30 protein-coding genes and 9 pseudogenes are annotated in these 57,671 nt (G+C 69.5%); 15 read left to right on the top strand and 24 right to left on the bottom strand.

The annotated features are described in order from the left end of the window. The first annotated feature begins 56 nt into the window (after positions 1-56). Both ACFYXC_RS37660 and ACFYXC_RS37655 read left to right on the top strand, forming a co-directional pair. Positions 57-2,402, top strand: a complete 2,346-nt coding sequence (locus tag ACFYXC_RS37660; protein ID WP_389557174.1) for a sensor histidine kinase — start codon at positions 57-59, stop codon at positions 2,400-2,402. Between the two features lie 20 nt (positions 2,403-2,422). Then, positions 2,423-3,079 carry a DNA-binding response regulator gene (locus tag ACFYXC_RS37655; RefSeq protein WP_388924238.1) on the top strand — a complete coding sequence of 219 codons (657 nt, stop codon included), beginning with the start codon at positions 2,423-2,425 and terminating at the stop codon, positions 3,077-3,079. Between the two features lie 103 nt (positions 3,080-3,182). Here the strand turns inward: ACFYXC_RS37655 and ACFYXC_RS37650 are convergent, their stop codons facing one another. From ACFYXC_RS37650 to ACFYXC_RS37605, 10 genes are all read right to left on the bottom strand, one after another. Continuing rightward, positions 3,183-4,424 carry a PLP-dependent aminotransferase family protein gene (locus ACFYXC_RS37650; protein ID WP_389557161.1) on the bottom strand — a complete coding sequence of 414 codons (1,242 nt, stop codon included), beginning with the start codon at positions 4,422-4,424 and terminating at the stop codon, positions 3,183-3,185. Between the two features lie 53 nt (positions 4,425-4,477). Further along, on the bottom strand, positions 4,478-5,776 hold the full coding sequence (locus tag ACFYXC_RS37645; protein WP_389557159.1) for a dihydrolipoamide acetyltransferase family protein: 1,299 nt from the start codon (positions 5,774-5,776) through the stop codon (positions 4,478-4,480). Positions 5,777-5,779: 3 nt separating this feature from the next. After that, complete coding sequence (locus ACFYXC_RS37640; protein ID WP_389557173.1) at positions 5,780-6,751, bottom strand: alpha-ketoacid dehydrogenase subunit beta; 972 nt, start codon at positions 6,749-6,751, stop codon at positions 5,780-5,782. Between the two features lie 23 nt (positions 6,752-6,774). Continuing rightward, positions 6,775-7,881: a thiamine pyrophosphate-dependent dehydrogenase E1 component subunit alpha gene (locus ACFYXC_RS37635; RefSeq protein WP_389557157.1), complete on the bottom strand. Its 1,107-nt coding sequence runs from the start codon at positions 7,879-7,881 to the stop codon at positions 6,775-6,777. Between the two features lie 54 nt (positions 7,882-7,935). Then, entirely contained in the window at positions 7,936-11,787 is a 3,852-nt protein-coding gene (locus ACFYXC_RS37630; RefSeq protein ID WP_389557155.1) for an amino acid adenylation domain-containing protein, read from the bottom strand. Next, positions 11,784-18,188, bottom strand: coding sequence for an amino acid adenylation domain-containing protein (locus ACFYXC_RS37625; RefSeq protein WP_389557154.1), 6,405 nt, complete (start codon positions 18,186-18,188; stop codon positions 11,784-11,786). The genes ACFYXC_RS37630 and ACFYXC_RS37625 overlap by 4 nt, the downstream gene beginning before the upstream one ends. Continuing rightward, a complete protein-coding gene (locus ACFYXC_RS37620; RefSeq protein ID WP_389557152.1) occupies positions 18,185-31,948 on the bottom strand; it encodes an amino acid adenylation domain-containing protein in 13,764 nt (4,587 codons plus the stop codon). The genes ACFYXC_RS37625 and ACFYXC_RS37620 overlap by 4 nt, the downstream gene beginning before the upstream one ends. A gap of 129 nt (positions 31,949-32,077) precedes the next feature. After that, positions 32,078-32,287, bottom strand: coding sequence for an MbtH family protein (locus ACFYXC_RS37615; RefSeq protein WP_388924218.1), 210 nt, complete (start codon positions 32,285-32,287; stop codon positions 32,078-32,080). 84 nt (positions 32,288-32,371) lie between these two features. Beyond that, the gene (locus tag ACFYXC_RS37610) at positions 32,372-33,655 is read right to left on the bottom strand and encodes an enoyl-CoA hydratase/isomerase family protein (RefSeq protein WP_389557150.1); all 1,284 of its coding nucleotides are present in this window, start codon (positions 33,653-33,655) and stop codon (positions 32,372-32,374) included. A gap of 134 nt (positions 33,656-33,789) precedes the next feature. Further along, positions 33,790-35,079, bottom strand: coding sequence for an MFS transporter (locus ACFYXC_RS37605; RefSeq protein WP_389557148.1), 1,290 nt, complete (start codon positions 35,077-35,079; stop codon positions 33,790-33,792). A 351-nt stretch (positions 35,080-35,430) separates the two neighbouring features. Here ACFYXC_RS37605 and ACFYXC_RS37600 point away from each other — a divergent pair. Both ACFYXC_RS37600 and ACFYXC_RS37595 read left to right on the top strand, forming a co-directional pair. Next, positions 35,431-35,748: pseudogene (locus ACFYXC_RS37600) on the top strand (transposase); the annotation flags it as partial. Positions 35,749-35,844: 96 nt separating this feature from the next. Continuing rightward, positions 35,845-36,264, top strand: a complete 420-nt coding sequence (locus tag ACFYXC_RS37595) for a hypothetical protein (protein ID WP_388924209.1) — start codon at positions 35,845-35,847, stop codon at positions 36,262-36,264. A 191-nt stretch (positions 36,265-36,455) separates the two neighbouring features. On the opposite strand, the gene ACFYXC_RS37590 is transcribed toward ACFYXC_RS37595, so the two are convergent. From ACFYXC_RS37590 to ACFYXC_RS37560, 7 genes and pseudogenes are all read right to left on the bottom strand, one after another. After that, positions 36,456-36,917, bottom strand: coding sequence for a hypothetical protein (locus ACFYXC_RS37590; protein ID WP_388924206.1), 462 nt, complete (start codon positions 36,915-36,917; stop codon positions 36,456-36,458). Positions 36,918-36,991: 74 nt separating this feature from the next. Next, positions 36,992-37,747, bottom strand: a complete 756-nt coding sequence (locus ACFYXC_RS37585) for a hypothetical protein (RefSeq protein ID WP_389557146.1) — start codon at positions 37,745-37,747, stop codon at positions 36,992-36,994. Between the two features lie 972 nt (positions 37,748-38,719). Then, the gene (locus tag ACFYXC_RS37580) at positions 38,720-39,751 is read right to left on the bottom strand and encodes a protein kinase family protein (protein WP_389557144.1); all 1,032 of its coding nucleotides are present in this window, start codon (positions 39,749-39,751) and stop codon (positions 38,720-38,722) included. Between the two features lie 211 nt (positions 39,752-39,962). After that, positions 39,963-40,136, bottom strand: coding sequence for a pentapeptide repeat-containing protein (locus ACFYXC_RS37575; RefSeq protein ID WP_389557171.1), 174 nt, complete (start codon positions 40,134-40,136; stop codon positions 39,963-39,965). Next, a pseudogene (locus ACFYXC_RS37570) lies at positions 40,113-40,169 on the bottom strand (hypothetical protein); the annotation flags it as partial. The pseudogene ACFYXC_RS37570 and the gene ACFYXC_RS37575, both read right to left, overlap by 24 nt. Before the next feature lie 319 nt (positions 40,170-40,488). Beyond that, complete coding sequence (locus ACFYXC_RS37565) at positions 40,489-41,799, bottom strand: serine hydrolase domain-containing protein (protein ID WP_389557143.1); 1,311 nt, start codon at positions 41,797-41,799, stop codon at positions 40,489-40,491. Positions 41,800-41,870: 71 nt separating this feature from the next. Then, the gene (locus tag ACFYXC_RS37560) at positions 41,871-42,701 is read right to left on the bottom strand and encodes a transposase family protein (RefSeq protein WP_389557141.1); all 831 of its coding nucleotides are present in this window, start codon (positions 42,699-42,701) and stop codon (positions 41,871-41,873) included. Between ACFYXC_RS37560 and ACFYXC_RS37555 the strand changes: the two are divergent. Next, positions 42,582-43,115 (top strand): annotated as a pseudogene (locus ACFYXC_RS37555) (transposase domain-containing protein); the annotation flags it as partial. The gene ACFYXC_RS37560 and the pseudogene ACFYXC_RS37555 sit on opposite strands and share 120 nt — an antisense overlap. An 89-nt stretch (positions 43,116-43,204) precedes the next feature. Further along, the gene (locus tag ACFYXC_RS37550; RefSeq protein ID WP_389557139.1) at positions 43,205-44,614 is read left to right on the top strand and encodes an IS701 family transposase; all 1,410 of its coding nucleotides are present in this window, start codon (positions 43,205-43,207) and stop codon (positions 44,612-44,614) included. 82 nt (positions 44,615-44,696) lie between these two features. Here ACFYXC_RS37550 and ACFYXC_RS37545 read toward each other — a convergent pair whose 3' ends face one another. Next, entirely contained in the window at positions 44,697-45,650 is a 954-nt protein-coding gene (locus ACFYXC_RS37545) for a TetR/AcrR family transcriptional regulator C-terminal domain-containing protein (protein ID WP_389557138.1), read from the bottom strand. Positions 45,651-45,829: 179 nt separating this feature from the next. Between ACFYXC_RS37545 and ACFYXC_RS37540 the strand changes: the two genes are divergently transcribed. After that, a complete protein-coding gene (locus ACFYXC_RS37540; RefSeq protein ID WP_389557136.1) occupies positions 45,830-47,068 on the top strand; it encodes an FAD-dependent monooxygenase in 1,239 nt (412 codons plus the stop codon). Positions 47,069-47,136: 68 nt separating this feature from the next. Here ACFYXC_RS37540 and ACFYXC_RS37535 read toward each other — a convergent pair. Further along, positions 47,137-47,337, bottom strand: a pseudogene (locus ACFYXC_RS37535) (VOC family protein); the annotation flags it as partial. A 464-nt stretch (positions 47,338-47,801) separates the two neighbouring features. On the opposite strand from ACFYXC_RS37535, the pseudogene ACFYXC_RS37530 reads away from it, so the two are divergent. Together ACFYXC_RS37530 and ACFYXC_RS37525 are read left to right on the top strand one after the other, a co-directional pair. Then, a pseudogene (locus tag ACFYXC_RS37530) lies at positions 47,802-48,011 on the top strand (phosphotransferase); the annotation flags it as partial. A 355-nt stretch (positions 48,012-48,366) separates the two neighbouring features. Beyond that, on the top strand, positions 48,367-48,450 hold the full coding sequence (locus tag ACFYXC_RS37525) for a hypothetical protein (protein WP_389557169.1): 84 nt from the start codon (positions 48,367-48,369) through the stop codon (positions 48,448-48,450). 425 nt (positions 48,451-48,875) lie between these two features. Here ACFYXC_RS37525 and ACFYXC_RS37520 read toward each other — a convergent pair whose 3' ends face one another. The 3 genes from ACFYXC_RS37520 to ACFYXC_RS37510 all read right to left on the bottom strand — a co-directional run bounded on the left by ACFYXC_RS37520 (position 48,876) and on the right by ACFYXC_RS37510 (position 50,542). Continuing rightward, positions 48,876-49,355: a ricin-type beta-trefoil lectin domain protein gene (locus tag ACFYXC_RS37520; protein WP_389557134.1), complete on the bottom strand. Its 480-nt coding sequence runs from the start codon at positions 49,353-49,355 to the stop codon at positions 48,876-48,878. Positions 49,356-49,661: 306 nt separating this feature from the next. After that, positions 49,662-50,144, bottom strand: a complete 483-nt coding sequence (locus tag ACFYXC_RS37515; RefSeq protein WP_389557132.1) for a hypothetical protein — start codon at positions 50,142-50,144, stop codon at positions 49,662-49,664. Continuing rightward, positions 50,141-50,542: a hypothetical protein gene (locus tag ACFYXC_RS37510; protein ID WP_389557131.1), complete on the bottom strand. Its 402-nt coding sequence runs from the start codon at positions 50,540-50,542 to the stop codon at positions 50,141-50,143. The genes ACFYXC_RS37515 and ACFYXC_RS37510 overlap by 4 nt, the downstream gene beginning before the upstream one ends. 81 nt (positions 50,543-50,623) lie before the next feature. Here ACFYXC_RS37510 and ACFYXC_RS37505 point away from each other — a divergent pair. Beyond that, positions 50,624-51,628: pseudogene (locus tag ACFYXC_RS37505) on the top strand (IS5 family transposase). Positions 51,629-51,663: 35 nt separating this feature from the next. Here ACFYXC_RS37505 and ACFYXC_RS37500 read toward each other — a convergent pair. Beyond that, a pseudogene (locus ACFYXC_RS37500) lies at positions 51,664-51,840 on the bottom strand (SDR family NAD(P)-dependent oxidoreductase); the annotation flags it as partial. A gap of 242 nt (positions 51,841-52,082) precedes the next feature. On the opposite strand from ACFYXC_RS37500, the pseudogene ACFYXC_RS37495 reads away from it, so the two are divergent. After that, positions 52,083-52,301 (top strand): annotated as a pseudogene (locus tag ACFYXC_RS37495) (hypothetical protein); the annotation flags it as partial. Between the two features lie 324 nt (positions 52,302-52,625). Here ACFYXC_RS37495 and ACFYXC_RS37490 read toward each other — a convergent pair. Continuing rightward, positions 52,626-53,585, bottom strand: coding sequence for a helix-turn-helix domain-containing protein (locus ACFYXC_RS37490; protein ID WP_389557129.1), 960 nt, complete (start codon positions 53,583-53,585; stop codon positions 52,626-52,628). 244 nt (positions 53,586-53,829) lie between these two features. Here ACFYXC_RS37490 and ACFYXC_RS37485 point away from each other — a divergent pair, with 244 nt between their 5' ends. The 4 genes and pseudogenes from ACFYXC_RS37485 to ACFYXC_RS37470 all read left to right on the top strand — a co-directional run bounded on the left by ACFYXC_RS37485 (position 53,830) and on the right by ACFYXC_RS37470 (position 56,778). Then, on the top strand, positions 53,830-54,675 hold the full coding sequence (locus ACFYXC_RS37485) for an SDR family oxidoreductase (RefSeq protein ID WP_389557127.1): 846 nt from the start codon (positions 53,830-53,832) through the stop codon (positions 54,673-54,675). 73 nt (positions 54,676-54,748) lie between these two features. Beyond that, on the top strand, positions 54,749-55,195 hold the full coding sequence (locus ACFYXC_RS37480; protein ID WP_389557126.1) for a nitroreductase family deazaflavin-dependent oxidoreductase: 447 nt from the start codon (positions 54,749-54,751) through the stop codon (positions 55,193-55,195). A 327-nt stretch (positions 55,196-55,522) separates the two neighbouring features. Continuing rightward, positions 55,523-56,242 (top strand): annotated as a pseudogene (locus ACFYXC_RS37475) (IS30 family transposase); the annotation flags it as partial. 170 nt (positions 56,243-56,412) lie between these two features. Further along, positions 56,413-56,778: an STAS domain-containing protein gene (locus ACFYXC_RS37470; RefSeq protein ID WP_389557124.1), complete on the top strand. Its 366-nt coding sequence runs from the start codon at positions 56,413-56,415 to the stop codon at positions 56,776-56,778. Positions 56,779-57,671: the final 893 nt, after the last annotated feature.

The following is a 57,671-nucleotide window of genomic DNA, read 5'->3' as shown; positions in this document are numbered from 1 at the left end:
AAGGGCGGGATAGAGCCGCTGAGTTGATAGACGGGCCCAGGTCCAGCGAGCGCCTGTTGAATCTGGCCCTCGAGCGGTTCGGGGTGTGGCTCCGGTCCATTGTGGTCTGCCTGTGTGGTGCGCTGGGCATAGTCTCGGCGGCCGGGGCGGACATGCCCCTGGCGTTGTCTCTGCTGGTGCCCGCTTTCCTCGCCTGTGGCGTGCGCCTTTACTCGCTGCGCCGCCCACGCCTGTTCCCGTTGGCCCTGCTGTGGACGTCGGACGCGGCCGTGGTGGTGTTGACGGGGCTGTCTCAGCCGGTGCTCGGCGGCGAGGCCGCGAATGTGATGGTGGAAGCGATGGTCGGCATCAGCGTCGTCGCCTTCCAGTACGAGTGGGCGACGCGCCTGGTGGCCGGGGCTGCCCTGGCCGCGTTGGGGGCCGCCATCTCCGTGCTGGGTGACGTCCTCGCCTCACCCGGGAACAGCCCCGACGTGGTACCCCTGGTGCGCATGCTGATCCAGGTGGTCCTGTCGAGGGCCGCCTATCTCATCGTTCGGGCGTTGGCCAGGGCCGCTGACCAGTCGGCCGCGGTAAGGGCGGCGGCGCGCCGGGAGGCGGAAGTCGCCGCCGCACGCAGGGCGACCGAGCGCGAGTACCTGGCGACCCTGCACGACACGGCGAGCGCGACGCTGCTGATGGTCTCCCAGGGCGACGGCCGGGACTGGACGTGGCTGCCTCCACGTGCCAGACAGGATCTGGAGGCCATGTCAGCCGTGCCCGGATTCGAGACGGGGAGCGTCGACCTCGCGGCGCTTCTCGGCTGTGTGCCCGAGAGTGAGGGACAGGCCAGGGTGCAGCTCAAGACGTACATCGATGGCCCGCTCACGATTCCGTCCGGCCCCGGGCTCGCGATATTCAACGGGGTCCGGGAGGCCGTCACCAACGTGGCACGCCATGCCGGGGTACGGGAAGCGGAGCTCAGGGCATGGACAGAGGGGGACGGCGTCGTCGTCGAACTGTCCGACGCGGGACGTGGTTTCGATCCGGAGTCCGTCCCCGCGCGGCGCCGGGGCATCGCCGGTTCCGTCATCGGCAGGATGCACGCGGTCGGGGGCTCCGCCACGGTCACCTCGCAGCCGGGCACCGGGACCTGCGTGCAATGGCGCTGGGACGGCCGGGCCCTGGCGTCACAGGCAGGGGACGGAGCGCAGACGACCGGCGTACCGCGCCCGCCCCGCGCCCAGGTACAGCACACGTCCGACATCCGCTTCATCCGCGGACGGCTCCTTTACGGGACCCAATTGGCCGTGCTGCTGATCAGCCTGGTGTGGCAGTTCACCATCTCGCTGCGCCGACTCGTGGTTCACCAGGACGTGTACCGCCCCGCGTGGGCACAGACAGCCGCCTTCGTCTGCCTCGCCGCCGTCGCGGTGATCGGGGGCGCCTATCTGCTGCGTGGCAGGCAGATTCCGCCGAGGGTGCGCGGGTGGAGCCTGGGCTCGGTGCTGGCCGTTTCGGCGGTCTGCGCGTTCACGCTCCCGCCGGAGCAGTCGACAGGTGCGCCGGACTGGGCGTTCGGAGTGGTCGGCTGGCATGCGCTGTTCCTGCTGGCAGACCTGCGGGTCAGGGTGTACGCGGCGTTCCTCGGGGCGCATGTGGGGCTCAACGCGACCTCTGTGTTCCTGTCCGGGACGCCAACTGTCGCCGGGTGGGCCACCATGGGGATCTCCACGATAGCCAGCTGCGGCTTCCAGCTCTCCGTCGGTGTACTGATGACGCGCCTGCTCCACGGTACGGCGCCGGCCGCGGGAGCCGAGGCCGCACGGGAGGAAGAATTGCGTACCCGGGAACGCATCCACGAGGACATGCAGCGTGATCACAAGGAGCGCTACCGCGCGCTGACGGCGACGACCGTGCCGCTGCTCGTGGGCCTCGGCCATGGTGTGCTGAGCCCGCACGACGAGGAGGTCAGGCTGCGGTGCGGCGTAGAAGCCGCCCGTATGCGCCGCCTGTTCGCGGAGAGCGATGCCGTCTTGGACCCGCTGCTGAACGAGTTGCGGGCGTGCGTCGAGGTGGCCGAGCACCACGGGGTGACGGTGAGCCTGGCCGTACGAGGCCGGCCGGGTGAGGTGCCCGTGGAAGTACGCAGGAAGTTGGTCGACCCGGTGGCGGTGACCCTGGGCCGTACCCGCTCGACCGCGCGGGTAACTGTCGTGTGGACACCCCGCGCGGTGCGCGTGAGCGTGGTCAGCGAGGACTACGCCGACGGCCATGGCACAGGAGGCACGGAAGAGACCGCTCAGGCACACGGCCGTGCCACGGACGCGAAGGTGACTCTGGCGCGAACGGCGCGCGGCGGAAGTGTGTGGGTGGAGGCCGGCTGGAGAAGACCGGCGACTTCCGGAGTTGACCTGGCATGAGCATAAACATGGGCGCGAGCATGAAAGACAACGCATCGGTCAGCGTGGTCGTCGTCGACGACCATCCCGCCATCCTCTCCGGCGTGGAGGCGTGGTACGCCGCATCACGGCGACCCATCACCGTGGTCGCGGCCGGCGACTCCGTAGGGGAAGCGTGGACCGAGCCGGGGAGCACGGCCGATGTCGTCGTCCTGGATCTGCAACTGGGCGAGGGCGGCCCCGCCTTCGGCAGCCTTCGAAAACTCGTCGACGCCGGGCGGCAGGTGGTCGTCTACTCGATGCGGGACGACGAGAAGACAGCGCTCAACTGCCTGGACCTGGGAGCCGCGACCTATCTGACCAAGAGCGAGGGCCGGGACCACTTGGTCGAGGCGACGCTGGCGGCAGCGGACGAGCGGCCCTACATGGCGCCCGCGCTGGCCGGCGCGCTGGGCACGAACACCCGCGCCGACCGCCCCCAGCTCTCCCTGCGCGAGGAGAACGTGCTCATCGAGTGGTTCCAGTCGGAGTCGAAGGAGTTGGTCGCGCAGCGACTCGACATCTCCGTACGGACGGTCAACTCGTATCTGGACCGGGTGCGCATCAAATACGCGAACGTCGGCCGCCCCGCGCGGACCAAGGCAAGCCTGGTGGCCCGCGCCATCCAGGACGGGCTGGTCGACGTGAACGACCTCTGACCGCGGGCAGGGCAACGGACGCGTCAAAGGTTCCAGCCCTGCTGCGCTTCGTCGCCGACTTGGAGGGAGTGAAGGCCGCGGGGCGGCTCCGCGAGCGCGTTGTTCATGGGGCAGACCCAGCCCGGACGAAGGCCGCGAGACGATCCAGCCCTTCCGCCATTTCGGCCGGTTCGAGGTGGCTGAAGGACAGCCTCAGCCGGCGGCGTGGAAGGCTGTCCGCGTAAAAGTGGTGGAGCGGGGTCCACAGCACCCCGTACTGGGACGCGCTGATGTCGAGCATGTCGTCGTCAGCGTCGAACGGCACGTCCAGCAAGAGGAAGAAACCGCCCGCAGGGGAGTTCCATGACACCTCGGGTGCGCCTTGGAAGTGCGCGGCCAGACCATCGCGCATGAGTTGGAGGTTCCTCTGGTAGACGCAGATCTCCCGCGCGTTCGCTGCGCGCAGGCTGTAACCGTGTTCCAGCAACTTGCCGCCAATGACGGCCTGGGCGATGGGGGAAGTATTGACCGTCACCATCGACTTCAGGGCGGCCAGTCCGTCAGCGAGCAACCGGGGTGGTCCGCCCGGAACCCGCACCGGTTGGCCGGCGACGGCGTAGCCGACCCGGGCGCCGGGGATGCCGGTCTTGGCGAACGAGCCGAGCAGCACGACCTGTTCGAACCGGTCCATCGCCTTCAGGGTGGGAGGGCCGGGCTCTCCCGAGCCGAAGAAACCGTAGGGATTGTCCTCCAGGATGAGGAGGTCCTGTTCCTCGGCAATCCGCAGGACCCGCTCCCGAGTGGTCCGGCTCATGCTCACTCCGCTGGGGTTGGCGAAGTCCGGGACCAGGTAAAGAGCGCGGGGACGCAATCCGCGCGCCTTCGCCCGGGTCGTCACAGCTCTCAGGTCGTCCAGGTCGATGCCCTCCGGGGAGTCCCGGACGGTCAGGAGGTCCATGTCGGCGAGCTGCGCGGCCCCATGGACACCGACATAGGTGGGCGCCACAGCCAGCACCACGTCTTCCGGGCCGGCGCGCAGGGCGGTCAGGGTGAGCTGCAACGCCTCCTGGCAGCCCACTGTCACCACGATCGACTCCGGGTCGGCCTCAATGCCCTCGTCGATCCGCAGGTGCTCGGCGATCAGGTCGTGGATGATGCCCTTGGTCCGGCCGTACTGCAGGATCACCGACCGTACCGCCGCCTCGTCGCCGCCGAGCCGACAGAGCAGGTGGCGCCGGAAGGTCTCCATGTAACGGTGGATGGCGTCCAGGTCGAAGAACCCCGCGTATGGACGGCCGGACGCGAAGGATATGGCGTCCGGGTAACGCTGTGCCACCTCACTGAGCAGCGTCATCGACGTGCTCACGGACGTACTCAACAGGGGATGGAGGTCACGCTGGTCCAACGCGACGGTCTTGGTCAGCACGTGGTCCTCGCTTCCAGGAGGCACAGCGGCTGCTTGACGAAGTCCGCAACGCGCCGCAGGAAGGATGCACCGCGCTCGCCGTCGCACAGCCGGTGGTCGAAGGTGAGGGAGAGCTGGACGGTGGTGCGCACACAGAGCTCGCCGTCCACCACCCATGGCCGGTCGGCCAGTCGGCCGACGCCGAGCATCGCTCCCTCCGGATAGTTGAGCAACGGAGTGGCGCCATCCACGCCCAGGACTCCGTAGTTGTTGAGGGTGAAGGTGCCGCCGCCCATGTCGACTGGGCTCAGCCGTCCTTCCCGGGCCAGCCCGATGAGCCGGTCCAGTTCGTCGGCCAAGCGCCGGAGGGAGAGTCGGTCCGCCTCCGGTACCACCGGCGTCCTCAAGCCGAGCGGTGACTGCACGGCGAGGGAGAGGTACACGGCCCGCGACCGGACGATCTCGTCCCTGGCCCTGTCCACCCGCGCATTGAGCTCGGGATGCTCCGCGAGGGCTGTGAGGCAGCTGTGGGTCAGCAGGGCCGTGACACCGATACCCGGCCCCAGCGTGGCGGCCGCCCGGACCAGTTCGGTCGCGTCAACGGTCAGCCAGCACGTAGTGCACGGAAGTTCCCGGTGGCTGAGCTCGAACTTCCGGGCTGCCGCGAGCTGTCCGCCCCGCAGGGGCACGCGGTGTACGCGGTCCTCCCGTGGGTCCCGGACGTCGCGCGTCGTCTGATCGGTGCGGCCCTGGTCGTCGGCGGCGGTTCCTTCGATCGCCTGCCGCACATCATTGCGGGTGATGAGTCCACCGGGGCCGGTACCCGGGAGCGTACGCAGGTCCAGCCCGTGTTCCCGGGCCAGCCGCCGGACGACGGGTGAGACGACCGCACACGGCCTGTCCTGCACAGTGGACGCGCCAGGTTTTACGGGGACGGTGGGCGGGCCGGTCGGCCCATAACCGATCAGGGCCGCAGCCGGCGCCTCGGCGTGCTGCCTGCCCCCAGCCGTGTCCTGTTCCTCAGCTTCGTCAGCGCTCCCCGCGCTCGAAGGCCGGCCCGGCACCGCGTTCTCCCCGAGGTCCAGCAGGATCAGCGGGGCCCCGACCGGCAGCACCGTGCCCGCGAGTGCCGGCAGAGCCGCCACCCTGCCGGCCCGGGGGCTGGGGATCTCCACCCGGGTCTTGGCCGTCTCCACTTCGACGACAGGCTGGTCGACCGTGACCTGGTCGCCCTCCCGCACCAGCCATGCGACGATCTCCGCCTCGGTCAGGCCCTCTCCGAGGTCCGGCAGGGTGAACTCAAACGTGGTCATCCGTCAGTCCTCCAAGAACTGAAGCCGCCGCAGTGCCGCCAGGACGCGGTCGGGTGTGGGCAGGTGATGACGTTCGAGCAGTGGCGGTGGGCAGGGCACGTCCAAGCCGGTGACGCGCAGCACCGGTGCCTCCAGGTGATGGAAGCAGCGCTCAGTGACCCGAGCCGCGATCTCCGCGCCCATGCCGCCGAAACCGCCGGCGTCGTGGACCACCACCGCACGGCCGGTGCGCCGTACTGCCGCGCAGACGGTCACGTCGTCGAACGGCACCAGGGAGCGGATGTCCAGCACGCCGACGTCCAGCCCCAGCACTTCCGCCGCCCCGGCGGCCTCCAGGCAGACGCCGAGAGCCGGGCCGTAGGTCAACAGGACCGCGTCATGGCCGGTGCGGCGCTCCACCGCCGTGCCGATCGGCGGGGTCGTCTCGGGAGCATCGGGGTACCAGGTGTCCCGCGACCAGTACCCGTGCTTGGGTTCGAGGAAGACGACCGGGTCGTCGGAGGCAATGGCCTCCCGCAGCAGTCCGTAGGCGTCGGCCACGGTGGCGGGGGCGACGACATGCAAGCCGGGAGTGTGGGCGTAGTACGCCTCGGACGAGTCGGAATGATGCTCGACAGCGCCGATGCGCCCTCCGTAGGGCACCCGGATGGTGATCGGGAGGGGCAGTGTGCCGCGAGTGCGGTTGCGCATCTTGGCCACATGACTCACCAACTGCTCGAACGCGGGATAGGCGAAGGCGTCGAACTGCATCTCGACGACGGGGCGCAGGCCGTACATCGCCATGCCCACTGCCATGCCCAAAATGCCGGACTCGGCCAGCGGGGTGTCCCGGCACCGCTGTTCCCCGAACTCCTCCGTCAGGCCGTCGGTGACCCGGAACACTCCGCCCAGGGCGCCCACGTCCTCGCCCAGCACATGGACGGACGGGTCCTCGAGCATGGCGTCCCGCAACGCGGAGTTGAGGGCGGTGACCATGGTCGCCGTCCCGGTCGTGGCCGTCACAGCTCGCCTCCGGTCCGGGCGGCGGACGTCAGCTCGTCGCCGAGCAGCACGCGCTGCTCGGCCAGTTGGGGCGTGGGACGGGCGTAGACGTGGGTGAACAGTTCCAGCGGATCGATGTCGGGGTCTTGGGCCGACGCCTCCCGAAGCCGGTCGGCCATCCGCTCGGCGACGGCGGACGCCGCCTGCCGGTCGGCGGGCCGCATCAGCCCGGACTCGGTGAGATGACGTTCCATCAGCAGCAGCGGGTCGCGCTGCCGCCAGTGGGCCACTTCCTCTCGGGAGCGGTAGCGGCCGTCGTCGTCGGCATTGGTGTGCGGGTCCAGGCGGTAAGTGAGCGCCTCGATCACGGTCGGGCCGTCGCCCGCCCGGGCGCGGTCCAGGGCGGAGCCGACCTCCTGGTACACGGCCGGCGCGTCGTTGCCGTCGACCTGCACACCCGGCACGCCGTACCCGATGCCCTTGGCGGCGAGAGAAGGCGCGACGCACTGCTTGTGGAGCGGTACGGAGATGGCGTAGCCGTTGTTCTGGATCAGAAAGACGACCGGGGCCCGCAGGACCGCGGCGAAGTTGACCGCCTCATGGAAGTCGCCCTCGCTGGTGCCTCCGTCGCCGAGCAGGACCAGGGCCGCGGTGTCGTCGCCGGCCAGGGTGGCCGCGTGCGCCAGGCCAACGGCGTGCGGGCAATGGGTGGCGAGGGGGGTGCACAGCGGCGCCACCCGGTGGCGGCGGCTGTCGAAGCCGTGGTGCCAGTCGCCGCGGAAGAGGGCCAGCACCTCGACGGGGTCGACGCCCCGGGAGACCACGGCCGCGGCATCCCGGTAGGTGGGGAAGAGCCAGTCGGCCGGAGCGAGGGCCGCGGTGGCGGCTACCTGGCATGCCTCCTGGCCGGTCGAAGACGGGTACACGGCCAGGCGGCCCTGCCGGGTCAGGGTGGTCGCCTGTTCGTTGAAGCGCCGGGCAAGCACCATCTGCCGGTACAGCGCGTGGGCCGTGTCGGAACTCACCTCGTCGGCCAGGGGTGTGCCCAGGACACGGACGGGCTCCGTACCGGGCGGCGGCGTGACGGCGGTGAGGACGTGGCCGTCAGAAAGAGAAACGGTCATGACGACCCTTCGGGTAGGTGCAGGTTCGGAAACGGATCGGGAGGCGGGTCCGCGTCACCACTGCGGGCCGATCGACTGTCTCCTCGTTTGTTTCTTGAGCTCATGCGTAAGCAGGGTGCCGGTGTGCTGGAGCCACGGCGGGCGGAGCATGTCGTGGTGGTGGCAGTCGAGCCGTCGGTTGTGCACCCGGCCGGTGACGGCGGCGGTCCATGCGTCCGCGGGCCCATCGGCAGCGGACCGATCGCAAGCGGCCTCGACGAACACCAGATCGCCGTCGAACCGGCCGGGCCGGTGGGCACGCAGCAGGCGGTCGTTGTCCCGGACCACCTCCAGCAGGTGCTGCGAGGCGGGTGCTCCGGGCTGCTCCGCCTCCAGTGGGCGGAGTCCGTCGAACGCGACGCGACGGGCCAGTTCGTCGTCCAGGGGCGGCAAACCGGGCCCGTAATGGGAGTCAAGCAGGACGAGCAGGCCCACGTGCGCGCCGCGTCGCTGGAACTCGACAGCGGCTGCCTGCGCCAACACCCCGCCGAACGACCAGCCGAGGAGGTGGAACGGGCCGTCCTGCTGCACGGCCAGGATCTCCTCCACGTGACGTCGGGCGAGTTCGGTGACGCTCCGCGGCCGGGGCAGGTCAGGCCGAGCCAGCGCGGTGGACTGGTGACCGTAGACGGGGTGCCCGGACGGGACGAAGGGCAGGAGCCCGGAATAACACCAGGCGCGCCCGCTGCCCGGTGCGAAGCAGTGCAGCGGCGGGCGGGAGCCCTGCGTGCGCAGGGGCAGCAGCGGGTCCAACGCGGCCAGGTCCGCCGAGGCGCTGCCGTCGAGGCGGGCGAGGATGCCGGCGACGGTAGGCGCCTGGATCAGGTCCCGCAGGGAGAGTTTCACGCTCAGTGCGGTCCGCAGCCTTCCCAGAAGTTCGGTGGCTTTGAGGGAGTGGCCGCCCAGGTCGAAGAAGTTCTGGTCGGAGCCGACCCGGCGGATGCCCAGCACATCGGCGAACAGGCCGCGGATCATCTCCTCGCGGGAGGTGCCGGGCGCCGTGCCGCCGACGCCTTCGGCGCCTGACGGTTCCTGCCCGGCGGGTGCGGGCAGGGCGCCTCGGTCAAGCTTGCCGTTGGGGGTGAGCGGCAGCTCGCCGAGAGTCACCCAGGCGGCGGGCACCATATAGTCCGGCAACGTTCGGGCCGTGTACGCGCGCAGTTCCCCTGGCGTCGGCTCTTTCCCGGGGGCCGGCACCAGGTAGGCCACGATCTTCCGGTCTCCGGGCTCGTCCTCCCGTACCACCGCGACGTTGCGTGCGATGTCCGGATGGGTACCGAGCACGGCCTCGATCTCGCCGAGTTCCACCCGGAATCCTCGGACCTTCACCTGGGAGTCGACACGCCCGACGAAGTCCAGCGCCCCGTCCGGGCGCCGGCGGGCCAGGTCCCCGGTGCGGTACATCCTGCTGCCGGGCGGGCCGAACGGGTCAGCCACGAAGCGGCTCGCCGACAGGGCGGGCCGGTGCAGGTAGCCCCGTGCCACGCCGTCACCGGCGATGTACAGCTCACCGGTGACACCGACCGGCTGCGGGCGCAGCGAGGGGCTGAGTACATGGACCCGTACCCCGTCGACCGGGGTGCCGATGGGGGCGTCGCCCGTGTCGTCCAGCGGCTCGCTCTGGGTGGCGGTACAGGTAGCCTCGCTGGGGCCGTAAACGTTGTGCAGGCGGCGTCCCCGGGACCAGCGGTCGAGGACCTCGGGTGCGGCGCGGTCGCCGGCGACCAGGAGGGTACGCAGTTCGGGAGCCGGCCGCTCCGGCAGGGTGGACAGTACGGCGGCGGGCAGGGCGGCGTGGGTGACGCCCCGGGCGCGGATGAACTCCAGCAGTTCCTCGCCGGCCCGCTGTTCGGGTTCGGGGACCACCAGTGTCGCCCCGGTGAGCAGGGTGAGACAGATCTCGGCGATCGATCCGTCGAAGCTGAGGGAACAGAACTGCAGGACCCGTGCTCCCGGTCCAGCCGCATGCGCGTTCGCAAGGCCGGCTAGGCCGTGGTGGGGGACGGCGACGCCCTTGGGCCGGCCAGTGGACCCCGAGGTGTAGATCACGTAGGCGGTGTTGTGCGGGCGCAGCGGGCGGATCCGGGTGGTGTCGTCCGGGTTGCCGGGTTCGTTGTCGTGATCGCCGCCGGTGAATGGCTGCTGCACATCGAGGAAGAGCTGGGGACGGGCGTCGGCCAACATGCCCGCGACCCGCGCGGCGGGGTAGCCGGTGTCGACGGGCAGATAGGCGGCGCCCGCCTTGGCAATGCCCAGCAGCGCGACCAGGGCATCGGCACCGGCGGGCAACCGGACGGCGACGATGTCCTCAGGGCCGATGCCCCGCCGGATCAGGTCGTGCGCAAGGCGGTTGGCACGGGTGTTGAGCTCCGCGTAGGTGAGGACGGCGGAGGTGCTCACCACGGCGGTAGCGTCCGGGGTACGCCGAACCTGTGCCTCGAAGAGGTCAGGCAGGGGGGCGGCGGTCAGGTCGGGCCTGCCCCGGCCGGCCCTGGGTTCATCCGGTTCGCCCCATCCCACCAATCCGCTCGGTTCGTCGAGGACCAGGTCCTCGGGGCGACTGTCGGGGTCAGCGGCCATGGCTTCGAGGAGCTGGGCCAGCCCGCCGGTGAGCAGTTCGGCGACGTGGCGGTCGAAAAGGTCGGCGGCGAGGACGAGGTCGCCGGTGATCCCGGCGGGGCGACCGAGGTCGTCGGTCTGTTCGGCGAGGACCACGGTCAGGTCGAACCGCGCCGTCTCGAACGGCACGCGGAGCGCGGTGCCCCGTACGCCGGCGGCGTGGAACTGGTCGCCGGCGGCGTCCTGCAGCACCAGCATGCACTGGAACAGCGGGGTGCGGGCGCCGATACGGGACGGGCGCACCGCCTCGACCACCAGGTCGAAGGGCAGGTCCTGCCGTGCGTAGTCCGCGATGTCGGCGGCCCGTACCCGGGAGACGAGATCCCGGTAGGTGGGGCGGCCCGAGGTGTCGGTGCGCAGAACCAGGGTATTGACGAAAAATCCCACGACGTCGTGCAGGGCGTCGTCGGATCGGCCGGCGACGGGTGTGCCGACGGGGATGTCCTCACCTGCTCCCAGCCGGGTGAGCAGCGCGGCCAGGGCCGTCTGGAACAGCATGAACGGGGTGGCCCGTTGCGCGGTGGCCAGAGCGGCCAGCCTGCGGTGAACAGTGGCCGGCAGGGTGAACCGCGCCGATTCGGGCTGATGACTGGGGATCGGAGGGCGGCGCCGGGTGAGGGGCAGGGGCAGTTCCTCGGGCAGCCCGGCCAGCCGTTCGACCCAGTAGGCCCGCTGGTGACCGGCCAGGCTGCCGGGGTCGCCGGGCTCGCCCAGAAGTTCCCGCTGCCAGAGGGTGTAGTCGGTGTAGCGGACCGGCAGTTCCTCCCAGCCGGGGGCGGTGCGGTCGGAGCGTGCCGTGTACGCGGTGGCCAGGTCTTTCAGCAGCGGGCCTGCCGACCAGCCGTCGTAGGCAATGTGGTGCAGGCCCAGGAGCAGGACGTGCTCCCGGGTCCCGAGCACATATAGGGTGGCGCGCAGCGGGATGTCGTGGGCGAGAGCGAAGGGACGGTCGGACGCGTTGGCCAATTCCTTGTCCAGGTTCTCAGGAGAGCACTCCATGACATTCAGGAGTGGCGGGAGGTCGGCGACCGCCACGATCTGCTGAAACGGCTTGCCATCGGCAGATCTCGGGAACACCGTGCGCAGGGCCTCATGACGGCCCGCCACGTCCTGGAGGGCGGCTGCCAGCGCCTCCCGGTCCAGTCGGCCCTCAAGACGCAGGGCGAGCGGCACGTTGTAGACAGAGCTGGGGCCGTCGAGTTCGGCGAGCAGCCAGAGCCGACGCTGGGCGTAGGACAGGGGTATCACGCGATCTCCTGCGGTCTGGGGATGCGGCGCAGCGCGGGACGCGCCCGCCCGGCAGGGCCGGCGGCGGACAGGACAGCGTCCACACCCGCCACGGTCGGGTGCTGAAAGAACTCGTCGATCGCCAGCTCGGTGTCGAGTTCCCGGCGGAGCCGGGCGAGAAGCCGGGTGACCAGCAGTGAGTGCCCGCCCAGATCGAAGAAGTCATCGTCCATACCGACCTCGGGCAACCCCAGCACCTCGGCGAACAGCGCGCACAGCCGGTGCTGCCGCGCCGTGCCGGCGGTTCGGGCGGCGCCGGTGGCGACAGCTGCGACGGGGGCGGGCAGGGCGGCGTGGTCGAGCTTTCCGTTGACGGTCCGCGGCAGGGCGGGCAGGGGCACCACCGCGGCGGGCACCATGTAGTCCGGCAGTGTGGCGGCGACGTGCCGGCGCAGCTCGACGGGGTCGGGGGCGGGGACGCCGGCGGGGCCGGTGGCATAGGCGACCAGGCAGCGGTCGCCCCGCTGGTCCTCGCGTACCAGCACAGCTGCCTGCGAGACCAGCGGGTGGCTCTGCAGGGCCGCCTCGATCTCTCCGATCTCGATCCGGAAGCCGCGGATCTTGACCTGTTGGTCGCTGCGGCCCAGGTAGCGGATGCGTCCGTCGTGATTGCGGCGCACCACGTCGCCGGTGCCGTACATGCGGCTGCCGGGCGGCCCGAACGGGCAGGCGACGAACCGGGCCGCGGTCAGCCCGGAACGCCGGAAGTAGCCGCGGGCCAGACCGGCGCCCGTGACATACAGCTCGCCGGGGACTCCGTCGGGCACCGGGCGCAGCCGTTCGTCCAGGACGGACAGCCCCAGATGGGGCAGGGCGTGTCCGATGACGCTGCCGGTCCTGGAGCGGGGCGCGTCGGGACCGAGTTCCTGCAGGGTGACATGGACCGTGGTCTCGGTGATGCCGTACATGTTGACCAGCCGCGCCCGCTTGTGGGCGGGCCGTGCGTACCAGGAGGCAAGCCTGGCGGGTTCCAGTGCCTCTCCGCCCAAGATGACCTGGCGCAGGTCCAGGACGTCGAAGAGTTCGGGTGACGTGTCCAGAGCTCCCAGGAGTTCATAGAACGCCGTGGGGGTCTGGTTCAGGACTGTGACACCTTCCCGCACCAGCAGGTCCAGGAAGGCCCCGGGGTCGCGGCTGGTTCCGTAGGGGACGACCACCAGGCGGCCGCCGTGGAGCAGTGCGCCCCACAGCTCCCACACCGAGAAGTCGAAGGCGTAGGAGTGGAACAGGGTCCAGACGTCCTCAGCTCCGAAGTGGTATGCCTTCTCGGAGGCGGCGAACAGGCGGAGCACGTTCGCGTGAGTCACCATCACGCCCTTGGGGCGGCCGGTGGTCCCCGAGGTGTAGATCACATAGGCGGCCTCGTCGGGGTGGGCGTGCGCACGGGTCGGGGCGCCGACCGCAGTGTGCGGTGTCTCGTCCGGTGCCACGCGGGGGATTGTCGTGCCCGCATCCGCGCAGTGGCTGATCAGGAGCACGGGGGCGGCGTCCGCCAGCATTCGGGCGATCCGGTCGGCGGGGTGGTCCGGGTCCAGCGGGAGGTAGGCGGAGCCCGTCTTGAGGACGGCCAGGACGGAGACGACCAGGTCCAAAGAGCGCGGCAGCGAGATCGCCACGATCGTGCCCGGGCCCGCACCGCGTTCCAGGAGACGGTGGGCCAATCGGCCGGCCCGGGCATCGAGTTCGGCGTAACTCAGCGTGGTGTCCTGGAACGTTACGGCCGGCGCGTCGGGTGTCCGGGCCGCCTGGTCCTCGAAGACGGCGGTGAGGGTGGTGCCGGTGTCCCCCAGTACGGGCTCGTGCGCCGCTGCCGCAGTGAGCAGGCCGGTCCGCTCATCGGCGCCAAGCAGGTCGGGTTCGTCGATCGGCTGGTCCGGGTCGTCGGCCATCGCGGCCAGCAGGAGCAACAGACGGTCGGCCAGGGAGCGCGCGGTCTTCGGCAGGTACAGATCAGTGCTGTACTCCAGTTCGCCCGCGAGGCATGCCGGTTCGCCGTCGGCGTCGTGCCGTTGGGTGACGGTGAACAGCAGGTCGAACTTGGCGCCGGTGGCGGGTGCGGCGGCGTGGTCCAAACGTGCCCCCGGCACCGGGTCTGCGCCGAAGGACTCGGTGGGGTCGGTGGTGTGGTACGCCAGCATCACCTGGAACAGGGGGTGCCGGCCCGCCGACCGGTCTGGGTTGTGGCGCTCCACCAGGTACTCGAAGGGCACGTCCTGGTGGGCGTAGGCGTCGAGGCTGGTGTGGCGCACCCGGCCCAGCAGGTCGCGGAACGACGGCGATCCACTGGTGTCGGTGCGCAGCACGAGGGTGTTGACGAAGAATCCCACCAGGTCCTCGACGGCGTCGTCGCCGCGTCCCGCCGCGGGGGTGCCCAGCGGGATGTCGGTGCCGGCGCCCATCCTGGTCAGCAGGGCGGCCAGGGCGGTCTGGACGACCATGAAGCCGGTGGCGTGGCACTGCCGGGCCAGGTCGGTGAGCCGACGGTGCAGCTGGGGTTCCACCTCGAACAGCTCCCGGCCGCTGCCGCCGGTGCCCCGGGCGGGCCGGGACAGGTCGGTGGGCAGTTCCAGTTCCTGCGGCAGCGCCACCAATTTTTTGTCCCACTCAGTGAGTTGACGCGACATCAGGCTTCCGGGATCGTCCGCGTCGCCGAGGGCATCGCGCTGCCAGAGGGTGTAGTCCGCGTACTGCACCGGGAGCGGAGACCACGCCGGGGCCCGGCCCGAGCACCGGGCGCGATATGCCTCCAGAAGGTCGCGGCAGAGCGGCCCGGTCGACCAGCCGTCGCAGGCGATGTGGTGCAGGACGAGCCGGAGAACGGCGTCACCGCCGTTCGGCGCGAACAGCGCGGCCCGCAGCGGCAGGTCCACGGCGAGGTCGAATGACCTGCGGAAGACTTCCCTTTCGCGCTCCCTGAGTCGGGGTTCCTCCACTGTTGCCCGGTGCACCTCCAGCTCGGGGAGGATTCCGGCGGGCAGGACGTCCTGCCACAGTCCTTCTCCGTCCTGGGTGAAGACGGTGCGCAGGCTCTCGTGCCGGGTCACCAGGTCGCCGAGTGCCGCCTGCAGGGCTTCGGTCTGCACCGGCCCGGGCAGTTGCAGGGAGAGCAGGACGTGGTAGGTCGGGTCGGACACGCTGCGGGCGTCGTCGGCCTGCTGGATGAACCAGAGCCTGCTCTGCGCATACGACGCGGGCACCCGGTCCGGCCGGGGTGTGCGTGCGGTGAGCGACGGACGTGGCTCCCCACGGTCGCGCAGAATCCGGGCGAGTGCGGCCACGGTGGGTGCGGTGAAGAGGTCCTGGATCCGGAGTTCCACGCCCAGTGCGGTGCGGGCCCGCCCGGCCAGCCGCAGGGCCGTCAGCGAATGCCCGCCCAGGGCGAAGAAGTCGTCGTCCACGCCCGCCCTGTCCACCCCGAGAACTTCGGCGAACAGCCGGACCAGCACCTCCTCATGCGGGGTGCGGGGCGCGCGGCCACGGCCCGTGGCGGTCTGCCCAGGGTCCGGGAGCGCGTCCCGGTCGAGTTTGCCGTTACGGGTGACCGGCAGCCGGTCCAGGATGAGCACCTCGGCCGGCACCTGGTACTCGGGCAGGGAGGCGACCAGGTGGGTGCGGAGCCCGGCGGGTGAGGGGGCGGTGCCCTCGACCGGGACGGCGTAGGCGACCAGGCGGCGGCCGCCCTGCCGGTCGTCGCGCACCACCACGGCGGCACGGGCCACCTCGGAGTGGCCGACCAGCTGTGCCTCCACCTCCCCGGGCTCCACCCGGAAGCCGCGGATCTTGACCTGCTGGTCGCTGCGGCCGGCGAAGTGCAAGCATCCGTCGGCGGTCCAGCGGGCCAGGTCGCCGGTGCGGTACATCCGCTCGCCCGGTGCTCCGTAGGGGTCGGCGACGAACCGTTCGGCGGTGAGCGCGGGGCGGCCGAGGTAGCCGCGCGCGAGACCGGTTCCACAGACGTACAGTTCCCCGGTGACGCCCGGGGGCACCGGCCGCAGCGCGGAGTCCAGGACGCGGATACGGGCGTTGTCCATGGGCCGGCCGATCGGGATCACCTGAGGTGTGGAACCGGCGTCGGTCAGCGGCAGCTGAGTGGTGCACAGGGTGATCTCGGTGGGGCCGTACAGCGGGCGGACGGTGATGCCGGGGCAGGCACGCAGGACTCCAGTGACCGCGGCCGGGGAGACGACATCGCCTCCGGTGAGCACCTCCCGCATGCCGGCGAAGCACTCCGGTTCCTCCTCCGCGATCGCCCGGAAGAGCCCGGCGGTGAGGAGTCCGGCCGCCACGCCCTCCTCGGCCACCAGGCGGGCCACGGTCGGCGCGTCGAGCTCGCCGGGCGGCGCGACGACGATGGTGCCACCGGTGAGCAGGGGGGTCCACATCTCGTAGGTGGAGGGGTCGAAGGTGGCGGGCGAGTGCATCAGGACGACGGTGCTGTGCTCGCGCCAGGAGCTCTCCAGGGCGAGCTGGGCGACGTCGCGGTGGGTGATGGCCACGCCCTTGGGGATGCCGGTGGAACCCGAGGTGTACATGACGTAGGCAAGCTGGTCCGGGGGGATGCGGACGTCCGGGGCATGGGCGGGAGCCCGGCCCTGCTCAGGGGCGTCCAGGTCGATCACCGTCAGTCCGGCGGTGTGCCCGCCGGTCGCCAGGTCGTGGTTGCGGTGAACGGCGTCCACCAGCAGGAGGGTTGCTCCGGTGTCCTCGGCCTCTTGCACGTGGCGCCCCAAGGGGTCGCCGGGGTGCAGCGGTACATAGACCGCGCCTGCCTTGACGGCGGCGAGCTGGGCGACGACGCGGTGGGCCGAGCGTTCCAGCAGCATGAGCACCGGCGCCTCAGGGCCGGTTCCGGCAGCCAGCAGCCGGTGCGCGAGCCGGTTGGCGGCGGCGTCGAGTCCGGCATAGGTGAGCGAGCGGCCGTCGGCGCGGACCGCGACCCGGTCCGGGGCGCGCAGCACTTGGGCGCGGAACAGATCGGGGAGGGCGCCTTCGGGCAGAGGTCGCGCCGTGTCGTTCCACTCGGCGAGCAGCAGGTGCCGTTCATGGCTGGACAGCAGCTCGTGGTGGCCCATCGGCCGCTCCGGCCAGGCCGCCATGGACTGCAGGAGCCGGATCAGCCGGGCCGCGAGCGCTTCGGCGGCCCGACGGCTCAACAGCCCGGGCCAGTAGTCCAGCCGGAAGGCCAGGGGGTCTCCGGGGACCGCTACCAGGGTCAGCGGATAGTGCATGGCGTCCCGGCCGGTCAGAGCCGTCACTCGCAGGTGTGTGTCTCCCGGTTCGGTATCCGGTTCCGCGTCCGGGTAACTCTCGAACACGACCACCGAGTCGAAGAGGTCGCCGAGTCCGGCGAGGCGCTGCACGGCAGCCAGGCTCAGATGCTGGTGCTCAAGGAGAGCGGCCTGCTCCTCTTGGAGCCGCCGCAGACAGTCCGCCGCCGAGTCACCGTGCTGCAGCCGCACCCGGACCGGGACGGTGTTGATCAAGAGGCCGACCATGGAGTCGATACCCGGCAGCTCGGGCGGGCGGCCCGACACGGTGGTCCCGTAAACCACGTCGTCCAGGCCGGTGAGCCCACCGATGAGGTGGGCCCAGGCTGCCTGGATCACGGTGTTGAGGGTGACTCCGAGGGTCCGGGCGAGGCCCGCCACCGCGACGCTGCTCGGGTGCGAGAGGGAGAAGAAGTGCTGTTCGGGCAGGGCCTTCGCCGGCCCGGCGCCGTCACCGAAGACGGCAGGAATGCGGGTGGGTTCGGTAACGCCGTCGAGCGCGGCTGACCAGGCGGCCTCGGCGGCGCCCTGGTCCCGGGAGGCCAGCCAGGCCAGGAAGTCCTGGTAGGGGGCGGCCGGGGGCATGGCAGAGTCGTCGCCCTGGGTCGCGTAGAGGTGCCGCAGTTCCGCGAGCAATACCGACATCGACCAGCCGTCGACCAGAATGTGATGGACCGTCAGCACGATCCGGTGGCTGTCCCCACTCATCCGCAGCAGCGCGCACCGCAGCAGGGGCGGCCGGGACAGGTCGAACCGCCGGTCCCGGTCCTGTGCGAGATACCGGTCGAGGCCGGCCTCGCCGTCCTTGGCGAGGTCGTACTCGGCCAAGTCCACCATCACCTCCCGGTGAATCAGCTGGACGGGCTGGCTGACCTGGCGGTAGCGGAACGCGGCTCGCAGGCCGGCGTGGCGCCGTACCAGCGCATTCAGCGCCACGCCCAGGCGGGAGGCGTCCACCTCTCCCGCGACGGTCAGCACTGTCTGCACCAGGTAGACGTCCTGGGTGTCTTCGTCGTAATGGGAGTGGAACAGCAGTCCTTCCTGGAGCGGGGACAGCGGCAGGATGTCGGCCAGGTCCGATCGTCGGGGCATCATGCGTCTTCCTTGTCGCCGGATTGCAGCAGATCGATCTCGTCCTGGCTGAGCGAGAGCAGTGCGAGGTCGGACGGGGTAAAACCGCCGCCCCGGTGGGCGGACTCGGCGGCGACCCGGTCGGCCGCCCGATGCCAGGCGGACGCCAGGTCCTCGATCCGTCCGGGGGTGAACAGCTTCGCGGGCCACGACCAGATCACGGTGAGCTCCGGGCCGCCGGGACCGTCGGCCACGAAGGCGGTGAACTCCAGGGCATGGCTGTAGGGGGCGTCCGGGTCGTGATGGGCGGCGAGCGCCGGGTGTTCGGGCGCCGGGGTCCAGGCGCCGTCCGCGTCAGCCGCGAACCGGCCCAGGTAGTTGAATCCGATCTGGGGGCGGGGCCGGCCGGCCAGGGCCGGGCCGGTCTGCGGATTGAGGTGGCGGAGCAGAAGGTGCCCGAGGCCGTGCCCGGGCACCGCCCTGAGCTGCTCCTTCACCTCTTTCAGGAACCGGACCACCGCCTCGTCTCCGGACCCGGCGGCCCGCCCGGGCTCCAGCCGGACCGGGTACACGCTGGTGAACCAGCCGACGGTGCGCGTCAGGTCCGGTTCCCCGGACAGCCCTTCCCGACCGTGTCCCTCCACGTCGATCAGGACCGGACGGCGCGGGCCGCTCGATGAGCGTGGGCGCCAGTCGGCCAGCGCCAGGGCCACTGTGGCCAGCAGGACGTCCTGCACGCCGACTCCCAGCCGGGTGGGCACCTCGGTCAGCAGGGCAGCCGTCTGCTCCGCGGACAGGACGTTCTTGAGTTCGCGTCCGGTGGCGGCAGTGTCCCGGGCAGGGTCCAGCGGACGGTCGGCCAGCGGCGCGTCAGGCTCGCGCAGCACCTTCTGCCAGTAGGGCAGTTCCGCCTCCCGCTCGGGCCTGGCGGCCTCCTCGGCAACGGCGAGGGACCAGGCACGGTACGAGGTGGCGACGGGCTGCGAGGCAGGCGTCCGGCCGGCTCGCGCCTCCTGCCATGCCTGCGCGAGGTCGGGCAGCAAGATCCGCCAGGACACGCCGTCCACGGCCAGGTGATGGACGGCCAGCAGCAGCCGGCCGGGGGCAGCCGGGCCGGCGTCCAGCCAGACCACGGCCAGCATCCGCCCGGCCCCGGGGTCCACCCGGACCACCGCGTCCTCGGCGGCGGCCTCCAGGGCGGCCGCCAGCCGTGCGCCGTCCAGCTCGGCGACGTCGACCCGGTGGACGAGCTCGCTGGCCGGGACGCTGCCCGGCGCCGGGATTTCCAGCCGCCAGTCGGCTCCGCGTTCCAGCCGCAGCCGGAGCGCGTCGTGGTGGTCGACCAGGGCCTGTACGGCAGTGACCAGATCCTCCCGGACGAGCCCGGCCGGGGAGCACACGGCCATCGACTGGCAGAAGGACGCCATCCGGTGGCCGTGTTCGCGCAGCCAGCGCACCACGGGCGGCAGCGGCACCTCGCCGACGGCGGCGTGCTCCGACCGGCCGGCCTGGGTCTGCGGGCCGTCGGGCACCGTCCGGGCGACGGCCGCCAGGCCGGCCGGGGTGCGGTGCTGGAAGAGCTCGCGCGGCGTCAGTTCCAGACCGGCCCGGCGAGCGCGGCTCGCCAGCCGGATGGCGCCGATGCTGTCGCCGCCGAGGGAGAAGAAGTCCGATTCCGCGGTGACCTCAGGCACGCCGGTGATCTCGGCGAAGAGGCCGCACAGCAGGGCCTCTTGCGCAGAGCGGGCGGCCCTGCCGGTGCGGGCATCGCGCTCGGGGGCGGGCAGCGCCCGCCGGTCGAGCTTCCCGTTGGCGGTGAAGGGCAGGGCGTCCAGAAGCACGAAGACCGACGGCACCATGTACTCCGGCAGGGCGTCCGTCGCGTGTCGGCGCAGTTCGCCGGCGTCCGCGGCCCGGTGTGCGCCGGGCACCAGATAGGCGACGAGCTGCTTGTCACCAGGGCGGTCCTCCCGGACGACAACCGCGGCCTGTGCCACCGACCGGTGCGCCATCAGGACCGACTCGATCTCGCCGGGCTCGATCCGGAAGCCGCGCACCTTGACCTGCTGATCGGCCCGCCCCAGATACTCGGTCTGGCCGTCCGCGGTCCGGCGCACCACATCGCCGGTACGGTACATCCTCGTTCCAGGCGCGCCGAACGGGTCGGCGACGAACCGCTCCGCGGTCAGCGAGGGCTGTCCCAGATAGCCACGGGCCAGTCCGGTCCCGGCGATGTGGAGTTCGCCGGGGACACCGGGCGGGACGAGCCGGAGCCGGGCGTCGAGAACGTACAGGCGCGTGCCGTCCATGGCCCGGCCGATGGGCAGGGTCCCCTGGCGATCGTATGGCCGGGGCACCTCGTACGAGGCGGCGAACGTGGTCGTCTCCGTGGGGCCGTATCCATTGGCCACCCGGATGCCCGGGCAGGCGTCCATCACCCGGCGCACGGCCTCGGGCGGCACCACGTCGCCGCCTGCCCAGACCACGTCGAGTCCGGCCAGCATGCCCGGATCCTCCTCGGCCACGACCCGGAACAGACCCGCGGTGAGCCATAGTCCGGTGACGGCCTCCTCGGTGAGCGTCCTGGCCAGGGTGGCCGGATCGGGCACGCCTACCGGAGCGACCACCACCGTGCCGCCGGCCAACAATGGCACCCACAGCTCGAAGGTGACGGCGTCGAAGGTGTGCGGGGACTGGAGGAGCATGCGCCGGTAGGCCGGAGCGTCCCAGCGGTGGTCCAGGGCGAGCGCCAGCACATTGCCGTGGGTGACCGCGGCTCCCTTGGGCACCCCCGTTGAACCGGAGGTGTACATCACGTACGCCAAGTGGTCATCGGTCACCGGAACCCCGGTGAGCAGTGGCGGGCCGTCTGCCGCGCCGCCGGCCGCGACGTCCACCACGCGCGGCCACCCGGTACCGGCGCCGGGCAAGGGCACGGTGGCATCGGCCACCACCACTTGGACCCCGGCCTCCTCCAGCATCGGCCGGGTACGGGCAGCGGGGGCGGCGGGGTCGACCGGCAGGAACGCCGCGCCCGCCTTCAGGACGGCGATGAACGCCACCACCAGGTCCGGCGAACGCTCCATCATCACCCCGACCACCTGGCCCGGGACCACGCCCTCGGACACCAGCCGCGCGGCCAGCGCACCCGCGCTGCGGTTCAGCTCCGCGTAGGTGAGGCGGGTGCTCCCCCGCACCACCGCCACAGCGTCGGGGCGCCGGGCTGCCTGCTCCTCGAACAACGAGGTCACGGACGCCGCCGCGGGCAGCCGCTCCGGGCCCGTCTCCCCGTTCAGCAGCAGCTCACGCTCCTGAGGCGTGATCAGTTCGATCTCGCCGACCCGGACGTCCGGGTCGTCCGCCATCGCGGCGAGCACGCGGGTCAGCCGGTCCGCCAGTGCCTGCGCCGTCACCCGGTCGAACAGATCCGTGGCGTACTCCAGGTCGCCGGCCAGGCCGGCGGCCCGGCCCTCCTCGCCGAACTCCTCGGCGAACTCGAAGGTCAGGTCGAACTTGGCGACCCCCAGGTCGGCCGGCTCGTGCGCGGTGCGCAGCCCTTCCAGGGCCCAGGTCTCCCGGGCCCTGGCGGGCACCAGAGTCAACACCACCTGCACCAACGGGTGCGCGGAAGCCGCCCGCTGCGGATCGACGAGGTCCACCAGGTGCTCGAACGGCAGGTCCTCATGGCTGAACGCCTCGATGTCGCCCTGCCGCACCCGGGCAAGCAGTTCCCGCAGACGGGGATCGGCGGAGACGTCGGTCCGCAGCACCACGGTGTTCACGAACTGCCCGACCAGACGCTGCAGGCTCTCGTCCGGCCGGCCGGCCACCGCGGTGCCGACCGTGATGTCACTGCCGGCCCCCAGCCTGGTCAGCAGGGCCGCGAGCGCCGTGTGCAGCACCATGAACAGGGTCGCGTCGTGCTGCCGGGCGAGCGTGACGAGCGCGCGGTGGAGTGCGGCGTCGAGGCTGAAGGCCACGGTGCCACCGCGATGACTCGGCCGGACCTGCCGGGGCCGGTCCGCGGGCAGGTCCAGCGCCTGGGGAATCCCGGCGATTCGCCGGCTCCAGTACGCGGCCTGGCGGGCGAACCGGCTGCCCGGGTCAGCAGGGTCGCCCAGATCCTCCCGCTGCCAGAGGGCGAAGTCCCCGTACTGGACGACGAGTTCGGGCCACTGGGGCGCCTGCCCGGCGCGCCGGGCCCGGTAGGCATGCGACAGGTCCTCGCCGAACACCGCGGCCGACACCCCGTCCATCACCAGGTGGTGGGTGACGAGCACCAGGACGTGGTCCTGCGGCCCGAGCACCAGCAGCCGCGCGCGCAGCGGAGGGGCGTCCGCCAGATCGAACGGGAGCGAGCCGAATCTCCGTATCTCCCCGGCGCGTTCATCGGCGGGCAGTGGGACGGTGGTGAACTCCGGCTCCCAGCTTCCGGGCAGGTGCACCTGCTGGTACGCATCACCGCCCGGCGACACCGGGAAGGAGGTCCGCAGCGCCTCGTGCCGGACGGTGACATCGATGACGGCGAGCCGCAGCGCCGCAGCGTCCAGCTCGCCGCGCAGACGCACAGCGATCGGAACGTTGTAGGCGGCATTCGGTCCTTCGAGCTGGTCGAGCGTCCACAGCCGCTGCTGCGCCGGGGAGAGCGGAACGCGGTCCTGGCGCGGGCGCGCGGTGAGAGCCGGGCGCCGTCCGGACAGGTCGCCGAGACGCTCGGCGAGTTCCGCGACGGTGGGCGCCAGGAATACGTCGCGCACCGACACCTCGACGCCCAGTGCGGCACTGGCCCGGCCGGCCAGGCGCACGGCCAACAGGGAGTGGCCGCCCTGCGCGAAGAAGGACTCCTCGACGCCGGCTTCAGGCAGTTCCAGTACTTCGGCGAAGAGGGTGCATAGCGTGCGCTCGCGCGGGGTGCGCGGTGCCCGGCTGCCGCTGCCGCCGTACTTCGGGGCGGGCAGTGCGGCCCGGTCGACCTTGCCGTTGGCGGTGACGGGGATCTCGTCCAGAACGACGACGGCCGCCGGTACCAGGTGCGCGGGCAGCTTCCCGGACAGCGCGGTGCGCAGGGCCTCCGGGGTGAGCGCGGCACCGGGTCCGGGCACGGCGTACCCGACGAGCTGGGGCAGGCCAGGCTGATCCTCACGGACCGTCACCACGGCGTGGGCCACCCCGGCCCCAGCCATCAGCGCGGCCTCGACCTCGCCGGGCTCGATCCGGAAGCCGCGCAGCTTGACCTGCTGGTCCGCCCGGCCGAGGAACTCCAGCGTGCCGTCCGCCCGCCAGCGAGCCCGGTCACCGCTTCGGTACATCCGTTCGCCCGAGCCACCGTACGGGTCGGCGACGAACCGTTCCGCCGTCAGCCCCGCCCGGCCCAGATAGCCCCGCGCCAGACCCGCCCCCGCCAGATACAGCTCCCCCGGCACACCCGGCGGCACCGGCCGCAGCCAGGCGTCCAGCACATAGGTGCGAGCACCGCGGACCGGACGCCCCAGCGGCACCAGTCCGTCCGCACCCAGCGGCTCGCTGAGCGTGGCCACGACCGTGGCCTCGGTCGGACCGTAGGCGTTAACCATGCGTCGGCCCCGTGACCAGCGCCGCACCAACTTCGGCGGACATGCCTCGCCACCGACGATCAGCGTCCCGCCACCCAGCACCTCGTCCGAATACGGCAGTTCCGCGAGAGCAGTGGGCGGCAGCAGGGCATGCGACACCTGGTGCCGAACCAGGAACTCCGCGAGTTCCGCACCCAACAGGCCGTCCTCCGGGCCGACCACCAGGGCAGCGCCGGACAGCAGCGCCATGCACAGCTCCCAGAACGCGGCGTCGAAACTGGGCGACGCGAACTGCAGCACCCGGCTGCCCGGCCCGGCGCCCAACTGCTCGGTCTGGGCCGCCAGCAGACTCGCCACTCCCTGATGGGTGACCAACACACCCTTGGGACGCCCGGTCGAACCCGACGTGTAAATCACGTAGGCCGGTTGCTCCGGGCGGGCATGTCTCACCGGGTCGCTCTCCGGCAGCCCTTCCCCGGCAGCGGCCGAAGCCAGCACACACGCGGGACGCGCGTCCTCCAGCATGTACGCGATCCGCTCCGCCGGATACGCGGGATCGACCGGCACATACGCCGCGCCCGCCTTCAGCACGCCGAGCACCGCCACCACCACATCCACCGACCGCCGCATCCGCACCGCGACCAACGACTCCGGCCCGACACCCCGCGACACCAGATCGTGCGCCACCCGGTTCGCCCGCCGGTTCAACTCCGCATAACTTAACGTCAACTCGTCCGACACCACCGCCGGAGCATCAGGCGTCCGTACCGCCTGCCTCTCGAACAGATCGGCCACCGTCTCCGTCGGCGCCGCCTCCTTCGACACACCCCACTCCCCCAGCAACCGGGCACACTCACCCGGACCGAGCAACCCGATCGCGCTGATCCGCCGATCGGGTTCAGCCGTGACCTGGTCGAGGAGCCGGACAAAGCGCTGGGCCAGCCGCTGGGCCGACTCCTCGGCGAAGAGGTCGGTGGCCCAGGTGAACTCCACCCGGGCGCCGGCCAGCTCTCCGTCCGGGGTGCGGCGCTCGCGCACCTCGACCACCAGATCGAAGGGGGACGAGCCGGTGACCGTCTCCTCGGCGGTGACGTGGGCCCCCGGGACGGTGAGTCTGTCGGCCGTCTGGTCCTGGAACACCAGCATCACCTGGACCAGTGGGTGGTGGGACGTCGACCGGGCCGGGTTGACCAGGTCGACCACCCGGTCGAAGGGCAGGTCCTGGTGGGCCAGAGCCTCCAGATCCGTCTGCCGCACCTGTCGGGCCAGTTCGCGGAAGGTGGGGTCCCCGGAGGCGTCCGCGCGGAGCACCAGCGTGTTGACGAAGAAGCCGACCAGATCGTCCAGCCGCTCGCTCGCCCGCCCGGCCACCGCGGTGCCGACCGGAATGTCGGTGCCGGCGCCCGTCCGGCTGAGGAGGGCCACCAGCGCGGCGTGCGCCACCATGAAGGGAGTCGCCCGCTCGGCACGGGCCAGGGCTACCAGCCGTTCGTGGGCCGCGGCGGAGATCTCCACGGCTGTGGTCCGGCTGCGGTGGCTGGGGGTGGCGGGCCGCGGGTGGTCCGCGGGCAGCTCCAGTAGCTGCGGCAGGCCGGCCAGCCGCTGCTTCCAGTACCGGGCCTGTGTGTCCTCCTGAGCAAGGAACTCGTGCTGCCAGAGTGTGTAGTCCGCGTATTGCACCGGCAGCGGGTCCCAGGACGGGGCGGAGCCCCCGCTGCGAGCGGTGTACGCCTGTGACAGGTCCCGGAGGAACGGGGTCATCGAGGAGCCGTCCGAGGCGATGTGGTGCATCACCACCAAGAGGACGTGTTCTTCCTCTTCCGTCTCGGACACATGGAAAAGGTGTGCCCGCAGTGGGATGTCTCGGGTGATGTCAATCGGCAGGGCGCTCGCCGTGCGGAGCGCCTCGTCGAGCTCGGTGGCGGCCACCTGGCGCTCGGTCGTCTCCAGCCGTACGTCGCTGAGCACCTGCTGCCAGGGCTCGCCGTCGACGGACGGATGGACGGTGCGCAGAGCCTCGTGGCGCTGCACCACGTCGACCAGGGCCGCGTGCACCGCGCCGATGTCCATCGGCCCGTGCCAGCGTAGCGTCCAGGGTCTCAAGTAGGCGGTGTGCACGCCTTCGAGCTGTTGCAGGAACCACAGCCGGCGCTGGGCGTGGGACAGCGGCGGACGCTCCGTACGGGGGCGCACGGTCAGGGGGCGGCGGCCGGCGCCGGCGTGCTCCAGGCGTGCGGCGAGTCCGGACACGGTGGCGGTGTCGAAGACGTCAGCCACCGAAATCTCGGTCCCGAAGGTGTCCCGTACCCGGCTGATCAGGCGGACGGCGAGCAGCGAATGGCCGCCCAGGTCGAAGAAGGAGTCGTCGACTCCGACCTCGGGGAGGCCGAGGAGCTCGGCGAAGATCCCGCTGAGGAGTGACTCCTGGACGGTCCTGGGTGTGCCGCCGCTTCCCGCGGCGGGCTGGTCGGGGGCCGGCAGGGCGGCCCGGTCCAGCTTGCCGTTGGTGGTCACCGGCAGGGTGTCCAACACGACGACGGCCGACGGGACCATTGAGGACGGCAGCCGGTGGCTCAGTTCGGTCCGCAGCTCCTGCGGGCCGAGGGCGGCACCGGTGTCCTGGACGGCGTAGGCGACGAGTTGAGGGCCGACCGACAGGTCTTCCCTGACCATGGCCACCGCGCGGGCAACGCCCGGGCAGCGGGCCAGGGTCTCCTCTATCTCGCCGAGTTCGATGCGCTGGCCGCGCAACTTGATCTGCCGGTCCGTGCGGCCCAGGAACTCCAGGGTTCCGTCCGCCCGCCACCGAGCCAGGTCTCCGGTGCGGTACATCCGCTCGCCCGGGCCACCGTACGGGTCGGCGACGAACCGCTCCGCCGTCAGCCCCAGCCGGCCCAGATAACCCCGCGCCAGGCCCGCCCCGGCCAGGTACAGCTCGCCGGGCGTTCCGTCAGGGACCGGATGCAGTGCCGCGTCCAGGACGTAGAGCCGGGTGTTCCAGATCGGTGTGCCGACCGGGACCCCGGACACGGGGGAATCGCCGCGGCACTCCCAGGCGGTGACATCGACAGATGCCTCGGTGGGGCCGTAGAGGTTGTGCAGGATCGACCCGACACGGCTCAGGAATGCCCGTTCCAGTGAGGCTGGCAGGGCCTCGCCGCTGCAGATGACACGGCGCAGCGCTCCGCGTCCCGCCGACGGTTCGCGGAGTATCTCGGCGAGCATGGAGGGCACGAAGTGGGCGGTGGTGACACGCTGTTCACGCATAACGCCGGCAAGGTATGCCGGGTCCTGGTGGCCGCCCGGCCTGGCCACCACGAGGGCGGCGCCGGTGTGCAGGGGCCAGAAGAACTCCCATACGGAGACGTCGAACACCGCGGGGGTCTTCTGGAGCACCCGGTCGTCCTGGCCGAGAGCGTAGTGGTCCTGCATCCACAGTAGCCGGTTGACGATGCCCTGGTGCGGCACGACGACGCCCTTGGGCCGTCCGGTGGTGCCGGAGGTGTAGATGACGTAGGCCGGGTGCTCCGGGCGCAGGGTGCGCTCCGGTGCGGTGTCCGGCAGGCCGGCAAGCCGGCGCCGCACCTCGGAGGCGTCCAGGTCGACTCGGGGAACCGCGAGTGGGGGCAGCGCGCAGGACTCAGTGGTCACCACGCAGCGGACGCCCGCCTCGTCGAGGATGTAACGGATGTGTTCGGCCGGGTGACCGGGGTCGATCGGAAGATAGGCGCCGCCCGCCTTGTGGACTGCGTGGAGAGCAGTGACCAGGGCGGTGGAACGAGGCACCGCCACGGCGACTAGGGTCTCCGGGCCGACGCCCAGACCGGTCAGCAGGTGCGCCAGCCGGTTGGCCTCCGTGTCGGCCTCCGCGTAGGTCAGCGTGGCGTTCTCGCCGATCAGGGCGGGGGCGGCGGGGGTGCGGGCCGCTTGCGCCTCGAAGAGGTCCGGCAGGGTGGTCCCCGGCACCGGCCGCCGCGTGGCGTTGCGCTCCTTGACGATGCGCCGGCGCTCGTCGGCTTCCAGCAAGGGGAGTTCGGTGAGCGCGGTCGCGGGGGCGTCGGTCGCAGCCTGGAGAAGACGCAGATAACGGGCAGTCAGCGCGGTCACGGTGGCCTCGTCGAAGAGGTCGGCCGCGTAATCGGTCTCCAGGACGAGCCTCGGCGCTCGGCCGGCAACGCCGGCGGGGTGCTCGCGGAAGGTGAACTGAAGGTCGTACTTGGCCGATGCGGCGACCTGGATGTCTGCCTCGGTGTCCAGCCCTGGGAGCCCCACTTGTCCCGTTTCCTGTCCCTCGAACAGAAGCATGGTCTGGAAGAGGGGGTGGCGGGAGACCGCCCGCGGCGGGTTGAGGAGTTCCACCAGGCGATCGAAGGGCAGGTCCTGGTTCTCGAAGGCAGCCAGGCTGCTCTCCCGCACCCGGTCGAGGAGTTCCTGGAATACGGGGTTGCCGGAGGTGTCGGTGCGGAGCACCAGCGAGTTGACGAAGAGTCCGACGGCAGCGTGGGCGTCCTCACTGTCCCGTCCGGCGGCCGCGGTGCCGAGGGGAATGTCCTCGCCGGCTCCGAGCCGGGTGTACAGCGCCGCGAGGCCCGCCTGAGCGACTATGAAGAGGGTGGCGCGGTGCCGTTTGGCGAGGCGCAGCATGCTCTGTCTGAGCTGCGGGGAAACGTCGCGGCGGACTCGTCCGGCGAGGCGGACACCGCGTGAGCGGGGCCGGTCGGAGGGCAGTTCCAGCTCGGCTGGCATCCCCGCGAGCGCTGCCCGCCAGTACTCCGCCTGGCGGGCGAAGCGGTTGTGCGGGTCGCCGTCGGCGGCGGCCAGCAGTGCCTGCTGTCGCCGTGCGTGGTCCGGGTACTGGAGCGGGTGGCGTAGAAATTGGGCGGCGGCTCCGGTGCTCCGGGCGGCGTAGGCGGTTGCCAGGTCGGCGGCGAGGACGCCCATCGAGACGCCGTCCATCGCGATGTGGTGCTGCAGGATAAGCAACACGTGCTGGTCCGGGCCCAGACGGAACAGGTCGGCCCGTACCGGGAGTTCGGTGGCGAGGTCGAAGGGGCGGTCCGCGGCCGGGCGCAGCGCGATGTCGAGCTGCTCGTGCGTGGTGTCGTGCACCTCGAACGGTGGGGTGCGGTCGGTGAGCACGCGCTGGTACGGGATGCCGTCCCGTACCAGAAACACCGTGCGCAGGGCTTCGTGCCGGTCCACCACATCGGTCAGGGCCGCGCTCAGCGCCGGGACGTCGAGCGGGCCGTTCAGCCGCCAGAGCCACGGCACCAGGTAGGCGGCCCCGTTTCCAGGCAGTTGATGCTGGAACCAGACACCACGCTGGGCCGGGGACAGTGGCAGCAGCTGAGCACGCGGAGCCTCTGCGGGCTCCGGTGCGGTGGTCCCTTCCGGGGTCGGGGCCGGGGCCAAGCGGGTCGCGAGCGCGGCGAGGGAAGGGGCTTCGAGCACGTCACGCACCCTGATCTCGGCGGCGAGCGTGGCACGTACCCTGCTGACCAGCCGGGCGGCGGCCAGGGACTGCCCGCCCAGATCCAGGAAGCCGGCCTCGACGTCGACGGCGGGCACGCCGAGGACTTCGGCCACCAGCCAGCACAGTGCGTTTTCCTGCTCGGTGCGCGGGGCCCTGCCGATCACAGGGCGGTCCAGTACGGGTAGGGGCAGAGCGGAACGGTCGAGCTTGCCGTTGGGAGTGAGCGGCAGAGCCTCCAGCACCTGGAGCACGGGGCGCATATGGACCGGCAGGGTCTGCTCGGCGTGCCGCTGGGCGTCCGTGAGCAGGCGCTGCCGGTCCATGGCCCGCCGGGCGGCCGTGTCGCCGACATAACGGGCGGGTTCGTGGTCCGGGGCCGTCGGTGTCCGGTACACACCGGTCAGCCGGGCGTCGGCCTCGGTCCGGGGCAACAGCACCACCTCGAACCGATCATCGGCTCCAGGCGGTGCCCAGGTGGGGCAGACGGCAAGGTCATGTTCCCCGGCGAGTGCCGCCAGATCCTCCGGGTCAACGGCATCGCCGGTCCGGCCGCCAAGACGCCGATTGGGGATACCGGTGATCCGCAGCGGCCGGGGTCCGTGCTGCCGCAGCAGTTCCGCCAGCGCGGACAGACCTTGGACGTCGGCACCCCAGCGCAGAGCGGGCACCTCGGCCAGGTCCCGGACGTCGGGCGCGGTGTGTAGCACCACGTCGTACCGGTACCGGCTCAGTTCGTTGTCGTAGCCGCCAAGCTTGAGCTGGATGTCGACGCCGGTGATCCGCGGAGTCCGCCGGGCGAGGGAGAGGAAGAACTCGGGGTCCAGCAGCAGGTCCTGAAGTCCTGGCCGGTGATCCAGCAGCCTGCGGCTGAGCACGTCTCCGACCACGAGCGCGCCTCCGGGGGCCAGCAGGTCCACCGCCTGGCGCAGCACCTGGAGCAGGTAGGCAGCGTCGGGAAAATGCTGGACGACGGAGTTGATTACGACGGTGTCGAACTGTCCGTCGGGCAGTCCTGTCACGTCGTCGGCAGGTTGGGTACGCAGTACCACCCGGTCGGCGAGGTCCGGGTGCTCCCGCTTCAGTTGTTCGCCCAGCCGGTCGATGACCGTGGGCGAGAGGTCGGTGCCCCAGTACTGCTCGCAGTCCGGGGCGAGGGAGGCGAGCAGCAGACCGGTGCCGACGCCGATGTCCAGGATGCGGGCGGGCCGCAGCGCCCGGATCCGGTCGCAGACGGCGTCGCGCCAGCGCCGCATCTCCTCCAGGGGGATGGGCCGGTTGGTCTCGCTGTCCAGCCAGATGGCGAAGTCGTCGCCGAGTGGCGCCGAACTGGCCGATGTGTATCGCTCGTCGTAGATCCGTCGCCAGAGCTGGACCTGATCCTCGTCCCCGGGGTCCCGTTCGGCGGAGCTGGCGGAATCGCGCGGGACGAGATAGCCGACCAGGGTGGTCTCGCCGGTCTCGTTTCGGTGGACGACCACGGCCGCGCGGGCCACCTCGGGGTGCTCCGTCAGGACGTGCTCGATCTCTCCGAGTTCGACCCGGAACCCGCGCACCTTCACCTGGCTGTCACTGCGGCCCACGTACTCGAGCAGACCGTCCTCGCCCCAATGGGCCAGGTCCCCCGTGCGGTACATACGGGAGCCGGGAGGGCCGTAGGGGCAGGCGACGAAGCGCTCGGCGGTGAGTCCGGGCCGCTTCCAGTAGCCGTTCGCCAGACCGGCGCCCGCGATGTACAGATCTCCGGTCGCGCCAGCGGCGACCGGTGCGAGACTTTCGTCGAGGACGTACACCTGGGTGTTGAGGACCGGCTCACCGATGGGAGGGGCGCCGGGTCGCTCCCCCAGGACCGCGGCGGTGGACCACACCGTGGTCTCGGTCGGCCCGTAGAGGTTGGTGACCGACCGTCCCCAGCGGCGAAGGGTGGCGGCGAGCGGCGCGGGCAGTGCCTCACCGCCCACCAGCACGCGCAGGCCGGCGCCGGCCTGCTCCTGCTCGTCAGCGAGCAACTGCCAGAGAGAGGGGGTGGCCTGCAGGACGGTCACCCGGTGGCGCCGGACGAGCTCGGCCAGCGCGGCCGGGTCCCGTACGTCGTCCCGGGAGGCGAGAACCACGCAGGCGCCCCGCACGAGCGGCAGCAAAAGCTCCACCACGGCGATGTCGAAGGACACGGTGGTGACCGCCAACAGCCGATCCGCCGCCGAGAAGGGGACGGTCCGGTCCATGGCGCGCTGGAAGTTGATGAGGGCTCCATGGCTGACCACCACGCCCTTGGGCCGACCGGTTGAACCCGATGTGTAGATCACGTAAGCCGGTTCGGCGGGATGCGCGGTCTCTTCCGGGGCCGGAGCACTGGAACGGCCCGTGAGTTCTCCCCGAGTTTGGTCGTCGTCAACGACGAGCAGCGGCGGACCGCCGTCCGTGACGAGCGTCCCCGCAGCCGCCCGCGTGGTGACCAGCAGGTCGGGCGAGGTGTCCGCCAGGACGCCGGTGAGCCGCCGGGTCGGCTGGTCCGGGTCCAGGGGAACGTAGGCCGCGCCGACCGACAGGACGGCGAGGAGGGTCACCACCAGGTCGGACGTACGCGGCAGGGCGACGGCCACGTAGGCGCCCCTGCCGATTCCGCGGGCGGCCATCCATCCCGCTGTCCCGCGCACCCGGCACAGCAGGTCCGCATATGTGAGTCGCGCGTCCTCGGCGATCAGGGCCGGTGCTGCGGGGGTTCGCTCTGCCTGCGCGTCGATCAGCCGGGGAAGTGTCACTGGTGGAACTCTGGTGTCGTCGTTCTGTCGTTGCACGCGTCTCACCCATTCATCGCACTCACGGCCGCAGCCGGAAAGGACTATTCGTCCGGGTTCAGTTGAGGGAAAGAGCCGGAGAGAAGGGGCGGGTCAGCTCTGGTCCATGGCCCGGACCAGGCTCAGCGGGCGCATGTCGGTCCAGTGCGCCTCTATGTGGTCCAGGCACTCCTGGCGCATCGCGCGGAGTTCGGTGCGCCAGCCCGCGGGTACCTCGGCGAACACCGGCCAGAGCGAATACTGGCCCTCGTCGTTGACGAGCACGTAGTAATCGGCGTCGTTGTCCTCGAAGGGGTTGCTCATCGATGGTCCTTGCCTCTCTGTTGGGTCCCGTGGGTGAGTTCCGCGGGTGGGTCCGTGTGTGACTTCCGTGGCCGACCCTGCCGGTCAGGTGCGCGAGCGGCCGATCCAGGTGCGCTCGAGGTTGGCGATCAGATCCGTGCTGTAGAGCCGACGGGACTGATGGCGCGCGTACCCCGCCATATAGGTGCGGAAGGTGTCCTCGGGTTCCTCGGCGAGGCGCAACATCCGGCGGTTCGCGACAACGGCGGGGTTGGTCAGCCTGGCTGCCGCGGTCTCGATGGCGCGATCCATGTCCCGTGTCGGGACGACCTCGTCGGCCAGAGCCGCCCCGTCCGGGTCGGCCGCGCGTATACGGCGGTCGGCGAAGATCAACTGGCGGGCGACGCGGGGACCGACCAGGCGGCCCAGCCTAAGGTTGGCTGCTCCGGGAATGATGCCCTCCTGGAGGGCGGGCAAGGTGTAGTACGCGTCCGTGTCCGCGACCACGTGGTCGAAGACCAGGGTCAGCTGGGCGCCGCCGCCGATCGCGAAGGTGTCCACCGCGGCGATCCATGGCTTCTCGACGGCCTGCGGTCCGGCCAGCCCCCGGTAGATCTTGCTGATGTACCCGAGTTCGCGGCGCAGCAGGAACCCGAGCAGAGAGATCCGTCCCTCGTAGAGGTGCGTGAGGTTGATTCCTGAGCTGAAGACTCGTCGGCCCTGGTAACGCGGGTGGGTCATGGGTGCGCCGCGCAACACGCCGACGGCCGCCCGGTCGTCCAGCAGGACCAGGTCGACGGCGGTCTCCAGTGCCTCGACCAACCTATCGTCCTCCGCGTTGAGGAACTGCTGGTGGCAGATGACGACATGACCGGCGCCGTCCCGGAACTCGACGCACACCGGGCCGAGGTCGACCCGCTCCGCGCCGCGGAGTTCCGGGAGCAGGTCGAGGGCACGTCCGGTGGGACACCGCATGGTGTCCAGCAGATGCCGCCCCGGGGCGGGCGCGTCGAGCACTGCACCGAAGAACACACCCAGTTCCTGTTCCCGGCCGTCCTTGTGCCGTTGTCCCCGGCCACGGTCGGCCGCGAGTTCCGCGGCGGTGGGCACGAGGCGTGAAACGGCCGTGGCGGCCCGCTCGGCCAGTTCGTCCAAGCGCGGGAACTCGGTGCACCCGCAGGTAAGTTCGTCGTACAGCTTGCTCATGTGCAGGCGCAGGAAGGACTCGCGGAGCCACAGGCCCCTCTCGCGCGGTCCGGTCGCCCGGTTCCTGTCGGCGGCGTCGTGCGCGGGCGCCGTCTTCAGAAAGTTGGCCTCTTCCGCCTCGGCACGGAGCAACACATTAAGGATCTCTCTGTCCTTGTCGAGACTGCCGGAGAAATCCAGCACGTCGGCTGGCCCTCCGTCATGAGGCAAGGAATACATCTGATCACCGATCCCGATTTCCCGGAAATTCCGAACGGACAGGGGAACGCGCGGCCGAAAGCCCGCGTCAGGAAAAGAAATGCGTGAATGACGCCGGGTCAGCATCCGGTGCCGGCTGGCCAGGTCGCTTGCCGCAGTTCACGCCGACTGAACGCGTAGAGGGCGCCCAGGGCGCACAGCGCCGCGAGCGCCAGCATCGCGGTGCCGGGCGGCGCGTACTCCAGCAGCAGACCCGCAAGGAGCATCCCGATCGGAGCACCCACTGTGAACAGAGTCATGACAGCGGCGATGGTGCGACCGCGTTGGGCATCGGGCACCTGGCGGAAGATCAGGACATCCACCAGCACCCGCAGCACAGGGATGCCGAGCATGGCGCAGAACAGGACTCCTGCGACCCACCAGGGGCCGAGCTCCAGCGAGAGGGCGGCCAGCACCGGCACCTGCACGACGGCCACACCGAGCAAAATGCCGCCGGGCCGGAACCTCGCATGCAGCGGCTTGACCAGCGCCGCGCCGGCGAGCCCGCCGGCCGCGAGGCCCGTCATGGCCACTCCGATCAGCCCGGGCGAGACCGACTGCTCCCTGAGCATGACCACGGAGATCAGCACGAGGGGGGCACCCACCACATTCAGCGCCGTCACCAGCAGAGCCGCAGCGCGCAGGGTGGGCTGGCCCCAGAGTGCCTTGATACCGGCGAACACGCTCCTGTCTCCCGTGGTGTTCCCGGCGGGCCCCGACCGGTCCTCGCCGGTCGCCTGTTCCACTCGCGTGGGCCTGATCAGCAGGGTGCTCACCCACGACAGCAGGGAGAGCACCCCGGCGCACAGCAGCGACACCGCGACAGACACCCCGTACAGAAACCCACCCATCGGTGGGCCGGCCAGACCGGCTCCGTGGGAGCGCACCTCATCCTGAGTCAGGGCGGTGGTGAGCTGACTCGGATGCACCAGGGCACGCAACAGCAGCATGCGCGGCGCGACGCTGAACGGCATGGTCGCCCCCAGCACTGCGGCGGCGAGCAGTAGTGCGGCGACCGACACCTTCTCCACATACGCGAGGACGGACACCCCGAGTATCACGACGGCACGGATGCCCTCCGCGTATAGCAGGACGGTGCGCGGATCTGCGCGGTCGCTCACCTGGCCCGCCAGCAGTCCGCAGAGGAAAGCCGCCAAGAGCTGGATCGCAGAGAAGAGACCGACCCAGACCGGCGACGCCGCCACGGCGAGCACCAGCAACGGAAGCGCGATCTCGGCCACCTCGGCACCCAGACTGAAGGCGACTGATCCGGACCACAGCAATTGGAATCCGCGATTACGCCGCAAGGGCGGAATCGCGTCGTCGCCGTATTTCCTGTCGCCACTTCTGGTAGGTGCGATTCTGGCCATACCCATCCCATTTCTCGGGTTATCTCGGGAATCCGGAAGCGGGCACGAAACATCTGCCTTCTTCGTGCGGCCTCTGATCCCTTTCGGGTTCCGCCGGCAGGAACAAAGCAGATCGCGAAGACCGCGGCAGGCGCTACCAGAGGTATGCACGAACGTAACGGCGTGCGCTTTACGAAGTAGTTGACATCTCCCGCGCTTCCCCCGAAATGGTTGTCCGCGATGCCGAAGGACTTGCTACCCACGCCCCCGCCGGCGCCATGGCCGGTGTCAGCCCCGTACGACGGGCACAGTAGCCCGGCCTGCACGCCGAGTGTGCCGGTCGTTCGCCCCACAAGGAATGGCCGCCATAACCGCCTCGCCGCCGACCACCCCGGCCTCCGCAAAGGCTGGGCCGACCGCGGCTACCGCGAATACCTCGTCGACCACGCCGCCCGCCTCGGCATCGACCTCGAAATCGTCCGACGCGCCCCCGGCACCGAGGGTTTCAAGGTCCTGCCACGAAGGTGGGTTGTCGAACGCACCCTGAGCTGGCTCATGCACCACCGCCGCCTGGCCCGCGACTACGAAGCCCTCCCCACCCGCTCCACCGCCATGATCTACATCGCGATGATCGCACTCATGACCCGCCGCCTCACCGACGAATCCACACCAACCTGGCGAGGAGCCTGAAGCACCAGCACATGCCCACCCGGGAGCTGGCCGAAGGATGCTCCCTGGTACCGATTCTCGGTGTCGTTGTGGGAAGCGCTGCGAGATACTCGCCCTGTGGAATGGCGCGAGCAGGTACAAGCGGCAGAACAGATCGGTGATTGGGATGCAGCTATCTCGCTGGTGAGCGTTCGTGCCGAGTGCTACTCCACCGATTTCCTCGCGCATGACAATCATCTGTGGCACATGGATCTGCTCGTTCGTGCGGAGCGATTCGACCAGCTCACCGAACTCGCACTCACAGATGTCCACGCGCGTCGGCGACTCAACAGATCGCTTCACGAGCGGGGGGTGGACACGGCGCTGCGCCACCGTGCTGAGGCTGGCGACAGTAGTGCCTTGTATCACCTCGTGAAGTTGCTGTGCGGAAGAGACCAGCTTCAAGCCCACGAAGCGGTTGAGTGTCTAGGTCCTGAGAACGAGTACGCGCACCAGCTCGTGGCCGACTTCCGGACGGCCTCGGGCGGCACTCGGTAGCTCTCCGCCGCGGTCTGCCGTACGTCCGTAAAACGATGCCACTTCCGGGCGAAGTATCGCCAGAAAACACCCTCTCAGCGGTCAGCGGTCAGCGGTCAGCGGTAGAGCGTCCACTGCTGAGAGGCACCGCCGGTGTAAATTCGGGGGGGGCACGAGGCCCCCCGGGTGCCGTTCAGATGTGACCGTCGGCGTCATTCGGCCCAATTATTGCCGCAGGTGGACTCGTGGACCCAGCGGTGCGAGCTGATGGCGTTGTTCACCGTGACACCACTGCTGAATTCGTCGTCGGAGAGGTTGGACGCGAACCACTCGCTGCGGGCCAGGCAGATATAGCCTCCGGTCCACGTGCTGGTCCCGTTGAAGAACTGGACTTCGAGATCGGTGCCCGCGTTGAGGATCGACGTGGCCTTGTTGGTGTCTCCTCCCTGAAAACTCCCCGAGCTGTCGCCCCAATTGGAGTCCGCACCCTCGGCCTTTCCGAGGAATCCGATGCAGTTGGCCGAGTCATAGGCGTACATGTAACCGGGGTCCGCTCCGTCGTACCACGCATCGTAGCAATCCGCAGCCGCGGCCGCGTGCGCGGTAGAGACGGGGAGCGCAGTTCCGAGGGCGGCCATGGCCATGACGGTCAGGGCGGCGGGGAGCTTTCTCATGGGGACTCCTTGTAGGTTGATGCTCTCCGTGACCGTCCGGTCACGGGCGTCTGGGCCGGGGGTATGAGTCGGCTTCAAAGGCTCCGTGCCCGCGCAAGGGCGGACATCCTCATCTGCCGGTACGCGGTGAATTCCGCCGCGTAGTCGCGTGCCGTTTTGTTTCGGTATTCCATCTCCAGGGCACGCGCGGTCTTCCCTAGGGATGTCCGTTGGGCGCACTTGGCTTCTGTCACGGCCAGAGCGGATTCGGATCGTAGGGCCTGTGACTCGCTCATTCCACGAATCAGGTTTCCCCGTTCGCGACGGATCGCGTCGGGGCTCTGGAAAGGCCGGCCAGCTGCCTTCATGCACCGTGACCACGCTGCCACGGTGCTGGTCAGACGTTTGTCCCGGAGGATGCGCGGAACGTACAAGGGCGTCAGCGAGGTCACGGTCTTCTTGGCGCGGAACCACGTTGGATAGTCGCCGTAGAGTTCTTCCCTGGCCTGGGCGTAGCAGCCGTCGCGCGGGGTGCGGACTGAACCGCCGGACGGCACTTCCGCGGTGATGGTGCCGGTGAAATTCCCGTCAAGTGCCCTGGAGTATCGGACGCGTTCCTTCTTAGCGAGCGCGTTTCTATAGGTGATGTTGGGGTGATCGCGGTGGGACTTCATGGCTGCGGTGTCGAAAGGCCGACCGTAGCCGTACTGGCGGGCCCAGCCGATGTCGTCCACGACGTAGGCGCCGACTTTGCGTTCCGCGACGCTCGCGACTGGGACGGGCCAGTAGCGGAAGCCCTGGCGCTGCATGCACTGCAGGACGAGGTCCTGCTCCGCGCGGTCTATCTCCACTTCTTCTGCGGAAGTCAGCTCCCGGAGTGGTGCTCCCCGCGCGGAGGCAGCGTCTTTCTGGTGTGGCCGGCCGGCGCCCGCAGGGCTTCCGGTGTCGGTGCTGCACCCGGCAGTCAGACAAGAAAGGAGGGCAACTGAAAGGAGCATTTTCTTCTTCCTGCGCACTCCGTGTCCCTCATTCCTTTTTCTTCTAGGGCTCCTTTGCGGGCGTTCCGCGTGTTCGTTTCAGGAGAGTAGAGGGTGACGAGGGGGCTAACTTTGTCGTCCGTGCAGGGAACTTGGTCAGTCGTGCATCACCCTGCGGGTGAGGTCACCGTCACGGCTGGTGTCAGCCCTGCACGACGGGCACAGAGCCCGGCCCGGTCGCTGAGTGTGCCGGTCGTTTGACCCACAAAAAACAGCCGCCGGAATACGGGCAAGGCGGCGGTCGAGATCGCCTCTGGTTTACTGCCGCGACCTTGTTGAGCTCGACTGCCGCTACCGCGGGGACCACGAGAAGCCGTCCTACGAGTCCGTCAGATCCGTGGCTCGCAGCGAACTCACAGGTCACCGCAGAGCGCGCGATGTTATGCAGCCGCTGGGACGGTCCCACGGACGTACTGCTGGCCGCGAGCAGCAGGTGTCGGGGAGGTAGTACGGTCCGAGCAGTGTGCAGCAGCTGCCCGTCGCTGCGTGGCCGAGGCCGGCACCCCGAGCGTGGCTTCCGTGCACGCGCCGGCCGCTGCGCCGTGCGCGAGCAAGTGGCGTGCGGTGCAGCGGGTCGCGGTCCGGCGCCCGGGCCTACGACGGGCCGGTGGCGACGATGAACTCGCCCATCCACCACTACCTCAAGCGCGGCGAGATCGTGCGGTCCTGCGTCGTCGCGGTCGGCCGGACACAGAGCGGGCCGGCACATCGTGCCTGCGGTCGCGAGGGGCATCTGTGGCGCGTCGTGCGGGGCGGCCAGGTCCCACAGAGTTGCCTGAAACGTGCTTAATTCGGGTATGGCGTGTGCCTGCTCTGACGCTGGAACCGGCGGTTGAAGTCGGACATGACAGCGGCGATGGGCGCGTTGCGGGCGAGGATGTCCGCGGTCGCCTCTGGGACCCCTGCGGGGCGCTGGCCGTCGGCGTAGGCCCGTACCAGGGCGTAGCGGCCATCCTGGTCCTGTCTGGAGATTCTGTGTAGAGCGGTGACGAGCCAGTTGACCAGGTATGTGGCGGTGTAGGAGCGGTCGTAGGTGTGATGCTGGTCGAAGAATTCGATCTCTTCCGGCGACAGGTCGAAGCCGGATGACATGGCGAGGCCGTAGTCCGCGAAGTAGAGACGCTGGCCGTCGGTGAGGATGTTCTCGAAGTGGGCGTCGAAGTGCAGGAGACCGCGACTGTTCATGAACTGGGTGCCGGCCTCCAGCGCGCTCTCCACCATGGTGGATGCCCGGTCGGTGCTCTCGTCTCTTGCTTCGACCTGGGCATCGAGCCATTGGTGCAGGTTCTGCGGAATGTACTCCAGGAAGAGTGCGACGCTCGCTGAGGAGTTCTGGAGGGCGTGGATCCGTTTGCGTACCTGCGGCGCGTCGCCCCAGTAGGCGACGGCTCGTTCGACGTCAGCCAGTTCTTCCGGCAGCGGCGTTGAGTCCGGCAGTACCCGCCAGTGGTACATCAGGGGAAAGCCCTCGTGTTCTGCCGCGAGCACCCAGCTCGTCGTCATGGTGTGCACCGCGAGCTCGCGCCAGACTCCGAAGCCCGGACCTCCGATGGCGCCGATGCCGTAGTGACAGAAGACCGGCAGATCGAACAGGTTCGCTGTGGACCGGACGTGCTCAGGTTGCCGCTCCACGTCGGTGAGGGGCACCCGCTTCACGAAGACCGGCGTGCCGGCGACTTTCACCAGGGCCGACTTCCCGCCGATGCCAGAGCCGACCGGCAGCGCCGTGTTCAGAAACTCGTGCAAGGCGGGGTCGCTGTACGCGGCCAAAGACGCGGACACCGCCCCATGGGCGGCCAGGCGCGCACCGTGCGACATGTCTCGACACTCCACTGCCGCCTCCCCTGGGTAGCGACCTCGACTCTGCACCCGCACCAATAGTGCAGCGCAAGAACACTGCCTCTTCACCAGTAAAACGACTCTGACTGCTCCGCGGTCACCCGACGGGTGCGAGCGGCGGCTCTGGCAGATCTGCACCGGTGTTCCCGGCTTCCTCGATACGCCATATCCCATCGTCCAGAAGTACCGATCACTCCCGCATTCCGGCCCCGTACCCGGAAGGCCACCGGGTCCGCTCTGACCAGACAACCGAAACGAGATCTGCCTCGGACAGGTCAGCCTCCGTGAGATTCGCCCCAGACAGGTCAGCCTCCGTGAGTGTCGTTTCGGTCAGAACGACCTTGGTGAGATCCGTCCTGGACAGGTCAGCGTCCGCGAGCGTCGCCTGGCAGAGGAAAGCTTCCGTGAGACATCTGCAGTAGCTTGATTCGTCACCTGTGTGACCTTCAGGGCTTCATGGCGTCGAATCTTCAGCGGTAACCGGCGCGCGATCACTCGCCGAGGGCACTGTTGCGGTACTCGTACTCGTACACGTACTCGCGAGCGGGCTCCACTCGATCAGCGGGAGGTGCCGCGCATGGTGCTGCCGCAGGTCCGGCCTTGGGGCCAGCGGTGCAGCCGTCGGCACTAAAGAGGCTGTTGTCGTTCCAGATCTTGAGGAGTTCGGTCGAACGGGTTTCTCTATCGCGGGGTGCGCGTGCAGTCAACGACGGCAATCAGGAGACCCTGTAGGCGGCGGCTCCGTTGTGAAGGAAGCGAGCGCGACCGTACATGTCGGGGCTGATCAGGGACAGGACCTGATGGCCGTCGAACGTTGGTTTGGCGGTGATGATTGCGCTCTCGTTGAGGCGGACTACCTCGACGCGGTCCTCGGGCTTGCCGAGGAAGGACTTCGCGAGTTCGTTGCGGGGGTGGCGAATGAGGAACGCGCGGTCGTCCTCGACGGTGAGAGTGAGGTCGTACAGGGTGCTGCGGTAGGTGCCGCACATGCGGTCCACGTCGACGAGGAGCGGATTCGCAGGCGGCACTGGCAGTGGCACCGTCTCGGCGTCAGTGAGATCTCCGAGGACGGTGCTGAGTATCTCGTAGGCCAGCGGCTCTGCACCGGAACTGTTGGTCAGCACGGCCACCGCCACGCCGGCCGAGGGGACGACCCGCAAGAATGCCTTCTGTCCCTTGGAGACGCCGGTGTGACCGACGACGCCGTCCCGGTACAGCATCCAGCCGAGCCCCCAGCCTAGGACGCCGCCTCCGAAGTCCGGGACGGATTCGAGCTGGGGGGTGCGCAGTGCCGCGAGCGCAGGGTCGGTGAGCTGCAGGTGGACGAACTTCAGCAGATCGCGTGCGCTCATCGCCAGATGAGAGCCACTGGGCGTGGAGAAATATCGGACCGCCCAGCTTTTCGTGGGCGCGAGCTCTCCGTCGGTCTCGACGTGCCCGATGGCGGCGCGATGCAGGATCGCCTCGTACGTGGTGGTGGCGACGGTCGTCAAGCCCAGTGGGGTCGCGAGGCGTTCGCGGAGCACGTCGTGGAAGAGCTTGTTCCGTAGCACCTCCACGAGCCTGCCGAGCACCACGTACCCGCTGTTGGAGTAGGAGAAGAGGGTGCCCGGCGGGAGTAGGTGGTCCGCGTCGGCGAGCGTGGCGACGAACTTCTCGATCGCGTCGTCGTTGCGACCGGTGTCGGTGAAGTGGTTGCCGTCGATGCCGCCGGTGTGGGTGAGCAGGTGGCGAGCAGTCAGAACCTCGGTGGCCGCCGGGTCACTCAGCCGGAAGCCGGGCATGTAGTCGCGAACGGGACGGTCGAGGTCCAGGACCCCCTCGTTCACCAGTTGCTGGGCCAGCGTGGCTGTCCAGATTTTGGTGATCGAGCCGATCTTGAACACCGAGTCGGTTGTGGTCTCGACCTGGGTGTGCAGGCTCAGCACGCCTGCGGCCTCGTCGTGGATTTCCCTGTCAGCCAGTACGGCGATCTGTGCGCCCGGTACCCCGTACTTCGCGATGAGCTCGCTCAGATGCCATCCCATCCCATCAGCCTAAAGGGTGTTGCACAAGGCTGCGTTTTGGCACGTCAGGGCCTGTGATCGCAGTCTTCTGGTCATGATGTGCGGGCGAGGTTGTGCATGTGGGCGACGGCCTGGACGGCGTGGTGGAGGCCGTCGCCGTGCTGCTGGCAGTCACGAAGGATCTTGTAGTTCTTCATCCGGCCGATCACATGCTCCACCCGGGCACGCACCTTGCGGTGGGCGGCACTGTCCGCTTCCTCGCCCGCCAGCAGGGGCCGGCGAGGGCGTTTGCGGTGTGGCACGACCATCTGGCAGTTGAGGTAGGCGCCGTCGCCCAGGACGGTCACGCCATGGCAGTGCTCGGCCACGCCGGAGGCACGCCAGGCTTGGGCGTCGGCGGTGGTGCCCGGTGCCGGTCGGGCCGCTGCGATCACCAGGCGGGTGTCGGCATCGACAATGACCTGCACGTTCGCGGAGAAGCGGTAGTTGCGGCTGGACGCGCCGACCTTACGGTCACGCACCGGGACCAGAGTGCCGTCCACAATCCACAACCGGTCCGCGGCGTCGGCCGGACGCGAGAGGGGCTCAAGCGCCAGCAGCGGCCCGATCCGCTGGATCACCCGGCACACGGTGGACGAGGACACTCCGAACAGCGGTCCCAGCTGCCGCATGGTCCAATGCCACGAAGTTAACGCCGCGGCCACCAAGTCAAGCCCGGTGCGGAGATGGATGGTTCCGGCGTTCCAGGCTGCGGTTCCCTGATAGGAGAAGGTCGACCAGCACCTTCTTGACCAGGGGATCCGTTGTCGAGTCAGCTCTCCACCTGCACCTTGACCCGTACTACCACCGTCGCAGCGGGCGCCTTCGCGCCGGGCCATCTGGGCGGGCTGACTCAGCACATACCCTTCGAGCTCGTCGATCACGTCCTCGAAGAGACCAAGACCGTTCAGGTCCGGGTGCGTACGCTCCCGTCCCGGGTCGGGGTCTACTTCGTCCTGGCCCTGGGACTCTTTCCGTCTCTCGGATACCGCCGCGTGTGGGACAAGCTCGTGGCGGGCCTGTCGGGCATCGACCACGGTCTTCCCTCGGAAGCTGCACTGCGGCAGCTGCGCCGGCGTATTGGTCCGGAGCCCATAGAGGCGTTGTTCGACACTCTCGCGGTGCCTTTGGCACGGCCGACGACGCCCGGAGTTCGCTACCGGCGATGGCGGACCGTAGCGTTCGACGGCTGCAGTTCCCTCAAAGCCCCTGACCTGCCACGCATCCGAGCTCTGCTGGGCAAGGTCCGGCACCACTGGGGCATGTCGGGCTACCCCGCTTTGAGACTACCGGTAGTTCGTTAAATCCGGCGGTGGTGTGGGTTGACGGTGAGGTGGGTTGGTCGTAGGCCGGTCGTAGGAGTCAACTGCTCGGCTGGGGGCTGAAGATGACTGCTCGCCGTCCGTGTCCGCCTGCGCCGGGGCCGTTGGAGGAGTACGCGGCCCGGTTCGACGATCTCTTCTTCAGCCTGGCTCAGCGGCGGGGTTTTCGTGAGTACCTGACGGGACTGCTGGCGCCGCGGGATCGGAACAAGACGATCACCTGTCTGGCAGGAGCTGAGCCGGTGGCCGGCGCGGGGATGCCGGGAGTGCAGCGGCTGCAATTCTTCCTGTCCGAGTCCCCATGGGAAGCCGAGCAGATCAACGACCGGCGGCTTGAACTGCTGCCCGGGCAGTCGGTGACGGCTCCACATGACGGCGGGGTCATCGTGATCGACGACTCGGGGGACCGCAAGGCCGGCACGGCCACCGCCAACGTGGGCCGGCAGTGGCTGGGCCGGCTGGGCAAGACGGACAACGGCATCGTCACGGTGACCACAGTGTGGACGGACGGCCGCGTGTACTACCCGCTCCACGCGACTCCTTACACCCCCGCCCACCACTTCGCCCGCGCCCGGTCCGACCCGGCCTTCCGCACGAAACCGCAGCTGGCCGCCGCTCTGGCGGTCCGCGGGAAGGAGGCGGGCTTCGGCTGCCGGGCGGTGATCGCCGACTGCGCCTACTCCGTGAGTGATGACTGGTACCTAACGCTGCGGGCGGCCGGCCTGGCCTACGCGGTCGCGCTCAAACCGCATCGCGGCACCTGGGCCCCGGCCGGCCAGCCGCATACCCCCATCGACGCCGCACACGCTCTGACCTGGAAGAACGCCGACCACCCCGGTGACTGGACACCGGTGGAGCGTCATTTCCGCGACGGGCACACCGAGACTTGGTGGGCCGCTGACGCCCGACTGGGTGGTTACGGCCCCGACTCACCCTGCCGGCTGGTCGTGGCCACCACCGACCCAGCCACCCTGCCGGAAAAGACCACCTGGCACCTGGCCACCAACCTGTCCCACCCCGATGCGCCCCACGCCGCCACCAGCCCGCATCCGCCGGCCGACCTCGCCGAGATCGTCCGCCTTTACGGCCTGCGGCCGTGGATCGAGCAGAGCTACAAGCAGGTCGAGGACGAACTCGGCTGGGCCGACTTCCAGGTCCGTTCCGACCGCGCCATCCGCCGACATCAGACACTGGTGAACTGCGCCTTCTCCTTCTGCTGGGACCAATGGTTCGTCCCATCCGGCACCGTGGATGCCGCCGCGCCGGACCCGTGCCCCAACGAGGGGCCAGAGAGGGGGCTCAGCCACGTCCCACCAGCACCAACAGCCCTGCTGGCCCAGGGCCTTACGGGCGATCCGTTCCTGGCTCGCCCCCGCCGTCACTCCCAACCGATGGTGGCGAGCCTGGACGGACAAGGACCCACCCTCCGAACTCCAGGCCCTGATCGACGCAGTCACCACCGGACACGGCATTGACCTCTACCGCCGGATTTAACGAACTACCGGTAGAAGCCGCTTCTTTTGGTGTCGGTGGTCGGGGGCCTCTCGAGTTCTCCATTCAGCTGGCGGAGCTCTCGTTGAAGAGTGTGGCGAGGCCGTCGAGGAGGCGCTGGAGGCCGAACTCGAAGAGGGCGTCGAGATCGAAGTCGTAACCAGCTGTGGCGAGGTGGGAGAGTGTGGGGAACCGGCCGGTGCCCAGAATGGCCAGGAGTGCGGGCTCCTGGGTGTCCATCCACTCCTCGCTGTCGAGGCCGCTGTGCGCCTCGGCCTCCCGCTCCGTCTCCAGGTTGACGGCGATACCGCGGGCGTAGTTGAGCAGCATGAGGTGCGCGGTGAAGGCGGACTGCAGGTCGAGTCCGTGCGCGTGCAGGGTGGCAAGCATCCATTCGCTGTACGGCAGTGCCGAGGTGATCATCTGAGGGCGGGTCACCGACAGGGCCGGTGCGAGCCACGGGTGGCGGCGGAACAGGTCCCAGAGCTGCCGGGCCGCCAGTTCGATGGCCTCCCGCCAGCCCTCCGGAGGGTCGGTGGGCAGCGGGTGCTCCGCCATGACGCTGTCCATCATCCGCATCAGCAGGTCGTCCTTGTCGGCCACGTGCCGGTACAGCGACATGGTCGCCACCCCGAGCTCGGCGGCCACCCGGCGCATCGAGACCGCGGTCAGCCCCTCCGTGTCGGCGACCGTGACGGCGGCACCGACGATCCGTGCGAGCGTGAGCGCTCCTTGGACCGAGGACGGCCCGCCCGGGCGGGCGGCGGCAGCGGGTCGGGCGGCCCGCACCGGGCGGCTCGGGGCTGTCACGACCGTCCCGATGCCCGGGACGACGCGGACCATGCCCTCGCGGCGCAGTTCGGAGAGCACCTTGGTCGCGGTCGCCATGGCGACGCCCCACTGCCGGGTGATCTCGCGGGTCGAGGGCACGCGATCGCCCGACGCCAGTTCGCCCGTATTGATCCGCTGCCGCAGTTCGGCGACGATCTGGCTATAGCGCGGTACTGCCTGTCCGCCCACCGACACCCCTCCGCACTAGTGCACCTGGATAGGTGCCATCCTAGCCTCCGACACCGTGCGAATCCCCGCGTGCGAGCACCACCCCGCCTCTCCGCACTAGTGCAGTGTTGCCCAATACCGCATGAGCCGAGGTGATGTCATGCTTGCAAACTACTGTGCGTACGGCGTACGCTCGCATTATGTCGAATGACGAGATACTCATCTGTGGTGCTGGCATCGCAGGGCCCGCGCTGGCGTACTGGCTACGAAAGGGAGGCTTCACGGTCACGATCGTGGAGCGCACGCCGGCACCCCGGCCGGGCGGGCAGACCGTGGATCTGCGCGGCGCCGGCCGCACCGTGATCGAACGGATGGGCCTGATCGACCGGGCCAGGGCGGAGAGCGTGGACCAGCGCGGCCTCGCCCTCGTCGACACCGCCGGCCGGACCACCGCCCGACTGCCCGCCGACAGCTTCGGCGGTGAGGGGATCGTCTCCGAGATCGAGATCCTCCGCGGCGACCTCGCCCGTCTGCTGTACGAGGCCACCCTGCCGGACACGGAGTACCTCTTCGACGACACCATCACCGAGATCGATCAGGACGCGGACGCGGTCACCGTCACCTTCGAGAAAGCCACGCCGCGCCGGTTCGCCCTCGTCGTCGGCGCGGACGGTCCGCACTCCGTGGTGCGCGCGCTGGCTTTCGGCCCGGAGCAGGAATTCGTCCACCCGATCGACCTCTACACGGCCTGGTTCACCGCCCTTGACGACCTGAACCTCGACGGCTGGTTCCTGATGCACAACGCGCCCGGCGGCCTGGTCGTCTCCGCCCGGCCCGGCCGCCTCCCCGGCGAGATCAAAGCCGGCTTCAGCTTCCGCTCGCCACCGCTCGCCTACGACCGCCGCGACGTCGCAGCCCAACAGGAGTTCATAGCCCGGCGCTTCACCCACGTCGGCTGGGAGACCCCACGCCTGCTGCGGGCGATGCGCACCGCCCCGGACTTCTTCTTCGACTCCATGGGGCAGGTCCGCCTCGACAGCTGGTCGCGCGGCCGGGTAGCGCTGCTCGGCGACGCCGGATACTGCGCGACCCCGCTGACCGGCCTCGGAACCAGCCTTGCCCTGGTCGGCGCCTACGTCCTGGCCGGTGAACTCGCCGCCGCCGAGGGCGACCACGATGTCGCCTTCCGCCGCTACGACACGGTGATGCGCCCGTACGTGAGCCAGGCGCAGCAGCTGCCGCCCGGCGGAGCCGCCGGGTACGCACCGTCGGGCCGGCTCGGCATCCGGCTGCGCGACCTTTCGATGCGGTCGATGTCCCGCTGGCCGATGCGGAACCTGCTTGCCGCACAGTTCACCAAGGCCGGGGACATCGCGCTGCCGGAATACCGTCTCGCCGCGGACATCCCCCACCAGATGAGCACCAGGACAGAGGACTGATCGAGCGGCCCGGCCTGACCCGAAGATCACAAACGGGGATCGGTGCTCGTCCGGGGGTATCTGGCCGATCAGGCGCGGTCGTGGAGAGTGACCTGGTAGCCGTCGGGGTCGGCGAAGGTGAATGTCCGGCCGAAGGGGCCGCCGATCGGTGCGGAGACGATGGTGTGACCGTCTGCGACAAGAGCATCGTGAATGGCCTGGACGTCTGTGGCGTGGAGCCAGATCGCGGCACCGATGCCGGGCTGAGCAACGGATGCGAGATCACATCCCCGGTGAGTCGTACGAAGGCCGTGAGTGCCTCGTCATCATCACGAAGGCCCAGATCCTGGCAGTGGCCCTCGTAGCTAACCCGAGGTTCCGGGATGCGCGCTTCGGCAGCCTGTCGCTCGGCACATCTACCGAGCTGCGTGCTGCTCTTGGGCCGAATTTTCGGCCGGGAGTGAGGCTCAGCTGCGATAAGTGCCTCGCGGGATGCCACGGCCTCAACCGAAACTTCGATGGGTCGACACACGGCTGATCGACAGTAACTGGCCGGACGAGACTCGGCGCTGCCGCAGAGTCGCGCTTCCGCGTGCTGGTCGTTCTCGTGGTGCACCCACGAGGTGCTTCACCCCCGTGCCGGTGACACCAGCTCACCGCCACTTCAAGGAGACAGCCTCTAGCGGAGGATCCCTGCGGGCGCGAGGCCGACACGCCGTCACCGCCCCTCGACTCGACCTTCGTCTGAGCATCCCTGCGGGCGAGGGGCCGACTCCCGACGAGGACGACGGCCACGTCATCGGAGCATCCCCGCAGACGCGGGGTCGACCTGATCCGGGACCACGCCGCCCGCCTTCGCCGCGTCGGCCCGGTACCCGTCGGCTACATCCACGGCGACAACCAGCCGAGGAACTGGCTGTGGTCCACGAGCGGGCTCGCCCTCGTCGACTTCGAACGGTCCCGGCCCGCCGCCCGCGTCCAGGACTTCGTCATCCTCGACCACCCAGTGGGCCGACCATCCGGACCGCGAGAAGGCGTTCCTCCGGTCCTACGGGCGGGAACTGTCCGACGCCGAGCGGCACGCGCTGCGCTGCCTGACCGCGCTGGACGCGGTCAACTGCCTGGCCTGGGGCCCGGACAACGGCGACGCCGAGGTCACCGCCCGGGGCCGGCGGACCCTGGACCGGCTCGTGAAGGAGGACCGGCTGTGAGCGCCGTACACCGGAGCATCGGGAACGTCATGGTCCTGCTCCAGCGTCCCGGCGACGGTCGGATCCTGACCGTCCGGCACCAGGCGTCGTCGTGGCACTCCCCCGGGGATGCTCACGGTCGTCGGAGGGCGCCTCGAGGACGGCGAGTTCCTCGACGAGGGAGCGGCGCGCGAGCTCGCCGAGGTTATGTGAGCAACGTCTGTGTCCCACTGGAAAGTGTCTCATCTGTGGTGTGGGAGTCGGCAACGTCTTGGCCAGGCGCTGACTACAGGAGGCCGCCCCGGCCCGGAGAGTGGGCCACCGACGGAATTCTCCGACCTGCGGTGTTGCCGGGCGTGGGGTGGCTGTTTCCCGGCAAAGAGTGGTGCGCCTTCCCACGCGGTGCGGGCGGCCCTGCTAGCCCGGTGTATCCGGGTCCTTGCCGCCCCGTTCCTGCCGGGATGCGAGGTTGTCGCGGGCAGTGAGGGTGTGGGGGTGGTCGGCCCCCAGCACGCGCAGGAAAAGGCGGCCGCGGCATGGCCGGATATCGGTGACGCAAGCCTAACCGATCTCTTCTGACCCATCCATGAATGCCGGGGGCCCCGGCCATTGCAGACGGACGGGGCCCCTGGCATTGGTCAGGCATAGTAGACGGACCACAGCCGGGAGAGACCGCTGCCGCACGTGTTCAGGCTTACGCGATGGATCGCCCCTGATCCCGCGACAAGACAGGTTTTGGTTGCATAGTTGATCAGCTGCTCCCCCTCCGGGGAATTGATGCTGTGCACTGTCCACAAGGCTGCCGGATCGTTGGCCAAGCACGGCCTCATCGTCGGCTGACCGTTGCGGGCGACCAAACAAAGCCTGTCACCAACGTTTTGCCGAATTTCGGTCAACGTTTCATAGGTATCGACCATCAGCCAGGTCTGATAGGCGCCACCGTTGCAGGTTGTCGTGTAGGGCCCGTAGTCGGCCCTGTAGTCGAGGCACTCCTTCAAATTATAGGCCGCGCTGTTCACATGCATGTACGCCATCCCCGCCGCCTGTGCGGGTGCGGTACCGAGGCCCCAGCACAGCGCAGCGGCCGCCGCACCTATGGCGGTAATCTTCTTCAGCACGTGTCCTCCACGTTTTTGTGGCACGACGTCTACCAAGGGAGATTAAAGAGGGCTACCAGCAGGCGTGGCAACCGCTCAACGAGCTCGATCCGCCGCCTGTCCGTGTTCGAAGTGACCACGCTCATCGGACGGTTGCCAGTACGTCCCGGGTAGGGCTCCATCGGCTCGCAGCCGGCGTCCCGGAGTTCGACGGTGGCCGAGGCGTGATCGGCCGTCGGTCACCCCCGACCTGTCTCTGGCCTTCGCAGAACCCGCCGCAGCCCATTTCGTCGGTGGCCCAGGGTGGTCCGGGGGCGGGGCGGGTTGTCAGGTTGGGCGCAGTGCGCGGACTACTCCGTAGCTGGAGTCGGAGAGCTGTGACCTGAGCTTTCCGGCGTCTTTTTCTAGTTCGGCATTGCGCAAGGCCAGGATCTGGATCTGGTTGGCGTAGGTCGCTGTGGTGTCCTTCAACTCCCTGGCCTCGGCGGCGTGCTCCTTGCGAAGTGCGCGTCCCTGCTTGCGCAGGCGGGCGACCTCGGCCTTGAGCTCGTCGACTTCGGGACGCTTGACCTCAGGGGCAGAGAGGATCTCTTTGATCGCGGGGGCGACCGGCGAGCGGTAGTAGGAAGCTCGTGACACCCCGCCCTCGGCGGCGATGTTCACAGCTGTAACGGAGCCGTCGGTGACCGCCGGGCGGCCGTCCATGAGTCGTTCGAAGGCCCGCATGATCTGCCGGTCGATGTCGGTGAGCCCTCCGTGCTCACGAACCAGACGGGCGAAGACGCTATGGGTGATGCTGCTGGTGGTCATGCGGGCGTTCCTTCCTCGTCACGAAGCTCGACGATCAGCTGGGTGAGCGTCGACAGGTGTTCCTCGATGGCGATCCGCTGGAAGGTGGGAACGTCGTCCGTGCGGGCGAACTCCTCGGCAGCCAGATCACGGGCCCGGGCCATCCCGGGCAGATGAACAGACGAGCGGCGCGCGTTCGGGCAGGCCAAGCACGCGTTGAGCATGGGAAGCGGTCGGCCGAGGGACTTCGCGCGTTTGCCGCAGACGGCGGATGCGGCGTGGTGGAAGCAGTCGTTGAGGATGCCTGGATGCAGGGTGCGAGTGAGGTGTCGAAGCGCGGCTCGCAGCCGTTCGGGACTGGCGACCGTGCCGGGCAGATCACCCAGCTCTGCCCGGATCCGGTCGAAGTCAACTGCCACGCGGCTAGGGCCTGTGTGACGTCGTGATCAATCTTGCCGATCCGGATCCGTCTGGAGTGCGGATCCGGTAGGAAGACAATCGTGACGCGCAGGCAACTCACCGACGAGCAGTGGCAGTTGATCGAGCCGTTCCTGCCGATAGGCGAGTACGGTCCGTACCCTGAACGGCTGCGTGAGCAGTTCGAGGGAGTGATCTGGCGGTTCCGCACCAGCAGCCAGTGGCGGGACATGCCGGGCGAGTTCGGGCCGTGGCCGACGGTCTACGGCCGCTTCCGGGTCTGGCGGGACGCCGGCGTCTTCACCGCACTGCTGGAAGGTGTGATCGCTGAGGCCGCCCGCCAGGGGAAGATGGACTTGTCCCTGGCCAGCGTGGACTCCACCACCGCCCGCGCCCACCACGACGCCGCCGGGATGCGCATCGGCAAGGAGGTCATGGACGCCCTTGAGGAAGCCGCCGCCGACCAGGAACGGGCCCGGCAAAAGGGGGCAGTCCGCCGGAACAGAACGGACAGGGCGGAAGCGACGCCGCCGGCCGGGAAGAGCGGCGGCACATCAGGCGACGGCGCAAGCTCCGTCCGAAGGAAGCCCTGCTCGGCAGGTCCCGTGGCGGGCTGACGAGCAAGGTCCATCTCGCAGCGGACCGCAAGTGCCATCCGTTGTCGTTCGTTCTGACCGCAGGACAGGCCGCCGACAGCCCGCAGTTCGTCCCCGTGCTGCAGAAAGTGCGGGTCCGTCTGCCTGTCGGCCGTCCCCGGACCCGGCCCGACGCTGTCGCCGCGGACAAGGGCCTACTCATCCCACGCCAACCGCTCCTACCTGCGTAAACGCAACATCAAGGTAGTCATCCCGGAGAAGAAGGACCAGGCAGCCAACCGGAAGAGGAAAGGCAGCCGGGGCAGCCGGCCCACAGGTCACGACGCCGATCTCTACAAGGAACGGAACACCGTCGAGCGCCTGATCAACAAGCTGAAGGCCTGGCGGGGCATCGCAACTCGATACGACAAGACACCCGAGAGCTACCTCGCCGGCCTCCACCTCCGCGCCTTAATGATCTGGATCAACGACCTTCTGAAGGCAACCGGCTGATCACAACGTCACACAGGCCCTAGCCCGGCAGCCGGGTTGGTGATGTCCAAGGCGGTCGCCAGCAGGTTGTCCCGCGCGCCCCCAAGCGCTTCAAGAACACGCTCGGGGCTGCGGCCGGTGGCCACGACCTGATGGCCGGCGGCGAGGGCCTGGCGGGCGACGTCCATGCCCAGACCGCGTCCAGCGCCGGTGATGAAGAAGACCTTGCTCATGATCAGGGTGCACTCCAAACCGAGACGGGAAGGAAGACCAGTTAGTGACATTCTGTGACCCACTGGGATTTCCGGCAGCCGCTACCGCCAGGGCTCCGGTGGATGCCGGGCGCGGCCGACCGCTTCGAGATCCAGGAAACCGCAGGCCCACGAGCGGAAGAAGGGTCTGCAATTACAGGTACTGACAGGGCCCCCACACATGCGCCGTCCCGACCTAACCTGTAATCTGTGAGTACTGAGAGCGACATCCGCGAGTTCCTGGCCTTCCGCCGTTCGTCACCCTCGACTTCGACGCCATGGAACTCCCCGCCCAGCCCGGCCTCACCCTCACCGCATACAGCGCCGCACCCGACACCCCGGAGCGCGACTCTCTCCAACTCCTCGCCAGCTGGGCCGCCACCCCCGACCGGCCTCTGCCCGCTGCCGACCTCAACGCCCGCGAGTTCCCTCCGGGCAGCTGACCAGAGCGGCTATCACTCGTCGCCCGCTCGGCACTGACGAAGGTTGCTTGAGCCTGGATCCGCCGCGCGGATCGGCAGGCTGTGGACAATGAAATAGAAGAGGTGCCCGCTGACCTGGGATGAGCTCCTGCGCCCTCAGCAGTTTCACGAAGCCTGGAATCGATGATTTCGGCCAGCGGTGCCGCGAGCGGGAGTGGCAACGTCAACCCATGGGTCTCGTGTGGACGGTTGTGCCGTCCTTGACCTCGACGAGTCGGTGGCGGATCGTGCCGCTGCGCCGGAAACGTTGACGACTCCTGCGGATCGGCGCGCGAGGCTCGTCGGTCAGTCGGGTGTCTCGATCGAGTCGGCCGGCGCGGATTCGTCGGCCGGTGCGGACCGCCCGATGTCGTTATTGATCGCGGCCCAGCTGGCCAGCAGGTTCAGGGCGTCCTGGGAGGGGGAGGCGGGCTCGGCGGTGTAGGTGAGGAGTACCTGGCTGGGGCCGTCGCCGAGTGGGAAGGTCTCGAAGGGCAGGTCGAGGTCGCCGACGACCGGGTGGTGCAGGAGCTTCACGCCGGTGGTGTGCATCCGGACGTTGTGGGCGGCCCAGCGACGGCGGAAGTCCTCGCTGCGGGTGGACAGCTCCCCGATCAGGTCCGTCAGCCGCCGGTCGTAGAGATCGCGGCCGGCCTCGGCGCGCAGCATAGCGACCGTGTCGCCCGCGACCTGGTCCCAGTCGCGGAAGAACTCGGTCGCGTGCGGGTCGAGAAAGACGAACCGGGCGTTGTTGGGCGGCCTGGCGGGGTCGGCGTAGACCGGGGAGAACAAGGCGCGCCCGAGGTGGTTGGCGGCCAGAATGTCCCCGCGTCCGCTGAGGACGAACGCCGGTGTGCCGGCCATCGAGTCCAGTACGCGCTGCACGGCGGGCCGCACGCGCTGCTGGGCGGGCCGGCGGCGCGGCGGACGAGTGGTGCCGGCGCCGCGCAGGAGGTGGAGCAGGTGAATTCGTTCGGCCTCGTCGAGCTGCAGCGCTTGCGCGATGCCGTCGATGACGCTCTCCGAGACGCCGGTGGCGTTGCCACGCTCCAGCCGGATGTAGTACTCGCTGGAGATGCCCGCGAGGAGGGCCACCTCCTCGCGGCGCAGCCCGGTGACCCGTCGGCGCTCTCCGCCGTACGTAGGCAGTCCGGCCTGCTCGGGGGTGACCTTGGCCCGTCGCGTGCCCAGGAATTCCCGGATCTCTGCACGGAAATCATCGCGGATGTCATGGTTGGTGCCGTAAGGGTCGTTTCTACCTGCCATGGCTCCACTCTACGAGCGCTTCCCGCCGACTAGGGGTCCCTGTCAGTGACCCCCTCATCAGGGACTCCCACACTGCCGCGCCAACGGGTTCTGTTGGTGGTGCACCGCCCACGGCAGTGCGAACGGCTCGGACAGGGCGGCGCTTGGGCCGCCGGCCTCCAGGCCCCTCGGCGGCGCTGTCGGCGCCGCACGCATCACCACCGCACACACCGGGTGCCGGATCACGGCGCCTGAAAGGACCCCCATGAGCAAGGTCATTCTCGTCACCGGTGCCGGACGCGGTCTGGGCACGGACATCGCCCGCCAGGCCCTCGCCGCCGGCCACCAGGTCGTCGCCACCGGCCGCCGTGCCGAAGAGGTCGAGAAGACCCTGGGCGGACCGCGGGACAACCTGCTGGTCACCAGGCTCGACGTCACCAGCCTGGAGGACGCCGGGACCGCCGCGCAGGCCGCTGTGGAGCGCTTCGGCCGCATCGACGTCCTGATCAACAACGCCGGTAATTTCTTCGCCGGCTACTTCGAGGAGATCTCGCCCGCGCAGATGCGCAAGCAGTTCGAGACCAACCTCTTCGGCCCGATGAACGTCACCCGCGCCGTCCTGCCGATCATGCGCGCACAGCGCTCTGGCCACGTCATCACCATCACCTCGACCGCCGGCCTGGTCGGCATGGAGTTCACCTCCGCCTACGCCGCCTCCAAGTTCGCGGAAGAGGGCTGGATGGAGTCCCTGCGCCACGATGTCGAGCCGTACGACATCCACACCACGCTCGTGGAGCCCGGCTACTTCCGCACCGAACTCCTCGTGGACGGCTCCACCACCTGGCCCGAGCTGTCCATCGACGACTACGCCCCGCGCACCGGCCCGACGATCGAGGGCATGAAGAGCCTGAACGGCAAGCAGCCCGGCGACCCCGCCAAGCTCGCCCGCGCCCTGCTCACCATCGCCCGGCAGGAGAAGCCGCTGCCGCGCTTCGTCGCCGGTGCCGACGCCATCGAGGCCGCCGAGGCCAAAGCGAAGGAACTCCTCGCCCAGGCTCAGGCATCCCGCGAACTGGGCGGCAACCTCTCCTACGACGACACCCACGTCTGAACACCACGCCCCGCACCCGGCCGAGGCGGGGGACCGCTACCGGGTGCAGTCTTCGACAGCATGGAGAGGCAGCATGCCACTCAAAGGCGAGTACGAGCCGAGCAGGGCACAGTTCGTACGTGACCTGGTGGAGCTGTACGAAAGTTCCGGCGGCACGGAAGGAACGACGCTGCAGGACCTGCCCGTCGTCATCCTGACGACCCTGGGCGCGAAGAGCGGCAAGATCCGCAAGGTCCCGGTCATGCGGGTGGAGCACGACGGTTCCTACGCCGTCATCGCCTCCATGGCAGGAGCCCCCAGCCACCCCATCTGGTACCACAACGCGGTGGCAGATCCCCGAGTCGAGCTTCGGGACAGCCCGCTACGCCAGGACATGCTGGCACGCGAGGTGACCGGGGACGAGAAGGCCGTGTGGTGGGCCCGAGCCGTCGAGGCTTTCCCGGACTACGCCGAGTACCAGAAGAAGACGGACCGTGAGATCCCGGTCCTCGTTCTGGAGCCCGCTGCCCAGAAGCACTGACGCGGCACAACCGCTCAGCCTGGGGGTCCCTGCCGCCTGCTGAACGAAGCCATGCATGTCCAGCGCCCTCTACGTCGATGCCGTCGGCGCCGACCGACGACGCCCACGCCTGAGCAACACGCCCCCGGCCGAGGCTCCGGCGCGCACCCGCGGCAGCTGACCCGCTACCTGGGGAGCGGCGCCTGCGCCGGCAGCGCGCGGACCTTCTGAAGCACTGCCCGCCGGCTGATGGCACACCGCACTGACAACGACCACCGACCGCGCCTGAAGAACGTCACAACAAGGGGTACCTGATGAAGCACGTAGCACTGGGTGGGCTTGATGTAAGCCGCGAAGCGCCCGAAGACTGCAAAACTCGCAGGCAACGACGAGTTGCGTGAATACGTGCAGGAACGGCTCGCCGGCAGCGTCCGCCGCCCCGACAACACGATCGTCGCCGGGCCCAGGACGCCCGCGTGGAAAGGGCTGAACAAGCCGCATCGGCAGGACAGACGATGGGCGACGGCATGGAGCCCGGAGCAGATCTCGCACCGTCTCCCTGTCGACTTCCCCGATGATGAGTCCATGCGCATCAGCCACGAAGCGATCTACCAGGCGCTGTTCATCGAGGGCCGTGGCGCGCTCAAGCGGGAACTGGTCATGTGTCTGCGTACCGGCCGGGCGCTGCGGACTCCCCGTGCACGGTCGCAGAACAAACCGCAGGGGCATGTCACCGCGGACGTCATCCTCAGTAAACGCCCCGCCGAGGCCGCAGACCGCGCGGTCCCCGGACACTGGGAAGGAGATTTGATCATCGGAACGGGCCGATCCGCGATCGGCACGCTGGTCGAGCGCAGCAGCCGCTCCACGCTCCTGGTGCACCTGCCCCGGCTCGAGGGCTGGGGCGTGATTCCGCCGGTGAAAAACGGCGCCTCGCTCGGGGGCTATGGCGCGATCGCGATGAACGCGGCGCTCACGACATCGATGACCCGGCTGCCCGAGCATCTGCGCAAGAGCCTCACCTGGGACCGCGGGAAGGAACTCTCCGCCCATGCCCAGTTCGCGCTTCGAAATCCACCGCGAGCCCGTCGGCAAACGCGTCAAAGCAACGCTCGTGCTGGCCGACGACCCCGGCGGAGACGCGGCCGGCCGCCAGATGATGTGACCACAGCCCGCCGCAGTAGCCTTTGCGGCGGAAGCGCAGGTCGGAGCACCACCGAGTGTTGTTGAGGGAAGAAGTGGCGAAGAACAACGGTCCGGCCCGGGACAGCCAGTTTTCGATCGTTAGCGCTGCCACCGACGGCATCCGCGTCCTGACCGTCCGCGGCGAGATCGACCGGGCCACCGCCCCCGACCTCCTCAAGGCCCTCACACCGGACGACGACACCACAGCCATGCGCATTATCCTGGACTTGAAGGACGTCACCTTCATGGACTCCACCGGCATCAACACCCTCCTCACCGCTCACCAGACAGCCCAGCGCACCCATGGCTGGCTGCGCCTGGCCGCCCCCACCGAAGCGGTACTGCGGGTCATCCAGATCGTCCGCCTGGACCACCTCATCCCCTCCTACCCCACCCTGCGCCAGGCCCTCCACCCCTGACCCGCCCCGCCGCGCCTGGTAAAGCGCGGGCCCCGATCACCCGAGGCGCGCCCGCACACCCCGACCGCCCTGCTCCTTCTTCCTTCCGGCCTGGTGGGGTGGGGGCGTGCTGAGAGGGATGTCAGTATCCCGGGCTGCCGGCGGCTGCTTTCTGGTCTGGGAAGACGTCTGAGCCCCAGCGAGGACGGGGTACCCCATGCCCTCCCCACTGCCCTACCTGATGTCCTCCCCCATGGCCTACCCGTTGGGCTACCTTACGTCCTCCCTCCCGTACGCCGGTGGCCATCCACGGCCTGGCGGCCGCGCTCGCGGGAGGGCTGGCTGTGTGGAGCGGCGTGCGCAGTTAGCCGGTCTCGGGCTGGAGTGGGCGGCGTGGGAAGGGAGCGCGGGAGCCGGGCCGAAGAAGGCTCACGGCTGATGATCGAGTGGACCCGCGAAGGCATGCCCGCCTACGGCTGGTACTGGCATGAACCCCCCTCGGCCACAACTGACCCCCTCGGCAGCAAGCAAGCACGTAACCGGACCGCACAACCGTCGTTGGGTATGGCGCACCGTATTTCCCGTATCCCCGTGGAATGCGCGAGCGAGCCTCCGGTCTGTTGGGCGCCGGAGGCTCGCTGCCATTTGACCCCGCGTTCCCTGGCCGTCAGTGCTGCGGGTGAAGTAATGCAGGTGTCTGCATGCCTCGCACTCGCGCTGCTTCCCCGGCCCGATGGGGATCGCTGGCCGGGGAGCCGTGCGTTTAGGTCTTGTCCGGGATGGTGTCGTCGATGATGATCTGCGGTTGCGGGTCGTCCGGGCTTCTGGCGGATTTGATCTTGTCGACCTCGGGAGCGAGGGCGTTGTATACCCGGCGGGAAGCGGCAGTGTTGTCCTTCTCGCCGTTCCATTTA

This window comes from Streptomyces sp. NPDC002701 (genome assembly GCF_042889045.1).
Taxonomy (GTDB): domain Bacteria; phylum Actinomycetota; class Actinomycetes; order Streptomycetales; family Streptomycetaceae; genus Streptomyces.
The sequence above is the reverse complement of the archived record's forward strand: the minus strand, read 5'-3'. Positions and strand labels throughout refer to the sequence as shown.

Coding starts and splice junctions, on each gene's coding strand:
- ACFYXC_RS37655 (WP_388924238.1), top strand. CDS start 2,423: ATGAAAGACAACGCATCGGTCAGCGTGGTCGTCGTCGACGACCATCCC.
- ACFYXC_RS37645 (WP_389557159.1), bottom strand. CDS start 5,776: ATGACCACGTTTGAGTTCACCCTGCCGGACCTCGGAGAGGGCCTGACC.
- ACFYXC_RS37640 (WP_389557173.1), bottom strand. CDS start 6,751: ATGGTCACCGCCCTCAACTCCGCGTTGCGGGACGCCATGCTCGAGGAC.
- ACFYXC_RS37635 (WP_389557157.1), bottom strand. CDS start 7,881: ATGACCGTTTCTCTTTCTGACGGCCACGTCCTCACCGCCGTCACGCCG.
- ACFYXC_RS37625 (WP_389557154.1), bottom strand. CDS start 18,188: ATGATGCCCCGACGATCGGACCTGGCCGACATCCTGCCGCTGTCCCCG.
- ACFYXC_RS37615 (WP_388924218.1), bottom strand. CDS start 32,287: ATGAGCAACCCCTTCGAGGACAACGACGCCGATTACTACGTGCTCGTC.
- ACFYXC_RS37605 (WP_389557148.1), bottom strand. CDS start 35,079: ATGGCCAGAATCGCACCTACCAGAAGTGGCGACAGGAAATACGGCGAC.
- ACFYXC_RS37590 (WP_388924206.1), bottom strand. CDS start 36,917: ATGAGAAAGCTCCCCGCCGCCCTGACCGTCATGGCCATGGCCGCCCTC.
- ACFYXC_RS37580 (WP_389557144.1), bottom strand. CDS start 39,751: ATGTCGCACGGTGCGCGCCTGGCCGCCCATGGGGCGGTGTCCGCGTCT.
- ACFYXC_RS37565 (WP_389557143.1), bottom strand. CDS start 41,799: ATGGGATGGCATCTGAGCGAGCTCATCGCGAAGTACGGGGTACCGGGC.
- ACFYXC_RS37550 (WP_389557139.1), top strand. CDS start 43,205: ATGACTGCTCGCCGTCCGTGTCCGCCTGCGCCGGGGCCGTTGGAGGAG.
- ACFYXC_RS37540 (WP_389557136.1), top strand. CDS start 45,830: ATGTCGAATGACGAGATACTCATCTGTGGTGCTGGCATCGCAGGGCCC.
- ACFYXC_RS37525 (WP_389557169.1), top strand. CDS start 48,367: ATGCTCACGGTCGTCGGAGGGCGCCTCGAGGACGGCGAGTTCCTCGAC.
- ACFYXC_RS37515 (WP_389557132.1), bottom strand. CDS start 50,144: ATGACCACCAGCAGCATCACCCATAGCGTCTTCGCCCGTCTGGTTCGT.
- ACFYXC_RS37490 (WP_389557129.1), bottom strand. CDS start 53,585: ATGGCAGGTAGAAACGACCCTTACGGCACCAACCATGACATCCGCGAT.
- ACFYXC_RS37485 (WP_389557127.1), top strand. CDS start 53,830: ATGAGCAAGGTCATTCTCGTCACCGGTGCCGGACGCGGTCTGGGCACG.
- ACFYXC_RS37480 (WP_389557126.1), top strand. CDS start 54,749: ATGCCACTCAAAGGCGAGTACGAGCCGAGCAGGGCACAGTTCGTACGT.